The organism is Mediterraneibacter sp. (assembly GCF_030825015.1).
Lineage (GTDB): Bacteria > Bacillota > Clostridia > Lachnospirales > Lachnospiraceae > Mediterraneibacter.
Genome location: NZ_JAPJQP010000006.1, coordinates 21,713 through 68,111, shown reverse-complemented (window position 1 = coordinate 68,111; position 46,399 = coordinate 21,713). Strand labels below are relative to the sequence as shown.

Annotated in this window: 32 protein-coding genes; 24 read left to right on the top strand and 8 right to left on the bottom strand. The window is 42.2% G+C overall.

Annotated features, from left to right (window positions below; all coding sequences use genetic code 11):
- The coding region (locus RCH61_RS04890) for an Ig-like domain-containing protein (protein ID WP_306480041.1) at positions 1-681 on the top strand (681 nt) is incomplete at its 5' end.
- Positions 682-1,303: 622 nt separating this feature from the next.
- Positions 1,304-1,723 carry a DUF2871 domain-containing protein gene (locus RCH61_RS04885; RefSeq protein WP_178006545.1) on the top strand — a complete coding sequence of 140 codons (420 nt, stop codon included), beginning with the start codon at positions 1,304-1,306 and terminating at the stop codon, positions 1,721-1,723.
- A 324-nt stretch (positions 1,724-2,047) separates the two neighbouring features.
- On the opposite strand, the gene RCH61_RS04880 is transcribed toward RCH61_RS04885, so the two are convergent.
- The gene (locus tag RCH61_RS04880; protein WP_306480040.1) at positions 2,048-3,025 is read right to left on the bottom strand and encodes a LysM peptidoglycan-binding domain-containing protein; all 978 of its coding nucleotides are present in this window, start codon (positions 3,023-3,025) and stop codon (positions 2,048-2,050) included.
- A 314-nt stretch (positions 3,026-3,339) separates the two neighbouring features.
- On the opposite strand from RCH61_RS04880, the gene RCH61_RS04875 reads away from it, so the two are divergent.
- From RCH61_RS04875 to RCH61_RS04855, 5 genes are all read left to right on the top strand, one after another.
- Positions 3,340-5,841, top strand: coding sequence for an Ig-like domain-containing protein (locus RCH61_RS04875; RefSeq protein WP_178006543.1), 2,502 nt, complete (start codon positions 3,340-3,342; stop codon positions 5,839-5,841).
- 236 nt (positions 5,842-6,077) lie between these two features.
- On the top strand, positions 6,078-6,890 hold the full coding sequence (locus RCH61_RS04870) for a cohesin domain-containing protein (RefSeq protein ID WP_178006542.1): 813 nt from the start codon (positions 6,078-6,080) through the stop codon (positions 6,888-6,890).
- Between the two features lie 92 nt (positions 6,891-6,982).
- On the top strand, positions 6,983-8,653 hold the full coding sequence (locus RCH61_RS04865) for an O-antigen ligase family protein (protein WP_178006541.1): 1,671 nt from the start codon (positions 6,983-6,985) through the stop codon (positions 8,651-8,653).
- Entirely contained in the window at positions 8,646-10,019 is a 1,374-nt protein-coding gene (locus RCH61_RS04860) for a penicillin-binding transpeptidase domain-containing protein (RefSeq protein ID WP_178006540.1), read from the top strand. The genes RCH61_RS04865 and RCH61_RS04860 overlap by 8 nt, the downstream gene beginning before the upstream one ends.
- Before the next feature lie 119 nt (positions 10,020-10,138).
- Entirely contained in the window at positions 10,139-13,207 is a 3,069-nt protein-coding gene (locus RCH61_RS04855) for a leucine-rich repeat protein (RefSeq protein ID WP_178006539.1), read from the top strand.
- A gap of 138 nt (positions 13,208-13,345) precedes the next feature.
- Here RCH61_RS04855 and RCH61_RS04850 read toward each other — a convergent pair whose 3' ends face one another.
- Positions 13,346-13,945 carry a TetR/AcrR family transcriptional regulator gene (locus RCH61_RS04850; RefSeq protein ID WP_178006538.1) on the bottom strand — a complete coding sequence of 200 codons (600 nt, stop codon included), beginning with the start codon at positions 13,943-13,945 and terminating at the stop codon, positions 13,346-13,348.
- A 180-nt stretch (positions 13,946-14,125) separates the two neighbouring features.
- On the opposite strand from RCH61_RS04850, the gene RCH61_RS04845 reads away from it, so the two are divergent.
- Positions 14,126-16,228, top strand: a complete 2,103-nt coding sequence (locus tag RCH61_RS04845) for an MMPL family transporter (protein ID WP_330692922.1) — start codon at positions 14,126-14,128, stop codon at positions 16,226-16,228.
- 89 nt (positions 16,229-16,317) lie between these two features.
- Positions 16,318-18,714, top strand: coding sequence for a hypothetical protein (locus tag RCH61_RS04840; protein ID WP_178006536.1), 2,397 nt, complete (start codon positions 16,318-16,320; stop codon positions 18,712-18,714).
- A gap of 166 nt (positions 18,715-18,880) precedes the next feature.
- Here the strand turns inward: RCH61_RS04840 and asnB are convergent, their stop codons facing one another.
- The 3 genes from asnB to RCH61_RS04825 all read right to left on the bottom strand — a co-directional run bounded on the left by asnB (position 18,881) and on the right by RCH61_RS04825 (position 22,307).
- Positions 18,881-20,728: an asparagine synthase (glutamine-hydrolyzing) gene (gene asnB / locus RCH61_RS04835; protein WP_306480039.1), complete on the bottom strand. Its 1,848-nt coding sequence runs from the start codon at positions 20,726-20,728 to the stop codon at positions 18,881-18,883.
- A 69-nt stretch (positions 20,729-20,797) separates the two neighbouring features.
- Positions 20,798-21,385, bottom strand: coding sequence for a dipicolinate synthase subunit B (locus RCH61_RS04830; RefSeq protein WP_178006534.1), 588 nt, complete (start codon positions 21,383-21,385; stop codon positions 20,798-20,800).
- 37 nt (positions 21,386-21,422) lie between these two features.
- On the bottom strand, positions 21,423-22,307 hold the full coding sequence (locus RCH61_RS04825; protein WP_178006533.1) for a dipicolinate synthase subunit DpsA: 885 nt from the start codon (positions 22,305-22,307) through the stop codon (positions 21,423-21,425).
- A gap of 266 nt (positions 22,308-22,573) precedes the next feature.
- Between RCH61_RS04825 and RCH61_RS04820 the strand changes: the two genes are divergently transcribed.
- Both RCH61_RS04820 and RCH61_RS04815 read left to right on the top strand, forming a co-directional pair.
- Positions 22,574-23,272 carry a response regulator transcription factor gene (locus RCH61_RS04820; RefSeq protein ID WP_306480038.1) on the top strand — a complete coding sequence of 233 codons (699 nt, stop codon included), beginning with the start codon at positions 22,574-22,576 and terminating at the stop codon, positions 23,270-23,272.
- 31 nt (positions 23,273-23,303) lie between these two features.
- Positions 23,304-25,970, top strand: coding sequence for a sensor histidine kinase (locus RCH61_RS04815; RefSeq protein ID WP_178007272.1), 2,667 nt, complete (start codon positions 23,304-23,306; stop codon positions 25,968-25,970).
- Positions 25,971-26,075: 105 nt separating this feature from the next.
- Here RCH61_RS04815 and RCH61_RS04810 read toward each other — a convergent pair whose 3' ends face one another.
- Positions 26,076-27,467 carry an MATE family efflux transporter gene (locus tag RCH61_RS04810; RefSeq protein ID WP_306480037.1) on the bottom strand — a complete coding sequence of 464 codons (1,392 nt, stop codon included), beginning with the start codon at positions 27,465-27,467 and terminating at the stop codon, positions 26,076-26,078.
- A gap of 291 nt (positions 27,468-27,758) precedes the next feature.
- Here RCH61_RS04810 and metG point away from each other — a divergent pair, with 291 nt between their 5' ends.
- The 4 genes from metG to RCH61_RS04790 all read left to right on the top strand — a co-directional run bounded on the left by metG (position 27,759) and on the right by RCH61_RS04790 (position 34,028).
- Complete coding sequence (gene metG, locus RCH61_RS04805; RefSeq protein WP_178007647.1) at positions 27,759-29,666, top strand: methionine--tRNA ligase; 1,908 nt, start codon at positions 27,759-27,761, stop codon at positions 29,664-29,666.
- Positions 29,667-30,003: 337 nt separating this feature from the next.
- A complete protein-coding gene (locus RCH61_RS04800) occupies positions 30,004-30,531 on the top strand; it encodes an RNA polymerase sigma factor (RefSeq protein WP_178007645.1) in 528 nt (175 codons plus the stop codon).
- 131 nt (positions 30,532-30,662) lie between these two features.
- The gene (locus RCH61_RS04795) at positions 30,663-32,672 is read left to right on the top strand and encodes a beta-propeller domain-containing protein (protein ID WP_306480036.1); all 2,010 of its coding nucleotides are present in this window, start codon (positions 30,663-30,665) and stop codon (positions 32,670-32,672) included.
- A 345-nt stretch (positions 32,673-33,017) separates the two neighbouring features.
- Entirely contained in the window at positions 33,018-34,028 is a 1,011-nt protein-coding gene (locus tag RCH61_RS04790) for a helix-turn-helix transcriptional regulator (RefSeq protein WP_178006623.1), read from the top strand.
- 285 nt (positions 34,029-34,313) lie between these two features.
- Here RCH61_RS04790 and RCH61_RS04785 read toward each other — a convergent pair whose 3' ends face one another.
- Positions 34,314-35,333, bottom strand: a complete 1,020-nt coding sequence (locus tag RCH61_RS04785; protein ID WP_178006622.1) for a CPBP family intramembrane glutamic endopeptidase — start codon at positions 35,331-35,333, stop codon at positions 34,314-34,316.
- Between the two features lie 173 nt (positions 35,334-35,506).
- A complete protein-coding gene (treR, locus tag RCH61_RS04780; RefSeq protein WP_178006621.1) occupies positions 35,507-36,238 on the bottom strand; it encodes a trehalose operon repressor in 732 nt (243 codons plus the stop codon).
- Between the two features lie 178 nt (positions 36,239-36,416).
- Here treR and treP point away from each other — a divergent pair, with 178 nt between their 5' ends.
- The 9 genes from treP to RCH61_RS04735 all read left to right on the top strand — a co-directional run.
- Positions 36,417-38,354, top strand: a complete 1,938-nt coding sequence (treP, locus tag RCH61_RS04775) for a PTS system trehalose-specific EIIBC component (protein WP_306480035.1) — start codon at positions 36,417-36,419, stop codon at positions 38,352-38,354.
- A gap of 12 nt (positions 38,355-38,366) precedes the next feature.
- Complete coding sequence (treC, locus tag RCH61_RS04770) at positions 38,367-40,016, top strand: alpha,alpha-phosphotrehalase (RefSeq protein WP_178006447.1); 1,650 nt, start codon at positions 38,367-38,369, stop codon at positions 40,014-40,016.
- Between the two features lie 96 nt (positions 40,017-40,112).
- Positions 40,113-40,574: an Hsp20/alpha crystallin family protein gene (locus RCH61_RS04765; RefSeq protein ID WP_178006446.1), complete on the top strand. Its 462-nt coding sequence runs from the start codon at positions 40,113-40,115 to the stop codon at positions 40,572-40,574.
- 221 nt (positions 40,575-40,795) lie between these two features.
- Positions 40,796-42,169, top strand: a complete 1,374-nt coding sequence (locus tag RCH61_RS04760; protein WP_178006445.1) for an MATE family efflux transporter — start codon at positions 40,796-40,798, stop codon at positions 42,167-42,169.
- Positions 42,170-42,328: 159 nt separating this feature from the next.
- A complete protein-coding gene (locus RCH61_RS04755; protein ID WP_178006444.1) occupies positions 42,329-43,222 on the top strand; it encodes a Cof-type HAD-IIB family hydrolase in 894 nt (297 codons plus the stop codon).
- A 32-nt stretch (positions 43,223-43,254) separates the two neighbouring features.
- Entirely contained in the window at positions 43,255-44,610 is a 1,356-nt protein-coding gene (locus tag RCH61_RS04750; RefSeq protein ID WP_178006443.1) for a Mur ligase family protein, read from the top strand.
- Positions 44,607-45,368: a type 1 glutamine amidotransferase gene (locus RCH61_RS04745; RefSeq protein WP_178006442.1), complete on the top strand. Its 762-nt coding sequence runs from the start codon at positions 44,607-44,609 to the stop codon at positions 45,366-45,368. Before RCH61_RS04750 ends, RCH61_RS04745 begins: the two co-directional genes overlap by 4 nt.
- A gap of 93 nt (positions 45,369-45,461) precedes the next feature.
- Positions 45,462-46,097 carry a lactate utilization protein gene (locus RCH61_RS04740; RefSeq protein WP_178006441.1) on the top strand — a complete coding sequence of 212 codons (636 nt, stop codon included), beginning with the start codon at positions 45,462-45,464 and terminating at the stop codon, positions 46,095-46,097.
- Positions 46,098-46,112: 15 nt separating this feature from the next.
- Positions 46,113-46,399: hypothetical protein (locus tag RCH61_RS04735; protein WP_306480034.1), on the top strand; the 287-nt coding region annotated here is incomplete at its 3' end.

The following is a 46,399-nucleotide window of genomic DNA, read 5'->3' as shown; positions in this document are numbered from 1 at the left end:
ACTGTGAAGTTCGGAACTGCAGTTGAGAAACTGAACCTTCCGAAAGAAGTAAAAGTAACATTGGATGATGATACAGAAGATACATTGTCAGTAGAGTGGAACACGGATGCGTATAAAGCAGACAAAGCAGGAACATACGAACTGACAGGAACGCTTCAGGCAAAAGAAGGAATTAAGATTCCTGAAAACTTCAAGACAGTGACAATCAATGTAACTGTAGAGGCGGAAGAAGTGAATCCGCCGAAGCCGGAAGACAAAGTTGTGACAGCAGTAGAGAAGCTTGCTGATCTCACTGTGAAGTTCGGAACTCCGGTTGAGAAACTGAATCTTCCGAAAGAAGCGAAAATAACGCTGAACGATAAGGCAGAAGAGACACTGTCAGTAGTATGGAACACGGATGCATATAAAGCAGACAAAGCAGGAACATATGAATTGACAGGAACGCTTCAGGCAAAAGAAGGAATTAAGATTCCTGAAAAATTCCAAAAAGTAACAATTAAAGTGACTGTTGAGGAGAAAGGAAAAGTTCCTCCGACATCTGATAAAGAAGAAGGAAAGAACAATTCCGGTGCAGTTCAGACAGGTGACGATAAGAATGTATGGCTTCCGATCGCAGGTCTTGTAGCTGCAATCGCTATCGTAGCGGCAGTCCTCGTAATCAGAAACAAAAAGAAAAAATAAAATCAGACATCTTGCAAGATAATATTGTGAGATAGTGTGGAAGAGCCGCTCCCTGGTAATAGCAGGGAGCGGTTCTTTGTATGGCGATTTCTTACAATCCCGGAATGTGCTGCTTTGTACACAGGTTTTCTATGCAGAGTTTGTATACAGCGAAAACCCGCTAACCACAAGGGATAACGGGTTTCGTTGTTTTATAGTTATCTAAAGGAATGAGAGTAAAGTGCGACATCCTTATCCGGGATGTCATTACTTTATGAGGGGGATAGTTGCTGTATCAACTATCTGAGATAAAGTATATACAGAAAATGTGTAAAAAGTATGTTTGAATGATTAAAGAAAAAGAAAAAACTAAAAAACAAGTAAAAAAATCGTAAATGAGGAAAAGAAGAAAAATAAGGAAAACTTGACAAATATCCTATAGAAAACTAATATGAATAGTGTTCATATCGGAGAGGGGAGGAAAATGAACAGAACAGTTGCGCGGAGGAAAAGCAGGCGGGGAAAATTGTGTTTATTATATTTTTGTTTATGGCAGATGTTTTATTTGGCAGAAATTATGCGCAGGCTTGCAGAAAGAAATTGAAAAGTGACATAAAAGAAATGGAAAAAGGAGAAGATACATATGAAAAGAATTATAAATACAGCGATTGCCTATTTTATATTTGCAATGGCAGGGGGTGTCTTTTATCGAGAATTTACAAAATGGAACGGGTATACAGAACCGACGACATTAGGCGTTTTACACGTCCATTTGTTAGTGATGGGAACGTTGTTATTTTTGCTGACAGCTCTTTTTGCGAAGATAACGATGTTGGCGGAAAATCTTTTGTTTAAAAAATTTTTTGTTCTATATAATATTGCTCTGCCGGCAATGGTACTTATGATGCTTGTTCGAGGAATTGTTCAGGTTCTCGGGATAGAGGTTGGAAAAATGGGTAACGGGATGATCTCCGGTTTTGCAGGGTTATCTCATATCGGAATGATGATCGCGCTGCTGCTTCTGCTGTTCGCGATAAAGCGGGAACTTATACAAAAACAATAAGAAATAGCAGGAAAAGTTAAAAGAAAAAATAAACAGCGAAAACCCGCTAACCTTATGGCTAACGGGTTTCGTTGTTTTTTATAGTTATCTAAAGGAATGAGAGTAAAGTGCGACATCCCGGTTATCCGGGATGCCTTTACTTTATGAGGGGGGAGATAGTTGTTTTATCAACTATCTGTTGAATAGTATATCTGCAAAATGTGTCCAAAGTATGTTCAATGTCTAAAAGAAAACGAAAAAAAATTACGAAATTCTTAAATTTGTATATTTTCATAGGTGCGTATTACACAGGTAAAGCTGGGAATAAGCGGTTCATTACGCGGATTACGAAGAAATCAGAAGCGTATTTCCGGCATAAATGAGGTTGGGATCGGAAATTCCGTTCAAAGTGGAAAGGGCAGAAACGGTTGTTCCGAATCTTTCGGCGATTTCACTCAAAGTATCACCAGGGCGAATCGTGTAATATACCGGACTGCCGGAATCGACGCCTTGCGGAATTCGGATTGTATTTCCGGCGTAAATAAGATTCGGATCTGCAATATTATTTAGAGCTGCGAGGGCAGAAACAGTTGTACCGTAACGCAGAGCAATTTCGCTTAAAGTATCGCCGGGCTGAATGGTATAGGTAATATATGCCGGAGTCGGCGAAGGAGCGGGCGACGGAACGCTGCCGGACAGGTGATTAAGTCCGGCCTGTCGAATGATGCCCGGATAATCAATGTAGCCGATGTCAAGGTCAACATTTCCGCCGATACCGGGAACACTTCCTTCGTTTGTATACTGCCACATTCCGCAGTTCGTTCCATCGAAAGAAGATGCGTAGCGGGCATACCAAAAGGCATATCGTTTGGCAAGATCATTTCCGAGATAATTGTCTAAAAAACTTCGGTTTGTATAAAACATTGCATAGTAACCATTTGCTTCGATGCGGTTGCAGAAAGCAGTTACAAATTGTTTCGCGAGAGATGAGGTTACGGTGACGCCTTCTCCAAGAGCATAAGCAATGGATGCCTGTTCAATATCATAACAGACAGGATAATCAATTCGGTAATTACGAATGGCGCTTAAGCATCCGTCGGCTTCCTGAACTGCCGTTTCAGGACTGACAGCATAGCAGAACCAGTAAACCCCGATCGGGAGTCCGATTCGGTTACACTCAGAAGCATTTCTTTGAAATTGTTTATCGATTGTGTTGAATCCATAGCCTGCGCGAAGCATAGCAAATTGATATCCTGCGTTTTTAACCTGTTCCCAGTTGACTTCACCTTGAAATTCGCTGACATCAAGTCCTTTTATATTCATATTGCCTCCATAAATGTGTGAATTTTTGAGTTTCTAATATAAAAATAGAAGAAATGTTGAAAAAACAGGCAGTGATGAAAAGATTATGACAGCATGCTTTTTCTATGGTTATTGTATGTATTGCCAAAGAAAGCGTGTGTGAAAGAGATGATTTTTACGATAAAATGTATAAAATAGATAAATAGGAGAAGTTACGGTAAATATTTGTGTATAAGCGTTGCAAAAACAAAAATAAAGTCCTATAATGATTATGTTTAAGTGGATTTACTAGGATTACTAGGCACTCATCAAAATATAGGAGAGGAGAAAAAGGGATGAAAAAGAAGCTAAACAAGATCGCAGCTTTAGTCTTGGCTCTGGTCATGGTCATCACGGGATTTGTGGCAGTTCCGGAGATGGATGTACAGGCTGCGAACGGACCGTCAATTATAACTAAGACGGATGTCACAAAAATGAAACCCGGTGATACAGTTCATGTTGAATGTTGGCTTAAACCAAACGGAAATGTGATGCAGGTTATTGGCGGGTTTGATTTCGACACAAAGGTATATACATATGTAAAAGGCAGCTTGGATAAAGATCCGGCAAATGTTCTGAAAAAGAATTTTTCATTTATCGTAGATGAATCGGATGTGGATACAGCAGGTGGTTTCTCGGTACTTCTTGAAATGACTGAGAATAACCCGGTAAATAAAGACACATTGCTTTTTACATTTGATGTAACAGTTAATGAAAATGCAAAAGGCTCAGGTCTTATGGGCTTTAACTGTGTAGGAATTGAAACGGGAACAAATGATAATGATAGAACTCCTATCGAAGGTAAAGATGTTCCAACTCAAACATTAGACAAAAGCGGAAATGAAATCAAAGACGGTCAGATCCCGGTTGTGATCGAGCTTGCTTCTCTTAACATCAAAGAGAGTGATTTCACATTAGCAAAAGGCAGTTCAAAAACGCTTACAGTAGAAGGAACTCCGGCAGCAGCGTTTGATAAAGACGCAGTTGTGTGGACATCTTCTAACCAAAATGTTGCAACAGTTGAAAACGGTGAGGTTAAGGCTGTTGGCGTTGGTACAGCTACAATTAAAGCAAGTTTGGGTGGTAAGAGCGATACTGTAAAAGTTACAGTAGATAATCCGCTTACAGGAATCACTCTGGATCAGACAACACTTGCTTTGGAGAAAAATCAGTCTGCAACATTGAAAGTGAAATATACCCCGGAAGATACAACAGACAGCAAAACTGTAAAATGGGAAAGCAGTGACGCAACGGTAGCCAAAGTTGATCAGAACGGTAAAGTGACAGCGCTCAAAGACGGTACAGCTACAATTAAAGCTACAGTTGGAAAATTCACAGCAGAATGTGCAGTTACTGTAAAGAGAGTTCCGCTTACGGGAATCTCACTTGATAAAACGACTTTGGAACTTTCCAAAGGTCAGAGCAGTGAAGCTCTTAAAGTGATTTACAACCCGGCAAATACAACAGATGATAAGACTGTTACATGGACAAGTGCAAACGAAAACATTGCGACAGTAAAAAATGGTGTTGTTACAGCAAAAGCAGTGGGCGCAACAAAGATTACAGCAACAGTAGGTACACACAAAGCAGAATGTACAGTTACTGTTAATGCAAAACTGACAGGTATCAAAGTGACACCGGATAAGGTGACAGTTGAAAAAGGTCAGACGGCAAACTTGAGTGTAGCATATCTTCCGGTAGATACGACAGATGAAAAAGCTGTTACATGGAAGAGTGAAAACGAGAATGTAGCAACAGTAGATGCAAATGGTGTTGTTACGGCAGTTGCAGGCGGAACAACAAAGATCGTTGCAACAGCAAAAGCAAATGATAAGATCACAGCAGTATGTGAAGTGAAAGTTCCGATCCATACAGAAAGCATCGTACTGAATAAGACGGAAATTAAAGACCTTCTGAAAGGTAAAACAGAAAAACTTGAAGTGTCATTTGTTCCGAATAATACAGAAGACAGCCGTGAAGTAAGATGGACAAGCAGTGATCCGAGCGTAGCGACAGTTGATGCAAACGGAACTGTAAAAGCGCTTAAAGAAGGCGAAGCTGTAATTACAGCAGAAACAGTTGCCGGAGGACATAAAGCTACTTGTACAGTGACAGTAAAAGAGATCCACTTGACAGATGTTATGCTTGATGAGATAAAGAATCCATCTGAATTATCTAAAGGTGAAAAACATCAAATTAGAATCGGACTGAATCCGGGGAATACAACGGATGATATAACATATACATTTGTATCATCTGATGAGAAGGTTGTTTCTGTAGATAAAGGCGGTATGATAACGGCGTTGAAAGCAGGAAAAGCAACGATTACAGTTACAGTAAAAACAGCAGGATTTGAAAAAGAACTTACTTACGAATTAACAGTAAAAGAAATTCCGCTCGAGTCGATTTCAATCAAAGGCGATGTAACTTCCCTTGAAGAAGGAAAGACAACAAAGCTTAACGTAGTATTCAATCCGACAAATACAACAGATGACAAAACAGTTGTATGGAGCAGCTCTGATACAAAAGTAGCAACAGTAGATGCAAACGGTGTTGTGAAAGCTGTAAAAGCCGGAACTGTGAAGATCACAGCAAAGGTTGGAGATAAGACAGCTGAGTATGCTTTGACAGTAACAGCAAAAGCAAACGGTACAAACAATAAGAACGAAAACCCGGCTAACGGCGGTGCAGTACAAACTGGAGACAGCAGCCATGTTTCAGGTTTCGCAGTAGCAATGCTTTTATCAATGGCAGCGATTGCTGGTGTAGTAATTTTCAAAAAAAGAGTGCATAGATAAAAGTTAAAAAACAGCTCCTTGTTGGCAAGTGACCGACAGGGAGCTTTTTGGTATCAGAAGAAAGAAAAAAATGAGAAAATAATGTGTTTCTCCTGATACCAAAAAGCTCCGAAAGGATGCGTGAATCATAGTTTTTTCTTGCAGAACAGAGGAAAAACAGAAGAGGAGAAGCAGAATATAGAAGAGGCAGAACGCAGAAGAAACAGAATACAAGAAAAATAGGAGACGAGAGGATTATGAGAGGAAAAGCAATAAAGCAAATTATTTTAAGTTTATGTATGATCTGTCTGTTTGGGATGACAGTACAGGCGGAAGATGTGTATACAGAATTTCATGTAGAGAATCAGAAAGGAAAAGCCGGAGATATCGTAACTGTTCCGGTAGAGTTTAATACAGGACAGGAAGTAGGCGGATTTCAGATTTCTATTTATTATGATAAAGAAGTATTGGAGTTTCAGGAGTTGGAAGTCGGGGATTTGATTGAAGAAGCCGGAGGCGGGATCTTTGACTATAACCATATCGAAGAATCCTCGGAAATTGTTGTTGTGTATGTTGTTCCGGATACTGTGAAAAATGAAGGATCTATCGTTGATTTGAAGTTCAAATTGAAAAAAGACTGCACGGAGAAACTTCCGATCGGGATGAAGCCGGATGAAGTTGTAGACGGTACGGAGTCGAGTAAGCCGATCACAGGTGAGGTTTCCGGTGTAGACGAAGAATTTCAGGAGAAAGTTGTGGGAGATCTCGCTGTAGTTTCAACTGATCGGAATAAATCGGATGCGGCGAAGTCGGATGATAAATCAAGTAAAAAGTCAGATAAGAATAAAGATGAGTCAAAATCTGACAAGGAAGTGAGCGATGATAAAGAAGATACGTCCGAATCAGATGAAAAAGGAAAAGAAAATACTGGCAGCACGGATGAGGGGAAGGATGAGAAAAAACTGTCAGCCGAAGATTTTAAAGTGTTGGCTGTTTTTGGCGGAGTTATGATTTTATCAGGTGTTGTTGTTTATTTGATAAAGAAGAAAAACGGAAAGAAACAAAAATAAAAACAAAGCAGAAAATGGCAATATAAAAGTAAAACAATAGTATGAAAAGAAAAAATGATAAGTAAAAGCTGCGAGAGTGAGGGCTGAATAGAATGCTGATTTTAATGGCGTGTATCGTGATAGTCGGAATATTAGGCGGCGGATATTATGTATCGGTATCGGCGGTGACAGGAATATTTCTAATCGGAGTTCTGTTTTACAGGATGTATATGAAGAGGCGGATTACAGCGGCATGGGATCTGAATATGGCGGCGTTTGCCGTGCTTGTGTTCGGATATTTGCTTTCCTGTTTATGGGCGGTGGATTCGGGAATGGCTCTTATGGGAGTTGTGAAATTCCTTCCGTTGTTATTATTTTATGTACTTGTATCAGGCGCACCGGATGAAAGAGAAAAAATGATCGGGTATCTTCCGGCGCTCGGCTGCCTTATGACAGTTTTTTCTTTTATCATGATGCAGTTTGAAGTTTTTGAGCAATGGGTATCTGTTGCCGGACGTTTATCAGGTTTTTTTCAATATCCCAATACATATGCACTGTTTATGCTGATCTGTCTGATTCTTGTGATGTGGAGATTCGATCATAAGAAAATCGACTGGCTCGACGTTGTGTATGGGATCGCCGCTGTATTTGGAATTATAATGAGCGGAAGCCGTACCGTGTTTGTATTAACTGCGATTGCTGTTATATGGGTATTTTTGGCAAAGGCATCCGGGAAAAAGGTGATTGTTCCGGTTCTTGCGGGAGGGACGATTATCGCGGTTATATTAGCGATTGTTGCAGGAAGCACGGGAGTCCTTGAGCGATTTACAAATATTTCTTTTGGGGCGAGTACGTTTCTCGGAAGAATTTTGTATGTTCAGGACGCGCTTCCGCTGATAGTAAAACATCCTTTTGGTCTTGGTTATTACGGATATTATTTTATACAGCAGTCAGTGCAGACAGGCGTTTATACAGTCGTAAATGCACATAATGAATTGATCCAGATCTTGCTTGACGTAGGCGTGATTCCGGCGGTGTTTATGGGCGCGGCGGTTTTGAGGTCTGTGTTTACGAAGCGGACAACAAGCCGGAACAGGATCGTTCTCAGTATTATGATTTTACACAGTTTGTTCGATTATGATTTTCAGTTTATAGTAATGGGATTTGTACTGATACTGTTTCTTGATATGCGCAATATTAAGACGCAGAAAGTGCCTGTTTTAACAGGAACTGTTGTAGGGCTGACCGGGATCGCTGTCGCTGCGCTTTCGGTTATGTGTGGAATCTCGGACGTTTGTTATACGTCGGGAAACTATAAAACGGCTGAAAAAGTTTACAGCGGAAATACGATGGCACAGTTGGCGCTTCTTACGAAGGCGGATACAGCAGAAGAAATGAAGGAGATTGCTGAAAAAGTGCTTCAGGATAATAAATCTGTGGCGCTTCCGTACAGTGCATTAGCTCAGGCAGCTTTTGCGGATGGGAATGTAGACCAATTTACCGAATATAAATTAAAAGCAATCGAGCTTGCGCCGTATCAGTATGAAGAGTATGAGAATTATCTTGAAGTGTTAGTATACTGTAATAGCCTGTATCACCAGATGGGCGATAAAGACGGAGTGAAATTTTGTGTGGAAAAAGCAGAAGAGATCCCGAAAATGCTGGATCAGGTAAAAGAAAATACGAGCGCGCTCGGATGGAAGATTGTGGATCGTCCGCAAGTGACATTGTCTCATGAAAATCTTGAGATCATTGAAGACATGAGGAGGCGGATGGATGAATAAAAAGAGAATTGTCGGAGTTACCTTAGCAGTCGGAGTGTGTGGAGTCCTTGCGTTGGCAGGAACGCTGCTGAGCAGAAAAAGCGGAGCGGTTGTGCTCGATCAGGCAGGAAATGAGATTGCGAAGCTTACAGTTCAGGACGGCAAGATCGGTTACGAGTGTGAAGAAGAATATCAGTCTTATGCGGATATCGTTTCACAGGAAGCAGTCAAAATGATTCAGGAGCGCGAGGGCGTGAATGAAGAAACTGCGGCAAAAATACTGGCAGACAAAGAAATAACAGTTGAAACATGGCTCGATCAGGAGACTTTGGATGCGGTGATTGCTTCTTATAATGATGGCGAAGGGATGAGCTGTGATCGGTTTGGAGCGGCAGTCAGCGATGGAGAAAGTCATTTGACAGCGTGTTACAGTGATACAAAAGGAAACGATAACTATAATAATGTGACAAAGTCTGCATTCGCAGGATCGACGATGAAACCGCTTAGTGTCTACGGTCCGGCGGTTGAGGATGGGACGATCTGCTGGTCATCGCTGTATGAAGATACTGCGTATGGAGTTATGGCAAATGAAAACGGAATCGCTAAGGAATGGCCGCAAAACGTCGTACCGTTTACAGGGGAAAAGGTTACTGTGGCAGATGCGGTAAAAGAATCGAATAATACCGTAGCAGTGAAAGTATTAAAGGATTACGGAGTTGAAAAGTCGGTTTGCTTTTTGGACGATGCACTTGGTTATGATGTAGATAACGAGAAAAAGCTTTTGGAAAATGAAGGGGAAGATCGGATCTTAAGTAATATAGCGCTTGGGTACTTAGAAAACGGTGTGACCGTTGCCAAGATGACAGATGCATATCAGGTATTTATAAATGAAGGAGTAGATACGCCTCTTTGTGCGGTTAAAGAAATTAAAAAATCAGGCGAGACATATTGGACGCCAAAGCAGAAAGAGACAGAAGTGTTCAGCGCAGAAACGGCTTATATTATGAACCGTATGCTTCGGGAAGTTGTGACAGACGGAACAGGCATATCTGCACAGGTAAAAGGGCTTGATCTTTACGGCAAAACCGGAACGAGCGAGTATGGGGATCACTGGTTTGTCGGGACGATTCCGGAAAATGTATGTGCGGTATGGTATAAATCTGATAAAGATGCGGAAACCGATACTGCGGATGCCGCCCGGATCTGGAAAGGAATTTTTGAAAAGATCGGGGCAGGTGGATCCAGAGACTATCCGGTTCCCGATGGCGTGAAAGAAGAAGTATATTGTAGGAAGAGCGGACTTTTGGCAGGAGACAGATGTAAAGAAACAGGCGTCGGATATTATAAGGAAGGAACATTTTCAGAGTTATGTAAGGAATGTCAATAATATTTATATCCGAAAAAGATTATTTCATCGGATAGGTATTAAAAAGAATTGTTTTGAAGGAGGCGATCATTTTACTGATAAAAAGAAAGCGATAAAAAACGTCAAGGGAGGAAAAAGATATGATTACAAAATTTGAACGAAAAGTGATCGCAGGATTTACGGCTTTTCTGATGTGTCTGTCGATGGTATTTGCAGTTCCGGTTTCTGTAAATGCAGAGGCAGAACAGACGCAGGATAAAGCGGTAAGTGATGCAAAGCAAGAGGGCGCGGCAAGTGGTGTGCAGATCCAGGATGAAACTGTAAATGATGCACAGCAGGATGTAACTACAGGAGGTGAAGTTGAAGAAGAGGGAGACAAGACGGCAGGCGATATACAGAAATTGCCGGAAATGAACACAGAGAGCACGGATGCGATGCTAAATACAGCGTCACAAGAAAATGTGGTAGGAAGTATTACTCTTAAGAAAGACGGAACGGTAGAATCCGGTTCGGTTATGCTGCAGGAAGATCAGAGCTCCGTTTGTTATCAGTTGAATGTAGAAGAAGACGGGCAATATTATATTACGGTAACAAGTGATAATTATTGGAATACGCATGTGAGCATTACGGAAGAAACCGAAGCCGGAACACAAGGTGTGGAGATTATTAATTCACGAGTTGAACTTCGTAAAGCCGGAACATATCATTTGAAATTATCAGACTATTCATCAGAACCTCAAAAAATTATAAAATGGAAAGCCGGAAAAGTCAAAGATATTACCCCCGGAGAATTTGATGTAGAGTTAAAAGGGGAGGATTTTTCGGCTTACTATAGACTGACTGTGGATGAAACCGGGATTTATTATGTTCGTTCAAACAGCAGGCTGTCGATTATGATAAGAGACCCACAGACAGGAAATGAATTTTTGTCATCATCTTTTTATGCATTGAAAAAAGGGAAAGTTTATGAGATTACACTCGGAAGATACAGCATGGAAGATGTTTCAGGAAAATGGGGGATTCTGAAAGGAATCGAAAAAGAAGCAGAGTGTGACAAGCTATACATTAATGAGACAGAGGGCACTTACTATAAGTTTGTTCCGAAAATAACAGGATATTATAGTGCAGAAGGCGTTTTTTATGACGAAGAGTGGAATTCGGTTTACTCCGTAGAAATGATCGCAGGAAATACATATTATTTAGTGCCGTATGGAAGATATTTTTGCATTGAGCAAAGGGAAGAAATTGGGGTTGAAGAAGTAAAGATTAAGGTTGGCGAGAAGTATACGCAGGATATGAACAGCGGGAAGCAGGTTGTTTACGAATTTACGCCGGAAGAAACAGCACGATATAATTTTAGTTCAGAACAGAATGTGCGAATAAATATTATGTCAAATATGGGATTACAGGGAGGAATCGGAGTTCTTGATGGGAAAGTGAATTATTCAGTAGTTATGCAGTCAGGAGTTCGATATCAGGTGTATCTTTATAAACGAGATTCGGACAAAGTTACATGGTCTGTTGCAAAAAACACTATAAAGACAGCAGCAGAGAAGACAGAATATGTAACTGCAGAAAACAGCATAAATGCATATGATTTCGTTCCAAATAAGTCGGCAGATTATAGAATCACTTTTAAAGAGAAGGGGATGTTTGCTGTATGGGATGATAAGTGGACGGAAATAAAAAAATGTAAAAGTGAAGAAACTGACGGCAGAGCAGTTGCTCTTTCATTAGAGCAGGGGAAGACGTATCACTTTGCTGTTGCCGCGCAGGAGAAGGATATACGGTGGGAGATTGAAGAAGCTAAAGCAGTAAACGGATTTGTATACAGAACTTTAGCTGACAATACAGCAGAGATTTTAAAATATATAGGAGCGGAAAGTAATGTAACAATACCGGATAAGATCGATGATAAAGTTGTAAAAAGTATTGGAACAGAGTCGTTTGCAAATAATGAAACAGTGGTAGGAGTTATGATTCCGGCACAAGTTACTGACATGCAGTATGGAGCATTTGCATCATGTACGAATCTGAAGAAAGTGACTTTTGAACAAGGCAGTCAACTGAAAAAAATCTCAGAGGAGGCTTTTGGAAGATGTGAAAAGTTAGAAGAAATAAATATTCCAGAGAGTGTTATGCAAATCGAGAAAAATGCATTTTATTATTGTCATTCTTTAAATAATGTAACTTTTGGAAAGAAACTTTCGGTAATTGGAAATAGTGCGTTTAAAGGCTGCCGTAGTTTAAAACAGATTGAAATTCCAGATTCTGTGGAGAGTATCGGGGAGGAAGCGTTTGCAGATTGCATATCTCTTGAACATGTGACGATTGGAAATAAACTGGCATATGTAGCGAAAAGTGCATTTTCATGGTGTAACCTGACGGAAATTACATGGGGAGATGGAGTTGCCACAATCGGAGACAGCGCGTTTATTTGTAATCAAAAACTTACGACAGTTTCGATTCCTGATACAGTAACGGAGCTTGAATACAAAGCGTTTGCCGGATGTGTCGGGTTAAGCGATATTGAAATTCCCGATTCGGTAGAGGCAATCGGAGGCTATGCATTTGAGAATTGGAATATATATAATGCAGATGAGAGCACTGCATGGTATGATGCACAGGCTGACGGTGATGTGTATGCCGGAAAAGTTTACTACAAATATAAAGGAACAATCGCAGAAGGCGGTACTGTGAATCTGAAAGCCGGAACAAAAGGAATCGCAGGATATGCGTTCCTTGATCAGACAAATCTGACAGGAATTGAAATTCCGGACAGTGTAACGAATATCGGCGACTATGCATTTGTCGGCTGTGAAAAATTAAATAAAGTGACTGTTCCTGCATCTGTAATAAAGATCGGAGAGAAAGCTCTTGGATATTTGACGACGGGAATGGCGGGACAGGTTTATAAGGTAGAAGGCTTTACGATCCGGGGCGTAGCCGGTTCAGCCGCGGAGAAGTATGCGAAAGAAAACGGATTTAATTTTGAGGCGTATACTCCTGAATATATCAGAGGAGATGTGGATGCCGACAGAAAAGTTGGTATCGGAGATGTTCGTATGACATTGCGGAGCATCTGTAAGAAGGCGGAATTGAACGAAACGCAGAAGCTTGCGGCGGATGTGGAAAAAGACGGAGTAGTAGATATAAAAGACTTGCGGAAGATCTTAAGATATGTCTGCGGTAAAATTGAATATTTGTAAATCTGATTCTTAAGCGGATTTTGTAAGTGAATCGTAAGAGTGTAAGCACAGGAAGAACCCTGCTCTGCCGAAAGGCGGAGCGGGGTTCTTCTTATACTTATGACCAGCTGTATATGTCGGTGAGATATGTCGCAGTAATTATTCTGTAAATGCCAGCAATATGTGATGCAGTGATTTGTGCAGATATGGCAGATATTCTTCCATACTGACGGGCTGGCTGTTGTGGATACAGTTATAGCTTGTAGAGCCGATCAATTCGATTATTGTGAAGAGAAGTAATTCCGGCGTAGGACAGTCTATATTGTATTTTTTCAGAGCGGTCATGTAGTGATCATAGAAACGGCTTGAAAAAGAATGACTTCCGTTTGCAAAGACACTTTTAAATATCCCCCAGGATAAGTTCTTTGCAATAAATTCCATGAAAAAGTGATTCTTTTGAAAACGATCAATAATATAATCTGTTGTAAAGAGCAGTTCATCTTCAAAGCTATTGACGTCTGCTTTCTCAATAGCGCGGTGGGCGTCGTCAAAAAGCTGGTTTGCTTTGTATACGATCAGCTTGTCACGCAGATCGTATTTATCTTTGAAATAGAGATAGAAAGTTCCCTTTGCAAGTCCGGCCTGTTGGACGATGTCGGAAATCGTTGTTTTTGCGAAGCCTTTCCTTGTAAACAAATGAAATGCAGTTTCAAGGAGTGAGCTTTCTTTTTGTTTTTTATTATCTTCAACTTTACTCATAATAGATTCCCCTCTTGTGCTTCCATGCGCAATCTTTTGTTATTTTTCCTATATTATGGATTGTTTTGTTCTGAAAGTCAATAAAATGACTAAAATTCATTTTTATCGCTAAAAAATATTGACTATTAGTCATTTTGGGAATATATTGTGTACTATAGAAAAAATAAGGAGATGATTTCAGTGGTCAAAGCAGGCAAGTGGATTGCGAAGCATCGTGTGTTGATCTTGATTATCAGTGCGTTACTTATGATTCCGTCTTTTTTTGGAATTGTGAACACGAGGGTCAACTACGATCTGCTTAGTTATCTGCCAGAGCATCTTGAAACTGTGAAGGGACAGGATATTTTGGTAGATGAATACGGCATGGGAGCATTTTCCATGGTCGTAGTAGAAGATATGGAACTAAAAGATGTACAGAAGCTGGAAGAGAAATTCAGCGAAGTGCCGCATGTGAAAGATGTGTTGTGGTACGATGATGCGGCAGATATCAGTCTTCCCGTGGAGATGCTTCCGAAGGATATCAGGGAAGCGTTTTTTAATGGGGATGCAACGATGATGCTGGCGCTTTTTGATAATACAACATCTTCAGATGAGGCGATGGATGCGGTGACGCAGATGAGACAGATTGCGGATAAGCAATGTTTCATAAGCGGAATGACAGGAGTTGTTACAGATATTAAAAATCTTTGTCTGCGGGAACTTCCGATTTACGTTTTGATCGCGGTACTCTGTTGTCCTGTTATATTGGAATTGACATCTACGTCATTTCTTGTTCCGATTTTGTTTTTGATCAGTATCGGAGCTGCGATCGTATATAATCTCGGAAGCAATGTTTTTCTGGGAGAGACATCGTACATTACGAAAGCGCTGACGGCAATTCTGCAGTTAGGCGTGACGATGGACTATTCGATTTTCCTTTTGAACAGTTATGAGGAAAATAAGAAGCGTTTCCCGGGAGAAAAAGAGCGGGCAATGGGGCATGCGATCGCGAATACATTTAAGTCGGTTGTCGGAAGTTCGGTGACAACGATCGCAGGCTTTGCGGCATTGTGCGTCATGACGTTTACACTGGGAAGAGATCTTGGAATTGTAATGGCAAAAGGTGTTGTTATGGGAGTGCTTTGCTGCGTAACGCTGCTTCCTTCTCTTGTTCTTGTATTTGATAAATGGATAGAAAAAACAACACATAGACCACTGTTTTCTAATATGAATAAACCGTCAGGGTTTATTACGAAACATTATGTTGTCTGGATCGTTTTGTTTGCAGTGCTTTTGTTCCCGGCGATTTACGGAAATAACCATACAAAGATCTATTATAATATCGCACAGTCACTTCCGTCATCTTTGGACAGTAACGTGGCAAATGAAAAACTGGAAAAAGATTTTGAAATGGGCAATATGCATATGATCCTAATGGATAAAAATATGGATGGTGTTCAGAAACAGAAAATGCTCGATCGGGTTGACGAAGTTGACGGTGTGAAATGGACGATCAGCATGAATTCCCTGATCGGACCGTCTGTGCCGGATTCTATGATACCGGATGATATTAAGAGCATGCTCAAGAGCGATCATTACGAGCTGGCGTTTATTTGTTCGGAATATGCATCTGCAACGGATGAGGTTAACACACAGATCGCAAAGATCGACGATATCGTGAAATCGTATGACGATGATGCTATGGTAATCGGAGAAGCGCCTTTGATGAAAGACCTTCAGGATGTAACTGATGTAGACCTTACGATGGTAAATGTTCTTTCAATGGCTGCGATCTTCTTGATCATTATGATTGTATTTAAGTCTATTTCGCTTCCGATCATTCTTGTGTCGGTTATCGAGTTCGCAATCGCAGTTAATATGGCATTCCCGTATTTTATGGGAACGGAACTTCCGTTTGTGGCAAGCATTGTCATCGGAACGATCCAGCTTGGAGCAACGGTTGATTATGCAATCTTAATGACGAGCCGTTATCAGAAAGAACGGGGACGAGGAAGATCGAAGAAAGAGGCGATCGCAATCGCTCATAAAACGAGTATGCCGTCAATTATCAGCAGTGGTTTGAGTTTCTTTGCGGCAACGTTCGGAGTGGCTTGTTATTCCAAAGTAGATATGATCGGTTCTATTTGTACATTGTTGGCAAGGGGAGCGATTATCAGTATGATCGTTGTGATTCTTGTGCTTCCGGCGATGTTTATGATATTTGATAAAATTATCTGTAAGACATCGATCGGATTCGTTGAGAAAAAGAGGAAAGAAAATAAAGTGATAAAAGCAGCACAATAAGGACAGCGCAATAAGAATATCGTAATGAGAATAAAGGAATAGAAATCAAAAATAATAAACAAGAGCGGCAGGAAAGGATGTTGGCGGTCATGAATAAAAATAGAAGAATGAAACATGTAGTAGCGGCTTCACTGGCAGTCGGAGCAGCGGCGCTTACCGGATTCGGACAGATCGCTCCGGCGGTAGTATATGCGGCAGAGCAGGAAGAAAATGTAAAATCAGAGAGTGCAGAGCAGGCAGGAGCGGAATTGTTCAAAGAAGAAACGGTCTATGTCAATGCGGATGCGGCAGGAGAAACAAAACTGGTGACGGTTTCAGACTGGCTGAAAAATGCCGGAACCGCACAGAGCTTAAATGACGTCAGTGAACTTACCGGAATCAAAAATATTAAAGGCGAAGAGACGTTTACCGAATCAGGAAACGCCCTTGTCTGGAACACGGACGGCGAGGATATTTATTATCAGGGAACAACAGACAAAGAGCTTCCGGTTTCGGTTAAATTGACTTATTATCTGGATGGAAAGAAGATCAGTCCTTCAGAGCTGAAAGGGAAAAGCGGACATTTGAAAATTAAGATCGATTATACGAATCACACGAAAAAAACGGTTCATGTGGATGGCGTTGAGGAAGAGTTATGCAGTCCTTTTGTTATGATGACCGGAATGATCCTTCCGAATGAAACGTTCAGTAATGTGACGATTGATAACGGGAAAGTCGTTTCAGACGGAAACAGGAATATAGTGCTTGGATTTGCGGTCCCGGGTATGAAAGAGAGTCTTGGAATGGATGATTTCAGTCAGTCTTCTTCCAAAGTAACTCTTCCGGAAAGTCTTGAGATAAGCGCAGATGTGAAAGATTTTACGATGTCTTCTACTTATACGGTTGCGCTGTCTGATATTTTACAAGACTTAAATATCAGCGAAGTGGTTGATTACAGTTCTTTGCAGAGCGCTCTTGATGAACTCGAAAATGCAGCTTTGGAACTGGTAAGTGGAACGGATACGCTTTCTTCAGGGGCATCTCAGCTTTCTTCAGGTGCAGCAGAATTAGAAGAAGGAATTAAAAAATATACGGACGGAACAGATACATTGGCAAATGGCGTTGTATCATATGTAGACGGTGAACGACAGCTTGCCGAAGGCGCGGCAGGTCTGACGGAATTGAGCGAAGGGTTGTCGAAGGTTCAGTCGGCAGTGAGTCAGCTTAGCGCGGCAACAGACGGAACGTTGGAAAATGTGAACGAAAAAGACATTAAGGCAGGAGCGCAGAAACTGGCAAACGGAACGCAGCAGCTTGCACAGGCACTTGGAACAGAAGCGGTTCAGGCAGTGATGAAGCAGGTAACGGGAATGATCGAGATGGGAAATGCTCTGATCGAAGAGACGAAAGGTCTGGAGACGAGTCTGCAGAATGGAATTGTAACTCCGGTTCAGGATATTGCGGCACAGGTACAGGCGATTTCAGGAGAACTTCAGAAGATTGCTGCTTTGCAGACAAATCTGGCAAATGCATGTGCGGCGATTAATACGGCGGTAGACCAGAACAACGCAGTTATTGATGCAGATAATGTGCAGATTACGGCAAATAATGAAAAGATTTCATCAGCGAAGACGAAAGCGGCTGCAAGTTCACAGACAATTCAGCAGTCGATTGATTCTTTGACAGCGCAGAGAAATGAGATTGCACAAAAAGATCCGCAGTCAGCGGCTTTGGAGGATCTTGATCATGCGATTCAGGCTTTGAACGAAGCGAAAGATGCTGCATCTGAAGCGGCAGATATGCCGGAGCTTTCTCTTGTAGAAGAGAAGTTGAGCCCGGTACAGGCAGATCTGTCCGGTGTGGATGTGCAGGCAATCCAAAGTGCGGTCGGAAAGATGAAGGTAGATCTGTTTGCCTTAAAACTTGCGTCTGCAGGGCTGAATGCGAAACTCCCGGAAGTGGAAGCAAAATTAGATGCAATCCAAAAGGCAGGAGAAAATCTTCCGCTGGATGAACTGGGAACATTGACAGAAAAAATCGATGATCTGAATACGGGAATGCAGGGACTTAATAGCGGAATCGGATCTTTGCATACGAATCTGTCGTTGTTAGATCAGTCGCTGGCAGCAACTGCTCCGAAAGCGGCTTCAGGAATCGCACAGCTGAACGGTGGTTTTGCACAGCTTGGCAGTTTCAACAGCCAGCTTACGGCAGGAGCGGCACAGTTGAGAGAGAACAGCAGCGTATTGAAAAACGGAGCGTCGGCTTTGAACAGCGGAGCGAAAACATTGGCAGACGGAGCGGTGACGCTGGCGGACGGAATGAAAACATTTGACGCAGAAGGAACAAGCAAGCTGAAAACAACAGTCGAAGATGCAGTCGGAGAATTGATGAATCGCTTAGAGGCATTGACATCCGAACAGTGCAGTTATGATACGTTCAGCGGAAAAGACAGCTCTATGGACGGAAATGTAAAATTTGTTATCGAAACAGAAGCGATTGAATAAAAATGGTCAAATACAAAGTGATCAGGTAAAACACAAAAATCATCCCTTTGCTGTGCAGGGGGATGATTTTTGGCTTTTTTCAGAGATCTTTTTGTGTGTCTTTTTTCAGACAGATTGTTTTCGGAAAGAGATCTGCAGGATATAAAATTTAATTCAGCAATGAATCTCAGTAATGGATCTTATATTTTTCCAGCCAGTAGTTGATCTGCAGCATATAGGCGATCATCTGAGGTCCGGCCATGAGCTGCCCGTACCATGGTTTCCCATAGTCGGAAGGGGCGTCGAGGAAACGCAATACTTTCTTTTTATCGAGAAACGTCTGAATAGGCGCGTTAGGAGAAGCAAGGACGTCTTTTAGTTCATTTGCAAGCATTGTTTCGTAATTAGGATCATAAGTTTTCGGATAGGGACTTTTTTTCCGCCAAAGAATTTCTTTCGGTAAAATTCCTTCGCAGGCATGACGGAGCAGACCTTTTACAATTCCGTCAGGACATTTTATTTTCCACGGAACATTAAAAACATATTCAACGATTCGATAATCAGCGAAAGGAACACGGGCTTCTAATCCGCTGTACATACCGGTGCGATCCATTCGGTCAAGAAGTGTTGCCATAAACCAGCGGATATTCAGATAAGCAATTTCACGCCGCCGCTTTTCTTCTGTGGAGTCCTCAGGAAGAAGCGGTGTTTCGCGAATTGTTTTTTCACAGGCTTCCCGGGCGTATTCTTCCATGTTCAGTTCGCGGATAAATGCATCGTCTAAGAGATCCTGGCGCGGCTGCATAGAAGGCGACCACGGAAACATATTTGTTTCGAAAAACTCTTTTTTGTGAAACCATGGATAACCGCCGAAAATTTCATCTGCACATTCTCCTGTGAGGACAACGGTGTTGAACTGTTTGACAAGGGAACAGAAATACAGCATAGAGGACTCAACGTCTGCCATGCAAGGGAGATCCCGGGCATCGACCGCTTTGTATAAATAATCGAGCTGATCCTGACTGCTGCATTCCAGAAAATGGTGATTTGTTCTAAATGATTTTGCCATTTGTTCGGCAAAAGGACGGTCTTGACTTGGCTGAAACCGGTTGGACTTAAAATAGGTTTCATTTCCCGTAAAATCAAAGGAAAAGGTATTCAGAGTCTTTCCCGATTCTGATAACTGTCCGGCGCAGACTGCGGTAACAAGACTGCTGTCTATTCCGCCGGAAAGAAATGTGCAGACAGGGATGTCAGAAAGCATCTGCCGTTTGATTGAGTCGGTGAGAAGCCATCGTGTTTTCTCCACTGTATCAGAAGGAGAGTCGGTGTGTGGATAACTTTCAAGTTTCCAGTAAAATTGTCGAAAAAAAGAGCTGCGGCAGAGGGTAATATGTTCTCCGGGAAGCACTTCAAAAATATCTTTGAACACTCCTTTTCCGTATGTTTTTGCAGGACCGAGAGAAAAGACCTCATTTAGACCGGTTCGATCCAAAACGGGAACAACACCGGGATATGCGAGCAGTCCTTTGATTTCGGATGCGAAGACAAAGGTTTCGTCTTTTTGTGTATAAAACAGCGGTTTAACGCCAAGTCTGTCTCGGAACAGATGCAGTTCCTTTTTGAAATCATCCCACAGTGCGATTGCGAAGATCCCGTTTAATTTTGTAATATATGACGAGCCATACCGCATGAATCCGGCAAGGATTACTTCAGTATCGCTGGAAGTGCGGAATTGTTCGCCCTCGGAGATCAATTCCGCTTTCAGTTCTAAGGCGTTGTAGATCTCGCCGTTATATGCGATGACACAGCGGCGGTTGTCTTTTATTCTTTCCATCGGCTGATGCCCGGTAATCAGATCGATAATATTCAGCCTGACATGGGCAAGCCCGCACATGGACGATAAAAAGATACCTTCGTCATCAGGGCCGCGGTGTTTCTGTACACGATTCATTGTTTCTAAAATTTGTTTTCGATAGTTTTCCTCTTTTGCATAATCTGCGAATGAGTTGAAAAATCCGGCGATTCCGCACATAGGAAGTCTCCTTTTCGTTTTTATAGTATACGAGAACATGCGTCAGGAAGTGAAAACGGAAGACCGTTTTCAGGCAGTACCAAGTATGACGGGCTGGATCTGCCGATTTTCTAAAGCAGCTTCCAAAGCAGGTATCAGAAGATCTGTATGAGCGGTCATAGAATTTGGTTTTTTGACCGGATCGTCCTGCCCGAAAGGAACAAAATAGATGTTTTTCGTATTCAAAAGAAGTCCGATGTTCTTCATATTCATGCCAAGAGCATCGTTTGTTGACAAGGATAAAAGAAGAGGTTTGTTATTGCGAAGATGTGCTTTCGCCGCCATTAATGCCGGTGTATCAGTGATTCCGTTTGCCAGTTTTGCAAGGGTATTTCCGGTACAGGGAAGGATAATGAGGATGTCGAAGAGAGCTTTCGGTCCGATCGGTTCAGCATCAGGAATGGTCAGCATCGGTTTGTGTCCTGTGATTTCTTCGGCTTCTTTTATAAATGATTCGGCAGAACCAAAGCGGGAATTAAGGGAAGATGCTGCATTTGAAAAAATAGTCTGTACGGAAGTGTATCGTTCTGAAAGTTTTTGTAATTCAAGAAAAGCTTTTTTGTAAGTGCAGAATGATCCGGTCAAAGCGACCCCAATCTGTTTTTCTTCTAAAGACAATGGGAGTTCCTCCTTTAAAAATTTTTATGAAAAATGGTCAATAAAGTGTTGCCTGTATAAAATCTTTCAAGTATTGAGCAGAAGAGGCGGGGGCGTATTTCCCCGGAAGTCCGGGGCAATGGAATGCAGGGATGCCAAGCCGGCGCGCCGTCTCAAGATCGACTCCGCCGGGAGAAGATGCGATATCAATGATAAGAGCGGAACGGTTCATGTTTTTCAAAATGTTATCATGGATAAATTGCGCCGGAATCGTATTGAAAACAAAGCGGAACGTTTTCACATGATCTGCAAGCGCGCTCAGGGGCAGACTTTCATCGGCGATGAGAAACGCCTGTGCCAGTTCATTTACGTCGTCGGTGAAAACCGATACGTTTGCAGACAGTCCTTTTAAAGAGGACACGATGGAGCGTCCGCATTTTCCGAAGCCGAGAACGGCACATTGGCTTTTATGCAGATGGAACGGACTGTGAAGAATGGCTTCGCAGACTGCGCCTTCTGCTGTTGCAATGCTGTTGAATACAGGAAGAGCCGGATCGTCTGAATAATCATAAACAGAGATGCCTTTTTCTCTGGCGGCTTTTTGGAAATGCGGCGGAATACATCCGGCAAAAAAAGCCTGCCCGGGTTGAAGAAGATCAAGAACGGATTGAATGGAAAAACGGCAGCGATCTTCTTTTACAGAGACATCAGATCCGTTTTGTGTAAATGGAAAAGGAAAGAGAACGGTCCTGGAATGCGCGCAGGCTTCTTTAAGGGAAACAGCCCTGTGAATCATCGGAGACTCTTCAGATAATACATCTTTCGGATAGGATGGCAAGGCGTAACAGCAAAGAGAATTTCCTGATTCTGCTAACAGTTGTGCAAGGAAAACCTGACGCATATCACCGCCTAAAACAGAGAAATCATATAAGAAAGAAGACATGAAAACACCGCTTAAAAAACATTTTAATTTACTGTATGCGGATTGAACGGATGTGTGATAGTTTGGAGGAGAAGTTGTAAGCGGGGCAAAGCCGCTGGAATTGTGCGGGGATGAAGAAAAGAAAGATTTTGGAATTGAAAAAAGATTTCTGAAAGGTCATAATAATGAGAAGAGATAAATTAATAAAGTTCTAAGATTTTATCTCATTCCTTTTAAAGTTTGTACGTTATGATAAAAACAGGAGAGGGTAAGAGAGGTGATTGACGATGTACAATATATTAGTGTGTGATGACGACAAAGAAATCGTAGAAGCAATCGAAATTTATTTGACACAGGAAGGTTATAACATCCTTAAGGCATATGACGGAACCGAGGCATTGGAAATTCTTGAAAGAGAAGAAGTTCATCTGCTGCTTCTTGATGTGATGATGCCGAAGCTTGACGGCATTCGTGCGACGTTAAAAATACGGGAGAAAAACAGCATTCCGATTATTATTCTTTCTGCAAAATCAGAAGACGCCGACAAGATCCTCGGATTGAACGTAGGAGCGGATGATTATGTTACGAAGCCGTTTAGTCCGTTGGAACTTGTAGCAAGAGTAAAATCCCAGCTCCGCAGATATACGCAGTTGGGAGGAACTGTGCGGGGAAAAAAGGATAAGATTTATGTTGTGGGCGGACTTCAGATCAATGATGATCTAAAAGAGGTCACAGTGGACGGAGAACCTGTGAGGCTGACACCGATTGAATATAATATACTTCTGCTTCTTATGAAAAATCAGGGAAGAGTATTTTCAATCAATCAGATCTACGAATCGATTTGGAACGAGGAGGCGATCGGCGCGGATAATACGGTTGCTGTCCATATCCGGCACATAAGGGAAAAGATCGAGATCAATCCGAAAGAACCCCGTTATCTGAAAGTTGTCTGGGGAGTCGGATATAAGATCGAGAAGGCACAATAGATAAGAAAAACAGGTGAAGAGAGGAATGTGAATGAAAGGATGGTATAGAAAGACTGCGATGAAAGCAGTTGTCCTGATCATGGGAGTGTTAAACGGAGCGCTGTTTTTCACATCTCTTGCGGTGACGACGAGATTAACCGGAACATTGAATCCGGCGGAGACAGTAAAATTGGCGGGAAAGCCGTACGAGGATTCGCCGGATTTCAGCAATACGGTGGAAGGTTATATGCTTCAGGTGCTTGAACAGTTTCAATTAAAAGCGCTGTTTGAGACGGACGGAGCATACAATCCCGATAAAGTGATCGATGTGATGTCTTATTTTGAAGACGCAGAGGCGGATGGTAAAAATCATTCAGGGCTGGTGTACAAGCTGTCAGATTTGATTGAGTGGAGCAAGGCGTACAGCGCCGAATCCGGCGGAGTGTATGATAAAAATGCGGTGATTGTCTGTAAACAGCCGAGTGGGAAATATTATTATTACTATACGGAAGAGTTTCTGAAACTGTTTGAGACAGGGGAACTTCAAATTACATTTGATACTGAGAAAATGGATATAGAGTCATTTTTTAATGACTTAAGCAATGGAACTCTTACTTCCTCCGGCGTGACCGACAAAATCATCATATATGATGCAGAAGGAAATGAACTGTATACAGATTGCTGGAACTACGGAGAGTCGGTTCGTGAGAATTATGCGCCCGTGGGAGCGGCGAATCTTCTTCAGGTTGTGAATGAGCGCCCTGAATTAAACGGAAAGCTCATGGTGATCTATGATCATTTGTCTTCTGTACTGACAAGTATAAACGACCGTTATACTCGATATGAGAGCGGATGGGAATATTTGGAAGAAGGAAATACGAACTTTACCTATTTATATGTGGATCAGGATACGAAAAAGGTTACGACAAATAAAAGCGAATATGCTGATCTTATGGTAAAAAGTGAGTCCGAGACAAATTCGAATATCGAACAAAGTATAGCAAATATGAAATCGGGCAAAAAGGTGAAATACGTTTTTGTCTATCCGAAATTAAAAGATTTTGAAACAAATATGGATATCTCTCCGACAACGGAATGGGATATGGTACGAGCTTATGATAATGACAGGACGTACGACAGTATTTTCGCGGTGGCGGTCGATACTTCTTACCCTATTAAGGATATGTTCTATGAAAGAAACGGGATCTATGAAGAGAATATTCCTCTTCTGCGCGGCGGGCTCGTGCTTTTGTGCGTCAGCGGGATTTTGTTTCTAGTCAGTTTTGTAATGGCAGGATTGACCGCAGGACGAAAAGAAGGGGGCAATGAAATTCATTTGACAGGATTTGACCAATGGAAAACAGAGCTTGCAGCAATAACCGTGATTGGAATTTGGGCAGTAGGAACGGCGATCATCTTAGGAGCCGGGATTCTTGAAAGCAATAATGTCGGCAATATGGTGGACACCCTCGGATATTATGGAGACCGCTATATGAGCGATATGCCGGAATTTTATTCGATGTTGTTTGTGCAGAAAGTAAGCTTTCTTGATATAGCTGGTATATTTTTGTACGGGCTGTTTACGTTCACCTGCTTTTTCGCGGGATATGTGAGTTTGATACGCAGGATCAAGGCAAAGAGTCTGTGGAAAGGAAGCCTGCTTTGTTCGATCCTTGCATTCGGAAAGAAAGTACTGGATGCGCGGAACGATGTTTGGCGGGTTATTCTGTTCATCAGTGTGTTTTTCTTTCTCCACTGGCTTGCATTTCTGGCTGGGAATATTCCGATGGCTTTGATTGCTTTGGCGGCGGATGGAGTGACGTTTTGGATCGTTTTGGGAAGTATGTTTGCGAAAGTCAGGATCAAGAAAGGGATTGAACAGATTGCAGACGGTAACCTTGAGTATCGGATCGATCTGAAAGGACTGCGCGGAACGGAGCGGAAGATTGCGGAGATGGTCAATGAGATCGGAAGCGGTTTGAATCGGGCGATCGATGAGGCTATGCGTAATGAACGGTTGAAAACAGATTTGATCACGAATGTATCTCATGATATTAAAACTCCGCTGACATCAATTATAAATTATGTGGATATTTTAAAACGGTCTGATATTTCGGATGAAAAGATACTTGGGTATTTGGACATTCTTGAAGTAAAGGCACAGCGTCTTAAGACTTTGACAGAAGACGTTGTGGAAGCGTCGAAAGTAAGCAGTGGTAATATTACGTTAGAATATATGGATATTGATTTCCGCGAGATGGTGCAGCAGACAGAAGGAGAGCTGGCAGAGAAATTTGCGGCGCGGAATTTGGCGGTTGTACTGAATCTTCCGGAAGAGCCGGCAGTTGTTCATGTGGACGGGCGTCGAATGTGGCGGGTGCTGGAAAATATTTTCGGGAATGCGGCAAAATACGCAATGCCGGGAACAAGAGTCTACGCGGATCTTTCTGTGACAGACGCAGAAGTTCGTTTTTCTTTGAAAAATGTGTCCGAACAGCAGTTAAATATTTCGGCGGATGAGCTGACAGAGCGTTTTATCAGAGGAGATATCTCCAGAAGCACGGAGGGAAGCGGACTCGGTCTTTCGATTGCAAAAAGTCTGACTGCAATGCAGGGCGGAACGTTTGAATTGTACCTTGATGGGGATTTGTTTAAAGTAGATATCCGGTTCCCAAGGAGAAATCAGGAGAAAAAACAAGTTTCGAAAACTGTTGACTGATCTTCTCTTTTGACCTGGAATTCAGAGTGGAGCTTTAAGACGGAGCAACATAAAAACGGCGTGTACGGACGATTGAGAATATCGTCTGTACAGCGCCGTTTTGTTTTATATAGAATCATTGTATGTTCTGCTCTTAAGGGCGGTATGTACGCGCTTTCTTACGAACAAATAACAGATGACCTGCAAGATAATCGTGATCAGCCATGACGCAGGATAGGAGATGAACAGAATATCCAGTGACCGATGTTTCGGGAAGACAAGGAAGATCCAAAGAATTCTTGTTCCTACAGTTCCTATGATGGAAAGAAGCATTGGCACTGCAGAATGTCCCATTCCGCGCAAAGCGCCGGGAAAGAGATCCATTAGTCCGCACATAAAATAAGTTACGGTTGTGTAGAGCAGGACTTCCATTCCGCATTGGATGACTTTCGGATCGGATGTGTAGATCCTCAAAAGCTCCGGTCCGAAGAGATAAGAGCCGCCGCCTAAGATCAGAGAGAGGATTACGGATAATAAAATACAATTTCTGAGTACTTTATCCATTCGTTTCCATTTTCCGGCGCCGAAGTTTTGGCTCGTGAAGCTCATACATGCCTGTGTGACTGAATTAGCTGTGGCATACAGGAAACCGAAAATATTGTTAGCGGCAGTATATCCTGCCATTGCGGTAGAACCGAAAGAGTTTACCGAAGACTGGAGAAGTACGTTTGAAAAATTAATGACCGTACTTTGGATTCCGGCAGGAATGCCGACTTGAAAAATCTGCCTTAAATAAACCCATTTTAATGTCAGTTTCGAAAAACGGAGCTGATAGCTGCTGTCTGACTGATACAGGCATCGGAGTACGAGAATACAGGAAATCATCTGCGCGATTACGGTTGCGATGGCAACTCCGGCAACTCCGAGGTGGAGTACGATCACAAGGAAGAGATTCAGAAGCGCGTTCGTGATTCCTGCGATGACAAGGAAGAATAAGGGACGCTTCGTGTCTCCTACTGCGCGAAGAACTGCCGCTCCGTAGTTATAAAGCATAAAAAACGGCATTCCGGCAAAGTAGATCCGCATATAAAGAGTCGACTGTCCGATTACATCAGAAGGAGTGTCCATCAGTGTCAGAGCGGCTTTTGAGAAGAAAAGTCCGACAAAGACCATGACGAGTCCGCTGCTTAGGGCAAAAGTAATGGCGGTATGTACGGTTTCCGACATTTGTTTTTCCTGCTTCGTTGCATAGAAGCGCGCTGCCAGTACGTTTGCACCAAGGGAAACTCCGATAAAAAGATTGGTAAAGACGTTGATCAGTGCAGTGGTAGATCCGACTGCGGCAAGGGCGCGGCTTCCGGAAAAGCGCCCGACTACAATAATATCTACGGCATTAAAAAGAAGTTGAAGAATACTGGAGAGCATGAGCGGAATGGAAAATGAGATCAGTTTGTCCAGGACAGTTCCGTTGCACATGTCTATTTCGTATCTGTTTTTTTTCGGTGTTGAAGTTGTCATTTTAAGTCCCCTCTTTGTAAATGTAAGCTTTGTTAAAAGTCTGTTACAGTTCCATTACAAATTACATTATGAATAGAAAAGAGAAAATTTTCAAGATGAAGTTTTTAAGAACTTTTCAAGAACTTTTTGAAAAGTTTTGGAACATATAGCGGTAAATTTTTATAGGATGCAGGTCTTTATGAAACCTTTACATTATTTGGTATGTATGCTATCCTTTTTAAAGACAAAACCAACGGAAGATCGGAGGAAAGGAATCCTTCGAATCTCACGGGGGATAAAGGAGAGAAAACGATGTCAGAGAAGCAGAAATATTATATTACAACGGCGATCGCCTATACTTCAGGCAAGCCGCATATCGGAAACACATATGAGATTGTTTTGGCGGACGCGATCGCCCGTTATAAGAGAAGTCAGGGATATGATGTATTTTTCCAGACAGGAACAGACGAGCATGGACAGAAGATTGAGCTGAAGGCAGACGAAGCCGGAGTTACGCCGAAGGAATTTGTAGACGGTGTTTCTTCCGAGATTAAGAGAATCTGGGATCTGATGGATACGTCCTATGACAAATTCATCCGTACAACAGACGAAGATCATGAGAAACAAGTACAGAAGATCTTTAAGAAGCTGTATGATCAGGGAGATATTTATAAAGGACACTATGAGGGAATGTACTGTACGCCGTGCGAGTCTTTCTTTACAGAATCACAGCTCGTAGACGGAAAATGCCCGGACTGCGGAAGAGAAGTTCAGCCGGCGAAAGAGGAAGCGTATTTCTTTAAAATGAGCAAGTATGCAGATCGTCTGATCGAGCATATTAATACACATCCAGAATTTATTCAGCCGGTTTCCAGAAAAAATGAGATGATGAATAACTTCCTTCTTCCGGGACTTCAGGATCTGTGTGTATCCAGAACTTCATTTAAGTGGGGAATCCCGGTTGATTTTGATGATAAGCATGTCGTTTATGTGTGGCTTGACGCGCTGACCAACTATATTACAGGTATTGGTTATGATGCGGACGGAAACAGCACGGAGCAGTACGCAAAACTGTGGCCGGCTGACTTGCATTTGATCGGAAAAGATATCATTCGTTTCCATACGATCTATTGGCCGATCTTTTTGATGGCGCTTGGTCTTCCGCTTCCGAAACAAGTATTCGGACATCCGTGGCTTCTTCAGGGAGACGGAAAAATGAGCAAATCAAAAGGAAACGTCCTTTATGCAGACGAACTTGTTGATTTCTTCGGGGTAGATGCGGTACGTTATTTTGTCCTTCATGAGATGCCGTTTGAAAATGACGGAGTGATTACATGGGAGCTGATGGTAGAGCGTCTGAATTCCGATCTTGCAAATACATTAGGAAACCTTGTGAATCGTACAGTTTCTATGACAAACAAATACTTTGGCGGAGTTGTTTCTGACAAAGGTGTGTCAGAAGATGTCGATGCGGATCTGAAAGCAGTGATCGACAATACGCCGAAAGCTGTTGACGCGAAGATGGACGGACTGCGTGTGGCGGATGCGATCACAGAGATTTTTAATCTGTTCAAACGCTGCAACAAATACATTGATGAGACAATGCCGTGGGCATTGGCGAAAGAGGAAGAAAAGAAAGACCGTCTGGAGACAGTTCTCTGGAATCTGATACAGGGAATCTCAGCAGGAGCGCGTCTTCTTGAATCTTTCATGCCGTCTACAAGCAAAAAGATTTTGGAGCAGCTCGGGGACGGACATGTGACAGAGAAACCGGAGATCCTTTTCCAAAGACTGGATCTTGAAGAAGTTATGAAAAAAGTAGAAGAACTTCATCCTCACACAGAAGAGGCGGAGGAAACAGAAGATGAAGATGTGATTGATATTGAAGCAAAACCGGAGATCACATTTGAGCAGTTCGGAGCGATGCAGTTCCAAGTCGGAGAGATCATCGCCTGTGAGGCAGTGAAAAAATCAAAAAAACTTCTTTGTTCTCAAGTGAAGATCGGAAGTCAGGTAAAACAGATCGTTTCCGGTATTAAAGCACATTATACGCCGGAAGAGATGGTTGGGAAAAAAGTGATGGTGCTTGTGAATTTAAAACCTGCGAAACTGGCGGGAGTGCTCAGCGAAGGGATGCTTCTTTGTGCGGAAGACGCAGAAGGAAATCTGGCGCTTATGACTCCTGAGAAAAAGATGCCTGCCGGAGCAGAGATCTGTTAAAGAGATCTGATAATAAGAGCGTATAAAAATATCTGTCGGATGAACGAAGTGATAAGTTCATCCGGGCAGATATTTTTTTATATAGGCGACGAGCCAAAGTCCGGGCTTGTCCGAGACCCTGGCAACCGCTTACAATCCCGGAATGTGCCTTTTGGAACTTCCGGTGATTGTGCAGATAAAATATAGAGAAAATCTTACATTTTTACTGCAACAAAATATGGATCAGGGTACTCTTATATATAAAAGCTGTTTCAGACAGATATGGAAAGATGAAAAGAAATAAGAGGGATTTCAGTAAGAAAAAGTGTATTTGTGTGCAGCGGAAGGGAGGGAGCTTATGTCCGAAGGGATGACAGATATACAGCATCATCTTATTAGAAAGGCGAAACAGGGCGATCCAAAAGCATTTTCGCAATTATACGCTGAAATATATAAAGATCTGTATCGTTTCGCATTTTATATGACGAAACATGCTCAAGATGCGGAAGATGCAGTTAGTGAAGCGGTCATTTCTGCATATGAAAATATATCAGGTCTGAAGAAAGAAAGTTCTTTCAAGAGTTGGATGTTTACGATTTTGAATCATCAATGTAAAAAGATTTTGCAGAAAAACAGGAAGACGACGGAGCAGAGCACAGAAACGGAAACAGAAAATCTCAGAACGGAAGAAATTGACTTAGCACAGCGCCATGATGTGAGAAAGGCTTTTGACTCTCTGGAAGAAGAGGAGAGAACGATTATTGCATTTTCTGTGTTTGGCGGATATCGAAGTGAGGAAATCGCCGAATTGCTTGGGAAAAACGCGGCGACTATCCGTTCAAGAAAAAGCCGCGCGCTTGGAAAGATGCGAAAGATGTTAAGCTGAAGGATGAATCAAAAGGATGAGCTAAATCAAAAAACTAAGTGCAGAAATATGAAAGCAAACGAAAGCAAAAGCAAGAACATAGCGGAAAGAGAGCAATAACAGAAAGACCAATTATTAGAAGGAGACTGTCGATGAGAGAAAATGAAAAAGAGAGAAAAATAGAGGACTTATCAGAGCAGGAAGAAAAACAGACTGAAGAGAAGATCAGGCAGAGAGCAGAAGACGTAGAGATTCCGGCGTCACTTGAGCCGGAAGCTGTTGAAAAAATGCTGGAAACAAGGAAAAAGAAGAAGTCAAAAAGTTATCGATGGAAATATGTGTCCGCAGCCGCAGCAGCATGTGTCTGCCTTGTGGTGGGAGCTGTCGGATACGGAAACATGCATGAGGGAAAAAGTGACCGTTCTGAAACGGCAGCTGACGGAAAGATGGATGAAAAACAGAATCCGGGGAAAATCCCGCTGGCGAAAAATTATGATGAAATAAAAACGTACTTGAAAGAAAATGAGAAGCAGGCGAAAGAACGGAACGTATTTGGCGGAACAGGGGATGTCTATATGACAGATAAGGCTATGTTTGAGTCTGATACAGGCGCGACATCAGGAGGAAATTATTCCGATACAAACGTGAGACAGGAAGGCGTTGCTGAGGCAGATACAGTGAAAACAGACGGAAAGAACCTGTATATATTGAGCAATCAGACTGTGAAGATCGTAGATGCATCTCAGGCAGAAATGAAAGAGCTGGCAAGTATTACGCTGAATGAAAATTGTTATATAAGCGAGATTTTCGTTTCAGATCATCGGTTGGTGCTGCTGTATGGAGAATCGAGATATGAAGATGAAGTGTCAGAGACAGGTGGAAATTATAAAGAATATACTTGTGCGGCGGTTTACGATGTGACAGATCCGTCAAATCCGAAGGAAGCAGGAGTCATCTCCCAGAGCGGACAGTATCATACGATGCGGGAGAAGGATGGATATGTCTATTTAATCAGTGATTTTTACACCTATTATGATTCGTCGGTATCAACTGAAAATGATTATATTCCACAGGTTCAGGGCGATCTCCTCCGGGCGGAAGATATTTATATGCCGCAGGGAACAATCGGAAGTCAGTATACGGTTGTGTCTGCATTTGCACTTTCAGATCCTACGGTAAAACTACAGACAAAGGCCATTTTCGGAAATGCAGGAATGTGTTATGTGAGTGAAAATAATATTTATATTACGGAAGAGTGTTATGGAAAAAATGATTCGGAGAAGATCCAGACTTCGATCCGAAAGATTGCCTATGGAAACGGTACTTTAGATGCGGTGGCACAGACGAAGATCGACGGTGTCCTGAACGATTCCTTTAGTATTGATGAATATAACGGATATCTGCGGATCGTGGCGACAGTGCTTCCGAATACTTATAATGATCGGATCATGCCGATCCCATATAAAGGTGCGGAAGGCAACGCAGTTGAAGACAGCGCTGCAGCAGACAGCGAAGCTGTCGAGACAAACGCGCTGTATGTGTTGGATGAAAATCTGGAAATGACAGGAAGTATTCAGGATCTGGCAAAAGAAGAGACGATACATTCGGCGAGATTTATGGGAGATATTGTTTATTTTGTGACATTTAAGCAGATCGATCCGCTGTTTTCTGCAGATCTTTCAGATCCGGCAGCTCCGAAGATCATCGGAGAATTGAAGATTCCGGGATTTTCAGATTATCTGCATCCATATGGAGAAGGCAAACTGCTCGGAATCGGGATGAGCGTGGATGAGGACGGCATGACGACAGAAGGTGTGAAGCTGTCGATGTTTGATATAAGTGATCCGGTAAATGTGAAGGAGACAGCAACATTTGTATTGGAAAATGTGCTCAGCACAGACGCAGGTTATAACTATAAGGCAGTATTCGCCGATGCCGAGAAGAATCTGTTCGGATTTGCGGCATACGGAGATTCGATCGAATACAAAATGTTCAGTTATGATGAAGCAGAAGGATTTAAAGAAGTCTTTTCAAAAGAGATCATCAACTATGGAAATATCAGAGGACTGTATATTGAAGATACGTTTTATCTTGTGGCAGGAAATACGGTGGAATCATTTGCGATGAATGGATTCCAAAAGATTGATGATATTGTTCTGTAAGAAAGAACGACACTTTCGGTGATTGGAAACAGCAAAATACAAAAATATATAGAATAACGGGATGCGCAGAAAATCCGTATACAGAACTTCATTAAGTCAGTTTTATACGACAGCTTAAATGTATAATAAGACATAGATCAGAACTTGGAAACGTTCTTAAACAAAGCGGTCGGAAGGAGAAAATGATATGAAGGGATATAATACGGAAAAAGGGTACATGGGATATGTAGATGGTATGTGGATGCTTTTTAGCTGTGAAGCAGATTACTATGAATTTATGGAATAAAAATATGGCAGGATATGGTACAATATTTTCTGCAGATTATAATACAGGAGAGTTGGATCATGCCAAAAGGAACGAATCAAAAATTTAAGTTATACCGTCTTGCACAGATCATGTGTAAAAAGACAGACGAGACACATTATCTGACGATGCCGGAGATTCAAGATGAATTGGCAAAGTATGACATTACCGCAGAGCGAAGGAGTTTGTATGAATCGCTGAAAGATTTAGAAGAGTTGGGCGTTGAAGTGGAAGGGGAACATGAAGGCAGAGGGTATCATTATCATGTGATCGGCAGACAGTTTGAACTGGCAGAGCTGAAACTTCTTGTTGATGCGATACAGTCATCGAAGTTTATTACGGAGAAGAAGACGAACCAGTTGATCGGAAAGCTGGAAGGGCTTGTCAGTCAGTATGAGGCGGCGGCTCTGCGCAGACAGGTTTTTGTTTCAGGGCGGATCAAGACGATGAATGAGACAGTTTATTATAGTATTGATACGATTTACAATGCCATCGCACAGAATAAAAAGATTCAGTTTCAATATTACCAGTGGAACGTGAAAAAAGAGCCGGAGATACGTCATGGAGGAGCATATTATCATATCAGTCCGTGGGGACTTTTGTGGGATAATGAAAATTATTACCTGATTGGATATGATTCGCAGGCGGCGCAGATCCGGCATTACAGAGTCGATAAGATGATTCATATCTTGTTGTCGGAAGAGATGAGGGAAGGAAAGGAACATTTTAAAAAGATCGATATGGCGTCTTATGCAAAGAAAAGTTTCGGCATGTTTGGCGGAACGGAACAGTCGGTAAAGCTGCTGGTTGAAAATTCTTTGGCAGGCGTTATTGTAGATCGTTTTGGAAAAGATGTGATGATGATACCTGTCGATGAGAATCACTTTACCGTAAATGTAGATGTTCAGGTAAGCAGTCAGTTCATAAGCTGGGTGTTTGCGCTTGGCAGTCAGGCGAAGATCGTCAGTCCGAAAAGTGTTGTGGATCAGGTGCGTCAGGAGATACGAAAGCTTGCGGTACAGTATGCCGAAGAAGACGAGGAGCAGAAATAGGAGGTATGTATAGTATCTTTGATAATAAGAAAATAACAAATGTTTTCTGAATATTAGTGTGAAAGCGCTGTTTGAAGCGTTGTATGACCGTTCCCGGAAACAAGGGAATACAAAACTGTAGAAGAAGTATGGAGATGCTGTGCAAATGCGGAACCGTAAATAAGAAGAATCGCTCCGAAGCTGAGGAATCAGTTGTGGAGCGATTCGTTCTTTGTTTTAGGAACAGTTTTTCTGCTGCCTGTTTTATCATATGTAGTTTGCAGCTGAACATGAGCGTTTATCTCATCAGGCAAATAACTGTAAAATGATCTGAATGATCCAAAACAGACAATACAGAATCATTCCGACGTTTAAGATGATCGTTGAGAAACGTTTTCCTTTCGGAATTGTGATCTCTCCGGGTGCACATTTGAATTTCCTGAAATGAATTGCCCAAAATACGATGCCGGTAATTACGAGTGCAAAAACAAGCAACATATAAAAACAGATCAAAAGAAATTGAATCGGATGCTGCATAATGAGATCGATCGTGGCTGCCGGATTATTTTCTGTTATCAGAGAAAGCTGATTAAAGAAAGTTGATTTCATCATAAGCAGACCGGGAATCGATCCTAAGAAATTTACTGTCATATGCAGAGCAACCGTATAGATCAGGCGTCCGGTTTTTACATAAATGAATCCCCAGAACACACCGAGCGTAAATGCATATACAAATTGATTGAAGTTGCCATGGAACAAGGCAAACATCAATCCTGATAAAAGGATGGCGGTCGCTTGTCCGTATTGTACTGTCCGGTCGATGATCAGTTTGCGGAAAATATATTCTTCAACGATCGGAGCGCAGATCACCATCAGGAAAAACGCTGTGATTGGAGACAGACCGACAAGAAGATCCTGAAGAGGATTGTCGACAAGATCTCCCTTTAATACACCGAACACCGCAGTTGTGAAAGTTCCGATCAAATTCGTGACATACATAAGTGCATAACACATAAAAAAGGCGATCAGCCATTGCCCTATCGTCATTTTTTTCTTTCGGATGACCATGTGTGGTATGGTGCGTACGATGATAACCAAAAGCGGCATCGCAATAAGGTACATCGAAAGAGATGAAATGAGCAGAGAAATATTCGGATTTGTCATAAGCTGAGGTGCAATCAGTTGGATCAGCGTAATAACAGAAACCTGCACGGCAGAAATGATGATCGCGCCGCAGAAATAAAAAAGTCCGATCTTTGAAAAATGTCTCTTGTGTTTTTTTAACGGATCGACCGGAGCCGGGATGATCAGATCAGTATTTTCCATATAAAATAACCTCCTCTTGCGTAAGATTCTCCATAAAAAATAAAAATTTTACGTCTATTATCCCATCTTGAGAGGCAAAAAGCAATAAAAACAGCCTTTATCTTTATAGTAAAAAGAACAGCTCTTTCCTAACAGCTTGAAGAGGCTGTTTTTCTCTTCTTTCTCAAATCATATTAAATAGGCCGTCTTACTGCATTGTCATAGAAACGAAAATGATCCGGTCGATGCCGCGATTGCGTATATTCAAACATAATACCGTCGCTGTTGAAAGTCTGGCTGCTGACGACAGCCATGCAGTTGTAATCGTCGGCGTTCATGTTCAAATAAGTTTCGTCAATTTGAGTGAGTTTTTCCACTGTCATGATACGTTTACTGTTTACGATCGTCATTTGAAGCGTTTCTTCAAGGTATTGATAAATAGAACTTTCGGCAATCTCTTTTGTAAGTCCGGGGACAGCTTCCTTCAAAAAATAGTTATGGTTAAGGATCAGCGGCTTGTCATCTAAAAAGTGAAGACGCTGAATATAGTAAACCTGTGCACCGACAGAGAACCCTGTATAAGCAGACTGCTTCTCATTAATTGTAATCTCGGTAAATAAAAGAACTTTTGTGGAAGCCTTGCTGCCGTTTCTGGCAGCAGATTCCTGAAAACTTTCGATCTCTCCGATCGTGAAAGCTGTCTGTTCTGCAGGCTGATATATATTACGGACTCCTTTTCCTTGAATTGTCTGCACATATCCGTCCATTACAAGGAAGCGAATTGCCCGACGAAGCGTGTTCCTTGAACAGTTATATGTCTGGATCAGCATATTCTCAGAAGGGAGAAGCTCCTGATAATCAAATTCATTGTGCTCAATCTTTTGTTTTAAATCTTTATAAATAAATTCATATATGGCGCGCGGCATTGAGAAACCTCTCTTAATAGTGTTGTTTTTGATAGTATCATTATAAAAACAGATGAAGAGAAAGTCAACAACTTGTTTAAACAAATTCTAAAAACATGTTGACATGTTTAAACAAGTGTGATATAACAAAATCAAGAAACATGTTTAAACAAGTGAACGCGAGTAAAGGAGCAAAGCGATGGGAGTTTACACAGAAGATGCAAAAGAGCTGGCGCGTCTGATCGGAGGAAAAGAGAATATTGCGGCCGTATCACATTGTATGACGAGAATGCGGTTTGTTTTGCAGGAGCCTCAGAAGGCAGATGTGCAGGCGATTGAGGGAATGAAGGTTGTCAAGGGATGTTTTACGCAGTCAGGGCAGTTCCAGGTGATCATCGGGAACACGGTGGCTGACTTTTATAACGATTTTGTGAAAGAGACGGGAATTGAAGGCGTCTCAAAAGATGGGGTGAAGCAGGCGGCGAAGAAAAATCAAAATGTGCTTCAGAGGATGATCTCTGTTATGGCGGAGATTTTTGCGCCTCTGATCCCGGCAATTATCACAGGCGGTTTGATACTGGGATTCAGGAATTGTATCGACAGTTTATATCTGCTGGAAAACGGAACGAAAACATTATGTGATGTAAGTCAGTTTTGGGCTGGCGTAGACCAGTTCCTTTGGCTGATTGGAGAAGCTATTTTTCATATGCTTCCGGTAGGAATCTGCTGGTCGGTGACTAAAAAAATGGGAACAACGCAAATGCTTGGTATCGTTTTGGGTCTGACATTGGTGTCCGGACAACTGCTGAATGCTTATGCGGTTGCAGGAACAGCGGCGGCAGAGATCCCGAAGTGGGATTTCGGAAATTTTCAAGTCAATATGATTGGATATCAGGGGCAGGTTCTTCCGGCAATTTTAGCAGCATTTACACTTGTGTATCTGGAGAAATTTTTCCGCAAGATTACACCGCAGGTTATTTCGATGATTGTTGTTCCATTCTGTAGTTTAGTACTGGCAGTTATGGCTGCTCATTTTGTGTTAGGACCGATCGGATGGAAGCTTGGATCAGTAATTTCGGGAATTGTATTTACAGGCATTACCGGACCTTTCAAGATTTTATTTGGCGCGGTGTTCGGCGTTATATACGCACCTCTTGTGATTACAGGACTTCACCACATGTCGAATGCCATTGATTTGCAGTTGATCGCTGATTATGGCGGAACAGCGCTTTGGCCGATGATTGCCTTATCGAATATTGCGCAGGGATCTGCGGTGCTTGGCATGATCTGGCTGCAGAGAAAAGATGCGGAGGCGCAGGAAGTAAACATTCCGTCATGTATTTCCTGCTATATGGGAGTTACAGAACCGGCAATCTTCGGAGTGAATCTGAAACGGGGATTTCCGTTTATCTGCGGAATGGCAGGTTCGGGTCTTGCGGCAGTTGTCTGTACAGCAACGGGAACAACGGCAAATGCGATCGGTGTAGGCGGCCTGCCGGGAATTTTATCCATTCAGCCTCCGTTTATGGGATCTTTTGCAATTTGTATGGCGATTGCGTTTGCAGTTCCGTTTTTGCTGACGATCATTGTAGGAAGAAAACGGCTGAAAGTGGATTGGAAAAACGAAGAAAAAGCAGAAAACGAAAGAACAGGAATAGTAGAGAAAAAAGAGGAATCAATCCCCGGAAAGTTGACAGCGTTTGTAACAGGAGAAGCTATTTCGTTAGAAGAAGTCGGAGACGGTGTCTTTTCTGAAAAGATCATGGGAGACGGGATGGCAGTCGTACCAAAGGAAGGAATACTGTATGCACCGGCAGATGCAGAGGTTGCGGTAATAATGCCGGAGTCAAGACATGCGTGTGGATTGAAACTGAAAAACGGTATGGAAATTTTATTACATATCGGAGTAGATACTGTGGAAATGAAAGGCGTCGGGTTTGAGTATTTGATTGAACAGGGGCAAGAAGTTAAGGCGGGAACACCGCTGATCCGGTTTGATCGGGATAAGATCAAAGAATCGGGACATTCAGATGTTACGATTTGTGTTGTTACAGAAGAAGGCAGTGCAAAAGAACTGCGGTTTTATACAGGAATGTCTGCAAAAGCGAATGAGACGATGATTGCGGATTTTCAATAGAGGAGGAAGAAAATGGCAGATTTCAGCAATAAAATAGTTTATCAGATTTATCCGAAGTCGTTTCGGGATACGAATGGAGATGGAGTTGGCGATCTTTCGGGAGTTATTGAAAAGTTAGATTATTTGCAGAATTTAGGCGTGGATTATTTGTGGCTGACTCCTTTTTTTCCGTCGCCGCAAAATGATAATGGATATGATGTGGCAGATTACTGCGATGTAGACCCTCAGTTTGGAACGATGGAGGATTTGGATGAACTCATACGTCAAAGTGAAAAAAGAGGGATCGGATTAATGCTGGATATGGTATTTAATCATACTTCTACAGAACACAGATGGTTTCAAAAAGCGCTGGCAGGGGAAGAAAAATATCAGAAGTATTATATATTTAAGGAGGGATCACCGGATCAGCCGCCGACAAACTGGCAGTCAAAATTCGGAGGTTCTGCATGGGAATATGTGCCGCAATTAAAAAAATGGTATCTGCATTTGTTTGATGTGACGCAGGCAGATCTGAATTGGGATAATCCAGAAGTTCGGGGAGAATTAAAACAGATACTCCGCTTTTGGAAAGAGAAAGGGATTCGGGCGTTTCGATTCGACGTTATCAATCTGGTGTCAAAGCCGGAAAAAATGGAAGATGATCTCGAAGGGGATGGCCGTAGATTTTATACGGATGGTCCGCATATTCACGAGTATCTGAAAGAGATGGTAAAAGATGCAGAGATAGAGGATTTTGTGACCGTAGGGGAGATGTCCTCCACATCGCTTGAAAACTGTATTCGGTACTCGTCTCCGAAAGAAAAAGAACTGGCAATGTGTTTTAATTTTCATCATTTGAAAGTCGACTATAAAGATGGGGATAAATGGTCTCTTATGAAACCGGACTATAAGCGCTTAAAAGAACTCTTTATTGAGTGGCAGACAGGAATGCAGCAGGGGCAGGGATGGAATGCTTTGTTTTGGTGCAATCATGACCAGCCGAGGATTGTAAGCCGAATGGGAAATGAAGGGATCTATTGGAAGGAATCGGCGAAGATGCTGGCAGGTTTGATCCATCTTATGAGAGGAACACCGTATATATATCAGGGAGAAGAGATCGGGATGCTGAACGCTTATTATCCGTCTATCGATCAGTATCGAGATGTGGAAAGTCTGAATTATTATCAGATCTTGTTGGAAAAAGGGAAGACAAAAGAAGAGGCGATGACAATTTTGTCGGCGAGATCAAGGGATAACAGCAGAACTCCGATGCAGTGGAATTATGAGAAATACGGCGGTTTTTCAGAAACAGAACCGTGGCTTCCTATGTCGGCAAAGTTCGAAGAAGAAGTGACAGTAGAAGCACAGAAAGAGGATGAAGATTCAGTTCTTGCCTTTTATAAAAGACTGATTACTATGAGAAAAGAGTTTCCGGTGATAGCAAAAGGACGGATCCGTTTCTTGGAAACTGATACGGATATGACGCTGGTATACGAAAGAGTTCTGGATTCGAAAAAAGTGATAGTAATCTGTAATTTGGGTGAGAAGGAACAGAAGATAAAGATCGATCCTGCGTGGAGATCATATCGGGAGATTCTTTGTAATTACAGCGAAGGCAGCGCTTCGTTTCAGGCGGAAACGTATATGATGCGCCCATATGAATTGGCAGTTTTTGAAAATTAGCACTCGCCTCTTGACAGCGCTAATAACGGGTGCTATATTACAGATATAACAAAGAAAACAATAAATTCAAAAGTGTTTTGAAAGGAGATATGACGTATGTTGATGCCTGGTATTTTTGGAGAAAATTTGTTTGATGATGACTGGATGGAGTTCCCGTTTGAGAGATTTGACAGAGATTTTTGGGGTAAGAAAAATCCTCTGTACGGTAAGAATGCTAAAAACATGATGAAGACAGATATCCGTGAGCATGAGACCGGCTATGAGTTGGATGTAGATCTTCCCGGATTTAAGAAAGATGAGATCAGCGTAGATCTTGAGAATGGTTATCTGACGATCTCGGCGGCGAAAGGACTTGACAAGGACGAGGAAGATAAGAAAGGAAAATACATCAGGAAAGAGCGTTATGCAGGCGCAATGCAGAGAAGTTTCTATGTAGGCGATGCCATTACGCATGAAGATATTAAAGCAAAATTTGAGAACGGTATTTTGAGTCTAACAATTCCGAAAAAGGATGCGAAAGCAGTAGAAGCTAAGAAATCAATCGCTATTGAAGGATAATTTCCATTCTTTTGTTAAGTTTCTTAGACAGCAGTGCACAGGGGCAGCGGGGATGCTGTTCCTGTGCACTGCTGTTTTTTTGTTCCATAGGAAACATTATTCTTATGGAATGAAAGTACTGTAATCAAAAACTTTTAGAAAAAACGTTTTCCACTGTTTTTATATTAAGAAGAAAGTGATAAGATATAACCTGAAGTTTTAAGGAGAGGGTTATATGAGTTATGAAAAAAGAAAATGATTTCGGCAGGGATTCCATTCCTCTGCTTGTACTGAAAATTTCGATTCCGTTTATGTTCGCACAATTTGTCAATGTGCTGTATAGTATAGTGGATCGGATCTATATAGGAAATATTCCGGTGATCGGGGCGGATTCGCTGGCAGGAGCGGGGGTATGCGCTCCGATCATTACATTGTTGTCTTCGTTCGGAACACTGATCGGTATTGGCGGTTCTGTTCTTTTTTCAGTACGGCTTGGAGCAGGGGATGAAAAAAGTGCGAAACAGATTCTTGCCAATAGTTTCTCGATGCTGCTTATTTTTTCGGGAATATTGACAGTTATATTTCTGCTTACGAAAGATTATCTGCTGCGCTGGTTTGGAGCAAGCGCGGATATTTTTCCGTATGCGAATACATATATGACTATTTATACACTTGGTACTTTTTTTGCCCTTTTATCAATGGGAATGAATTATTTTATTACCGCGCAGGGATATCCGGGGCTTGGAATGCTGACAACGCTGATCGGTGCAGTTGTTAATATCGTGCTTGATCCGGTGTTTATTTTTGGATTTGAAATGGACATTGCGGGGGCGGCGGCTGCTACGGTGATCGCGCAGATGTCATCGTGTATCTTCGTTCTTTACACATTAAAAAGAAAGAAGATGCGGATTCCGCTTACTCTTGTAAAGCCGGAACGTGAGATTGGAAAACGAATCGTGAAGATCGGATTTTCCCCGTTTTTGATTTTGGCATCTGACAGTGTAATTATTATTGCACTGAATGCTGTTTTACAGTATTACGGCGGAGCAGATTATGGAGATACACTGATCACAGCGGCTACGATCGTGCAGAGTTATATGTTGCTGATTACGTCTCCGATGCTTGGCGTCACAGGGGGATCCCAGCCGCTTATCAGTTACAATTACGGGGCGAACAGACCGGATCGAATTCGAAAAACCGTGTTTTGGGTTTTGCTGCTCTGTGTCGGATTTACAGCAGTGATGTTTATTATATCAAGAGTAGCGCCGCAGTATTTTGTGCGTATTTTTACAGATAATGAAGAGTATCGGAATCTGTCTGTATGGGGAATCAAGGTGTTTACGCTGATGGTTGTTCCACTAAGTCTGCAATATGTTTTTGTGGATGCGCTGACTGCTCTTGGAATGACGAAACTGTCGCTTGGAATGTCGGTTGTGCGGAAAGTGTTTTATTTTTCGGCGACCTGTTTCCTGCCTGTTTTGTTTACCGCGAAAGACGCTTTTTATGCAGAGCCGGTGGCGGATATTTTGGCGGCGTCAGTGACAAGTATTGTCTTTTTCTATGTGTATAAGAAATATTTAAAAGGCGATGGAAGACTTGGAGATATTAAACTGTGAAAGGTTGAAAAAACGGTGGAACGCAAGGAGAAAGGCTATGGAAACTCAAGGGAGATTTGTATTGTAAAATGCGGGGAAAAACTTTATAATGGATAAGATAATAAGTAACCGCATGTTAGCAGGACGGGTTATCCGTATAGTGGATTGGAGATATAGAATATGATCAAAGTGATAGCAAGCGATATGGATGGAACACTTCTTGGGAATGATCACAAGATCGCACCGGATACGATCGCGGCAGTGCGGGAAGCATGTGACGCAGGACTTAGGTTTATGGTGGCGACAGGCAGAGGTTATGAAGGCGCTATGTCGGAGTTGAACAGAACAGGAATTGTCTGCGATTATATATTGGGAAGCGGAGCTGAAGTGAGAGATCAGCAGAGAAGGGTTGTAAGAAAGTGCGGTATGGGGATGGATCTGTGCAGAGAAATCTGTGAAGCAGTGAAAGAATTTCCGATCTCGATTGTATTTCTTACAAATGAAGGCGATTACCGGATTGGAACAGAAGAAGAGGTTAATGAAAGTATTATTTCGGAAATGCTTCTTTTCCATGTGAATATGACACGGGAAGAAGTCGTGAAAACAAGCACCTACCGCAGAGCGGCAGAGAATGTGAAGCGGGCGGCTGATTTTGATGAGATTGAAAGAGCCGGTATTCCGGTGTTTAAATTGTTTCTGTTTTCCGATGACCTTGAATTAGTACGTCAAGTGACGAGAAAGCTTGAGAAAAACCCGAGGATTGCAGTTGCGTCATCATTTGAATCGAATGTAGAGATTACAGCAGCAGGCGCACAGAAAGGACCGGTTTTGAAAGAATACATCGAGTCGCTTGGCTATACGATGGATGAGGTTATGGTTCTTGGAGACAGTCTGAATGATTATTCGATGATGTCCATGGATTTCGGCGCGACAGTGGCGATGGGAAATGCCGTTCCGGAACTAAAGGCTGTGGCGAAGTATGTCACGAAGTCGAATGACGATTTGGGCGTTGCATATGCGATTCGGGAATTGCTGAAGAGACAGAAAATGAAATTGACTAAAAATTTTGATTAAAAAATAACAGGAAAAGGGAAATTGGTTCAAATATGAGATTGAGAAGTAAATTCGCTGTGAAATGCGCGAAAGCGACGAGCAGTCTGATTAAAAAGTTGAATCGCGGAAGCGGGGTAACCCTTCCGGGATATGTAGCGCGTCTGATCGATCCGAATATTCTGAAAGAGTTATCAGGACAGGTCAGAAAAAAGACAATCGTAACAATGGGAACAAACGGAAAGACGACAACGAATGCAATTCTATGTAAGGCGCTGGAACATGAGGGGCAGAAAGTGATCATTAACCGTACAGGCGCGAATATGCTAAATGGAATCATATCGGCGTTTGTTCTTGCAACGGACAAGCATGGAAATCTGGATGCAGATTATGCGTGTATCGAAGTTGATGAGATTGCATCGGTAGGAGTGCTGCCGAAATTGGAGCCGGATTGTGCTCTTCTGACTAATATTTCAAGAGATCAGCTTGACCGTTTCGGAGAAGTTGATATTACTTATAATAAGTTGATGACGGCTGTGACGAGTGTTCCGAAGACAACGCTTATTATAAATTGCGACGACATTTTATCGTATTCTTTGGCTCAGGAGAGTAAGAATGCATTTGTAACATACGGGATCAGCGAGCAGATTTTTGATGATGTTTCCCGCTCAGAGATACGGGAAAGTATTTTCTGCCGTAAGTGCGGAAAGAAACTGGAATATGAGTTTTTCCATTACGGGCAGTTAGGTATGTATCATTGCCCGAATTGCGGATGGAATAGACCGAACCCTGAATATACGGCGGAACATGTTATAAGAAAAGAAGAATTATATTCTTTCGATATGGATGGAATTCATTTTGATCCTGAGATCAGAACTCCTTATAACATATACAATACGCTGGCTGCTTATGCGGCGCTTCGGACGCTTGGGGCAGGATACGCAGGATTTAAGGCAATGATCGAGGCGTTTGATTACGGAAACAATCGAGAAAGTATTTTTAATATAAACGGTACAAGAGTGCAGCTTCATTTGGCGAAGAATCCGATTGGCTTTCAGCAGAAAGTATCCCATGTGCTCAGAGATCCGAATCCAAAAGATATTATTATTCAGATCAATGACACCTATCAGGACGGGGAAGACGTGTCATGGCTTTGGGATGTAGATTTTCAGTATCTTGCGGAAAGTAATGCGAGAAAGATCATTACGGCGGGAACAAGAAAATATGATATGGCGCTGCGCTTGAAATATGAAGATGTTCCGTGTGAATCTACAGATAATTTGCGGGCGTCGGTGATGGAATGCGTGAAACAGGGTACGAAAAACCTTTATGTTATTGTGAATTATTCGGGACTGTATCAGACGAATCATATGCTGACAGAATTAGAGTCGAAAGGAGGTACGGATGAATGAAGAAATTAACGATCGGACATTTATATCCGGATCTCTTAAATCTATATGGTGACAGGGGCAATATTCAATGTTTTCGGAAACGTCTCGAATGGCGGGGGATGGAAGCGGAAGTGATCCCTTTTTTATCCGGTGACAAAGTTGATTTTTCCAAGTTGGACATCGTGCTTTTAGGCGGAGGTTCAGATCGGGAACAGGAACTTGTATGTGGCTTTTTGAAAGACATCAAAGAGGATTTTAAAGCATATGTTGAAGACGGGGGTGTTGTTCTTGCCGTGTGCGGAGGCTATCAGCTCCTTGGAAAATATTATAAGACGGATAAGAAAACAATCGAGGGCCTTTCCATTCTTGATATAACGACAGAGTGGCAGCCGGAACGATTGATCCGTAATATTGTGCTTAACAGCCCGCTTTTTGAACAGCCTGTCGTAGGGTTTGAAAATCACGGCGGCAGGACATATATCGGAAATCATACTCCGTTCGGAAAAGTATTTTATGGACTTGGGAATACAGGAAAGTCAGGATATGAAGGCGTTGTATATAAAAATGTGATCGCGACGTATCTGCACGGACCTCTTCTTCCGAAGAATCCGCAAGTATGCGATTATCTTCTTGAGAAGGCTCTTCAAAGAAAATACGGCATAGAAGTACAGCTTGAACCTCTTAAGGACGATACGGAGAAGAAGGCGAACAGTTACATTGCCGGCCGTTACAGCGATAAAAAATATGTTCTGCGGGAGACAATCAAAAGACATACGTAACAGGAGAGAAGAAGAGACGGGGAAAACGAAAACAAGAGAACGCGGAAACTTTTCCGTGTACTTATAAAAATGAAGAAAGAGGGAGTATTTCATATGGATGTAAGACAGATGCGTAATGAAGCGCTTGGAAAACGTGTTGTAAAAGCGCTTGAGTCAAGAAATATGGAGGCTTATTATGCTTCGACCAAAGAAGAAGCTGTTCAGAAAGCATTGGAATTGATTGAAGAAGGCAGCAAAATTACAATGGGTGGTTCGATGTCGGTTCGTGAAGTCGGGCTTCTTGATGCGATCAATGAAGGCGATTATGAGTTCTATGACAGAGATAAAGCCTCGACAGTGGAAGAGCGGCAGGAGATTGCGCTGAAGGCGTTTACATGTGACTGGTATCTCGGCAGTGTGAATGCAATGAGCGAGGACGGTGTGTTTGTTAATATAGACGGAAATGCCAATCGTGTGGCGGCGTATGCGTTCGGCCCTAAAAATGTTCTTCTGATTGTGGGAATGAATAAAGTGGTGAAGTCCGAAGAAGACGCGATGCACAGAGCGCGCAATGAAGCAGCTCCGATCAATATACAAAGATTTGGACTTGAGACGCCATGTGTGAAAAATGGGACTTGTTTTGACTGTAAAAGTTCGGACTGCATCTGTTGTCAGGTGTTGGTGACAAGGTTCAGCAGAATTCCGAAACGGTTTAAAATAATTCTTGTGGATGATGTTTTGGGATTTTAGGAGAGGAAATTACCTATGGACAGAAATGATAGAAATACAACAGATCAAGCTGCACATAAACGTGCGGTTCGAAGAGGCGGGGATGTGCAGAGAAGTGCAGGAGAAAAGAGCGGACAGGTGAGAAGACCGACCGGAAGCAGATCTGCGGTTACTCCTATGAAAAGGGATTCGGAGAATGTTCGAAAGCCGTCAGAACAGGCCGGAAGGGCTCAGGGAAGTCTGCGCAGAGGACCTGTGGGAACTGCTTCAGATCCGGCAGCAGGAAGCGCGCAGAGAAGAACAGGAGCAACATCAGATCCGGC

Bases quoted from the DNA above. Each gene is read 5' to 3' on its own strand.
- RCH61_RS04885 (WP_178006545.1), top strand. From the start codon at position 1,304: ATGAAAAGAATTATAAATACAGCGATTGCCTATTTTATATTTGCAATG.
- RCH61_RS04880 (WP_306480040.1), bottom strand. From the start codon at position 3,025: ATGAATATAAAAGGACTTGATGTCAGCGAATTTCAAGGTGAAGTCAAC.
- RCH61_RS04875 (WP_178006543.1), top strand. From the start codon at position 3,340: ATGAAAAAGAAGCTAAACAAGATCGCAGCTTTAGTCTTGGCTCTGGTC.
- RCH61_RS04870 (WP_178006542.1), top strand. From the start codon at position 6,078: ATGAGAGGAAAAGCAATAAAGCAAATTATTTTAAGTTTATGTATGATC.
- RCH61_RS04865 (WP_178006541.1), top strand. From the start codon at position 6,983: ATGCTGATTTTAATGGCGTGTATCGTGATAGTCGGAATATTAGGCGGC.
- RCH61_RS04860 (WP_178006540.1), top strand. From the start codon at position 8,646: ATGAATAAAAAGAGAATTGTCGGAGTTACCTTAGCAGTCGGAGTGTGT.
- RCH61_RS04855 (WP_178006539.1), top strand. From the start codon at position 10,139: ATGATTACAAAATTTGAACGAAAAGTGATCGCAGGATTTACGGCTTTT.
- RCH61_RS04850 (WP_178006538.1), bottom strand. From the start codon at position 13,945: ATGAGTAAAGTTGAAGATAATAAAAAACAAAAAGAAAGCTCACTCCTT.
- RCH61_RS04840 (WP_178006536.1), top strand. From the start codon at position 16,318: ATGAATAAAAATAGAAGAATGAAACATGTAGTAGCGGCTTCACTGGCA.
- asnB (WP_306480039.1), bottom strand. From the start codon at position 20,728: ATGTGCGGAATCGCCGGATTTTTCAACTCATTCGCAGATTATGCAAAA.
- RCH61_RS04825 (WP_178006533.1), bottom strand. From the start codon at position 22,307: ATGTCTTCTTTCTTATATGATTTCTCTGTTTTAGGCGGTGATATGCGT.
- RCH61_RS04820 (WP_306480038.1), top strand. From the start codon at position 22,574: ATGTACAATATATTAGTGTGTGATGACGACAAAGAAATCGTAGAAGCA.
- RCH61_RS04815 (WP_178007272.1), top strand. From the start codon at position 23,304: ATGAAAGGATGGTATAGAAAGACTGCGATGAAAGCAGTTGTCCTGATC.
- RCH61_RS04810 (WP_306480037.1), bottom strand. From the start codon at position 27,467: ATGACAACTTCAACACCGAAAAAAAACAGATACGAAATAGACATGTGC.
- metG (WP_178007647.1), top strand. From the start codon at position 27,759: ATGTCAGAGAAGCAGAAATATTATATTACAACGGCGATCGCCTATACT.
- RCH61_RS04800 (WP_178007645.1), top strand. From the start codon at position 30,004: ATGTCCGAAGGGATGACAGATATACAGCATCATCTTATTAGAAAGGCG.
- RCH61_RS04795 (WP_306480036.1), top strand. From the start codon at position 30,663: ATGAGAGAAAATGAAAAAGAGAGAAAAATAGAGGACTTATCAGAGCAG.
- RCH61_RS04790 (WP_178006623.1), top strand. From the start codon at position 33,018: ATGCCAAAAGGAACGAATCAAAAATTTAAGTTATACCGTCTTGCACAG.
- RCH61_RS04785 (WP_178006622.1), bottom strand. From the start codon at position 35,333: ATGGAAAATACTGATCTGATCATCCCGGCTCCGGTCGATCCGTTAAAA.
- treR (WP_178006621.1), bottom strand. From the start codon at position 36,238: ATGCCGCGCGCCATATATGAATTTATTTATAAAGATTTAAAACAAAAG.
- treP (WP_306480035.1), top strand. From the start codon at position 36,417: ATGGGAGTTTACACAGAAGATGCAAAAGAGCTGGCGCGTCTGATCGGA.
- treC (WP_178006447.1), top strand. From the start codon at position 38,367: ATGGCAGATTTCAGCAATAAAATAGTTTATCAGATTTATCCGAAGTCG.
- RCH61_RS04765 (WP_178006446.1), top strand. From the start codon at position 40,113: ATGTTGATGCCTGGTATTTTTGGAGAAAATTTGTTTGATGATGACTGG.
- RCH61_RS04760 (WP_178006445.1), top strand. From the start codon at position 40,796: ATGAAAAAAGAAAATGATTTCGGCAGGGATTCCATTCCTCTGCTTGTA.
- RCH61_RS04755 (WP_178006444.1), top strand. From the start codon at position 42,329: ATGATCAAAGTGATAGCAAGCGATATGGATGGAACACTTCTTGGGAAT.
- RCH61_RS04750 (WP_178006443.1), top strand. From the start codon at position 43,255: ATGAGATTGAGAAGTAAATTCGCTGTGAAATGCGCGAAAGCGACGAGC.
- RCH61_RS04745 (WP_178006442.1), top strand. From the start codon at position 44,607: ATGAAGAAATTAACGATCGGACATTTATATCCGGATCTCTTAAATCTA.
- RCH61_RS04740 (WP_178006441.1), top strand. From the start codon at position 45,462: ATGGATGTAAGACAGATGCGTAATGAAGCGCTTGGAAAACGTGTTGTA.